Raw genomic sequence first — 44,876 nt, forward strand, 5'->3', positions numbered from 1 at the left:
GTATAAGAGACAGGGCGTTGCCCGACTCAATAGCTCGATCTGGCGGTCATTGAGGCCGAAGCGGCGGTAGATGGCCGTGATTTGCGGTTCGATCGCCCGTTCGTTCGGCAGCAACAAGCGAGTTGGGCAGCTTTCGATGATCGCCGGCGCGATCGCGGAGCCGTCGATATCCGAGAGCGACTGAGTGGCGAAGATGACGGAGGCATTCTTTTTCCGAAGCGTCTTCAGCCATTCCCGAAGCTGCCCAGCGAAATCCTCGTCATCGAGGGCAAGCCAACCCTCATCGACAATCAGGAGTGTCGGCCGACCATCGAGACGATCCCCAATACGATGGAAGAGGTACGCCAGCACGGCTGGCGCAGCACTCGTTCCGATCAAGCCTTCGGTCTCAAACGCCTGGACCGACGCCTCGCCGAGACGTTCGAATTCGGCATCGAGCAAGCGCCCGGAAGGTCCGCCCAGGCAGTATGGTTGCAGGGCGCGCTTCAGGGAGTTCAATTGAAGAAGGACTGACAGGCCCGTGAGGGTGCGTTCCTCCCTCGGCGCCGAAGCGAGAGATGTTAGCGCCGACCACAGATGATCCTTGACCTCAGGGGTGATCTCGATCTTTTCCCGTGCCAGGATCGCGCCGACCCATTCCGTCGCCCACCCTCGCTCGGAAGGATCATCGATCCAGGCCAAAGGTTGCAGCGCGACTGGGTTTTCGTCCCAGTCAGACAATGCACCGCCGAGATCATGCCAGTCGCCACCCATGGCGACCGCGGCCGCCCGGATCGAACCGCCGAAATCGAAGGCAAAGACCTGCGAATTCGGGTAACGACGGAACTGTAGCGCCATCAGGGCAAGCAGGACCGACTTGCCGGCTCCAGTCGGTCCCACTACTAGCGTATGGCCGACATCGCCGACGTGGAGCGAGAATCGGAAGGGCGTCGATCCCTCGGTCTTGCCGAACAGAAGCGGCGGACCCTTGAAGTGCAGATCCCTCGACTCGCCGGCCCAAACGGCCGACATCGGAATCATATGGGCGAGGTTGAGAGTCGAAATCGGAGGCTGCCGCACATTGGCGTAGACATGCCCGGGCAGACTGCCGAGCCAGGCTTCGACGGCGTTCACGGTCTCGATCATGCAGGTGAAATCGCGGCCCTGTATGACCTTCTCGACCAGCCTCAGCTTTTCATCGGTAGTGTTGGGATCGCGGTCCCAGACAGTGATGGTCGCCGTAACAAAGGCTTGTCCGTTCTGATCCGACCCCAGTTCCTGCAACGCTGCGTCGGCATCAAGCGCCTTGTTGTGGGCGTCGGTATCGAGCAGCGTCGACGCCTCGTTCGTCATGACCTCCTTGAGAATGGCGCCAATCGACTTTCGTTTGGCAAACCACTGCCGCCGAATCCTGGTCAGCAGTTTGGTGGCGTCGGCCTTGTCGAGCATGATTGCGCGCGTCGACCAACGATACGAGAATGCCAGACGATTCAGATCGTCCAGGATCCCCGGGGTCGTCGCACCCGGAAAGCCGACAATCGTCAAGACCCGAATATTGGCTGAGCCCAACATCGGCTCTAGCCCGCCGGTTAGCGGCTGGTCGGACAACAGCGCGTCGATGTACATCGGAATTTCAGGCACGCGAACGCGGTGACGCTTGGTCGAGATCGTCGAGTGCAGGTAGGTCAGCGTGTCCTGATCATCGAGCCACGCGCATTCCGGCATAAATCCTTCAAAGAGCTGAAGCACACGGTTGGTTTGGTCGATAAATCCGCGGAGCACCTCGCGGGCGTCTGCTCCCACAGTCCGATCGCGTCCCTCATAGAGCAGGCGCTCTGCCCTGGCGGCCCCTTCCTCCGGAGGCAGATAGAGGAAGGTCAGGAAGTAGCTGGACTCATAGTGGGCACCCGCCTCCTCGAACTGAGCCCTGCGTTCGGCGTCGACCAGCGCAGACGCCACATCCGGAAACGCGTTCGGCGGATAGCTACCGGCAAAATGGCGCTGCGCCTCAACGAACACGGCCCAGCCCGATCCCAGGCGACGCAGGGCGTTGTTCAGGCGACCGGCGACGGCGACCAGCTCGGCCGGCACCGCGCTGTCGAGGTCGGGGCCGCGGAATTTCGCCGTCCGTTGGAAAGACCCGTCCTTGTTCAGGATGATTCCCTCGTCGACCAGGGCTGCCCATGGCAGGAAGTCGGCGAGACGGGCGTCGGAGCGGCGATATTCAGCGAGATTCATCATGATCGGGGGCTCAGGTGTTGAGATGGCCGGGAATGCGCAGATGTCGGCGCACCACATCGACGAATGCGGGATCGCGCTTGGCGGCCCAGACGGCGGCCATGTGGCCGATGAACCAGAGAACAAGACCCGCGATCCAGAGCCGAAGTCCGAGCCCTAAGGCTGCCGCAAGCGTGCCGTTGACGATCGCGACCGAGCGCGGCGCACCGCCCATCAGGATGGGCTCAGTGAGTGCGCGATGAACGGGCACGACAAAGCCTGCCACCTGACCATCCATCAGATCACCACGCCGCCGCCGAAGGAGAAGAACGACAGGAAGAAGCTCGAGGCGGCAAACGCGATCGACAGACCGAACACAATCTGGATCAGCCTGCGGAAACCACCGGACGAGTCCCCGAATGCGAGCGTGAGCCCGGTCACGACGATGATGATGACGGCGACGATCTTGGCGACCGGACCTTCAACCGACTGCAAGATCTGATTGAGTGGCTGCTCCCATGGCATGTTCGAGCCGGCAGCCCACGCCGGAGGGGATGCCACAAGCACCGCGACGAAGGCGGCCGTCGACGCACCTCGAAGAAAGTGAAATTGCTGACGCATGTCAGTCTCCTGCTGATGAAAGATTGTAGTCGCCGCTGGCGCTGAGCCCCGAGATGAGGGCGAGTTCAGCGAGACGACGATCGGCGCCGCGGCCTGCAAGCACGGCGACGAGGTCGATGGTTTCGGCGATCAGAGCACGCGGAACCGTGATGACGGCTTCCTGGATGAGTTGCTCGAGCCGCCGCAGCGCACCGAGCGCGGTGCCCGCATGAATGGTGCCGATGCCGCCGGAATGGCCGGTGCCCCAGGCCTTGAGGAGGTCGAGTGCTTCGGCACCTCGGACTTCGCCGATCGGGATGCGGTCAGGACGCAGTCGGAGGGACGAGCGGACAAGATCCGACAGCGTCGCCACACCGTCCTTGGTCCGCAGCGCAACGAGATTGGGCGCCCTGCACTGCAGCTCGCGGGTGTCTTCAATCAGCACGACCCGATCGGAGGTCTTCGCCACCTCGGCCAGAAGCGCATTCGTCAACGTGGTCTTGCCCGTCGATGTCCCGCCAGCGACAAGGATGTTCTTCCGTGCGGCCACCGCGTTCTGCAGGGTCCTGGCCTGCTCCGAGGTCATGATGCGCCTTGCGACGTAGTCGTCGAGCGTAAACACGGCGACGGCGGGCTTGCGGATAGCAAAGGCCGGTGCTGCAACGACCGGAGGCAAGAGACCTTCGAAGCGTTCGCCTGTCCCGGGTAGTTCGGCCGAAACCCGTGGCGCGCCGGCGTGTACCTCGGCGCCCACATGATGCGCAACCAGGCGAACGATGCGTTCGCCATCCGCGGCCGACAGAGTTTCGCCTGTGTCGATCAGGCCGTTCGACAACCGGTCGATCCACAGCCGCCCATCCGGATTGAGCATCACCTCGATGATCGCTTCGTCTTCGAGGTAGCCGGCAATCGCGGAGCCGAGCGCGCTACGCAGCATTCGCGCACCGCGCAAACTCGCCTCCGATTGAATGGAATGGATTGCCACCGTTCGCCCCCACCGAGTGAGAGCGTCCACAGACGGCCCTCAGATGGGGATGATTAAGAAAGGCACCAACGGACTTGGTGCAACAATAGCTTTCAGTGATCGTAGATTAGCGTAGAAAAAGAAAGACTAAAAACTTATCTATGAGGCCTACTCAATCGTAATGCGAGTTAGTGCTCACCACTCAGCATCATCATCCGCGGGTATGAGGACCACCGAATTCTCATACGAGCTTACTGACTCGACAACATTGAAAACATTAGCCGGCACGAAGAACGGAATTGACCTCATCCATGAAGCTAAGTATCGGCCCCAAGGCAGCGCGAACCAGACCAGCGCCCCGATCTGCAGCGCTACGTTGACGCCGAACGCGACCTGATAGGCTTGGACGGTCCTATGGCCATCATTCGCAGACAATTGCTCCAGGATCAGTCCTGTCGCGTATTGTGCCAGAAATGCCCAACCAAAGTGCAAGACGTTCAGGGCGCCATTGGCACGACCGGCAAGCTCCGGCGGAAAGTAATCCGCTATCACCGCGAAGCTGACCACGGTTGCCGTTCCTACAATTGCGACAATGGACCAGGGCAAGATGGAGGGCAGAGGCGCTCGCAGGACTAAGGCTAACTCGGCTGCGATGAACAGCATTGCAACCATGGCCAATATTGCCTCCGCCCCGATTCCTCCTCGTTTGATCTGATGGACGGCCATACCGAACAACCAGGCACCCCCGCTAAGTACAATCGCCATAATGCAGAGCAGCCTGACGAGGCTTGGGCGATCAAGCCCCTCTACGTCTGTCAGCCACGGGGATGCCCACAACCCCTGCAGGGACCAGGACGATCCAACGCAAGTCGCTGACAACGGAGCAATTCGCCAGAAGCGCCAATCGCGAAAAACGGAGCTAAGGGTGGCGCGCGCTGTTGATGGGATAGTGCCTCGTTCGGGCACCACTACATAGATGAGAATGGCTGTAGCAGCGGTAGCGGCCGCCAGGATCTCAAAGAGCTGCCGCCAGCCCATCCAAGCGAGCAGGTGTTCGACGGGAGCAGTAGCGGTCACCGCTCCTAGCGAGCCCAGCATGACCATGTAGCCGTTCAGCAAAGCAACCCGCTCCCTGGGGAACCAAAGGACGATGGACTTCAGTCCTGCCGTCAGCGCCGCCGCCACGCCAAGCCCGATCATTGCGCGCGCTATCAAAAGTAACAGGAATACGGTCGATACCGCGAACAGTGCGGCGCCCGCGGCGACGACCAAAAGCAGAGCACTCTGAACGCGACGCGGACCAAAGCGGTCCAACAATATGCCGACGGGGATCTGAGCCGCCGCGATCACCAGGAAATACACTGAAGTAAGCAACCCGAGGTCGGCATTCCCAAGCCCGGTATCCGAGCTGAGATGACTGGCGATCAAAGCGTTGATCGTTCGAAACAGGTACGAAAGATAGTATCCAGCAGCGAAGGGGAGAAAAACGCACGCGATTCGACGCCATGCTGGTGAAATTTGCATGCTGGCCCCTTTTGCTCTCAACTCGTGCGAGCCGATAGCGTGTCCAGCTTTTTGTCAGTTCGGCTAAATTGCTGCGGTCGTAGGCTGGCGTAGAAAAAGAAGGGACGGCGCGATAGCGTATCCAAAGACAATCCGTCAGGTTTCGCCTGCCGGTTCCTGATGGCGGATATCTTCTGGAATCTCGCGGAGGAAGCTTTGCCCCTTTTGCAAGCGACGCCCGAGCGCTTCGACGAACCCTTCAAAGCGTTCCCTGCCCTTTGCCTGGGCTGCCGCCTGCGCATCGTTGGGTAGCGGCGGCGTAATCGTCAGCCAGAAGCGAATGAAGAGGGCCAAGGTCTCCGCCGTCAGACCGACGTCGCGCTCCAGCCTCTGCATCTGACGCGACAGCCGATCCAGGCGGCGGGTAAACGCCGCCTCCCGCCTGTCCGTTCCGTCCGGTGAGAGAAACGAAGCGACAGCCGCTTCCACGATCGCAGACCGGGAAAGCTTCTTGCGATCGGCAAGCTCTGAGATCTGCTTCAGAAGCTCTGGCGGGAAATAGACGTTCATCCGGTCGCGCATGTTGCCTCAGAGCTCCATACCGTCATTCGGATACATGGCGACTTGACGGGCGACACCACGCATCTGCCGGCGTATGAGCCGAGACTGACGGACCGCCTCCTCGTCATCGTCAAGAACGGCGGCAAATTCCTCTGCTGGCGTCGGCTCAGTCGTCTCCTTGGCGATTGCGACGTGATCGGGGAGTTCGGGCTCACGACGGAGTCCGCTGTTCGCCGTGTCTTCCTCGGCCTCCGTGGCTTTATCAGTTGGATCTCCCGTCGGCTTCAGCGTTCCGTGCGCTGACCATCCGTCCATCCGCGATGATCCGCCGGCGCTCGCCGGATCGGGCGGCGGCAGAATTCGCTCGGTGAACCGACGATCCTCGTAGTAGCGGACCTTCTTCGCCCGGATCGGCGGCGTGCCCGCCACCATCACGATCTCGTCCATCGGCGGAAGCTGCATGACTTCGCCTGGGGTCAGCAGCGGCCTTGCCGTCTCCTGGCGCGAGACCATCAGGTGCCCCAGCCAAGGATTCAACCTGTGACCGGCATAGTTCTTCATGGCCCGCATCTCGGTCGCCGTACCGAGTGCGTCGGACACGCGCTTGGCCGTCCGCTCGTCGTTGGTCGCAAAGCTGACGCGAACGTGACAGTTGTCGAGGATCGCGTTGTTCGATCCATAGGCCTTCTCGATCTGATTGAGCGATTGCGCGATCAGGAAACTCTTGATGCCGTAACCCGCCATGAAGGCGAGCGCGGACTCGAAGAAATCGAGCCGCCCGAGCGCCGGGAACTCATCAAGCATCATCAGGACACGATGCCGGCGGTCACCCGCGTGCAAGTCCTCGGTCAGGCGCCGCCCGATCTGATTCAGCACGAGGCGGATCAGCGGCTTTGTTCGCGAGATATCGGAAGGCGGCACCACGAGGTAAAGCGTCGTTGGACTGATATCGGCGATCAAGTCGGCGATCCGCCAGTTGCACCGGCGGGTTACCTGGGCCACCACGGGATCGCGGTAAAGTCCGAGGAACGACATCGCCGTGGACAGGACGCCGGAACGTTCATTGTCCGACTTGTTGAGAAGTTCGCGCGCGGTCGATGCGACGACAGGATGCGCGCCTTGCTCGCCAAGATGCGGGGTGGTCATCATCGCTCTCAGCGTCGCCTCGATCGGCCGCTTTGGGTCGGACAGAAAGGAGGCGACGCCGGCCAGGGTCTTGTCCCCCTCCGCATAAAGGACGTGGAGGATGGCACCAACCAGAAGCGAATGACTGGTCTTCTCCCAATGGTTCCTCTTGTCGAGCGAGCCTTCGGGATCGACCAGGACGTCGGCGACATTCTGGACGTCGCGGACCTCCCACTCGCCGCGCCTGACCTCAAGCAGAGGATTGTAGGCTGAAGATTTAGGGTTGGTCGGGTCGAACAAGAGAACGCGACCGTGCCGCGCGCGGAAGCCGGCGGTCAACCGCCAGTTCTCGCCCTTGATGTCGTGAACGATGGCTGAGCCGGGCCAAGTCAGCAGCGAAGGAACCACAAGCCCGACGCCTTTGCCGGACCGGGTCGGCGCAAAACACAACACGTGCTCCGGTCCGTCATGGCGAAGGTAGTCGTGGTCGAGTTTGCCAAGCACCACGCCATCCGAACCGAGAAGCCCGGCTGCTCTCACCTCCGGCGCATCGGCCCAGCGCGCCGAGCCATACGTCTCAACATTCTTGGCCTCGCGCGCCCGCCAGACCGACATGCCGATCGCCACAGCGATCGAAACGACAGTCCCCGACGCCGCAATGAAGGCTCCCTCGACGAAGACCTGAGGTGCATAAGCGTCGTAGACGAACCACCACCAGAAGAAGATTGGCGGGTAATAGACTTTCCAACCCCAAAGCTCGAACCAGGGGCAACCAAGCTCCGGCTGGTACGCGAACCGCCAGGCCGTCCACTCGGTTGCTCCCCAGATGGCCATCAAAACGATCAGACCGACAACGATCACTTGGCCCCAGAGGATTTTGGTTCCGGACATCCCGAAGGTCCCTCCCAACTGAATTGGCGAGATAGCTAGAGGCCCAAGTCGCGCTTGCGGCCGATGCCCCATTCGATGCCGCCGCCGTCCTTGATGATGCCCGTGATGTGTTGGCCTAACTTCTTCTCAAGCTCGCGCGACCACGGCACGAGCTGGAAGCCGAGCCCGTTGTCGATCATGGCGAAACGTCCCGAGGCGAGCGTCAGGCGCTGGCGATACGTGCCCACTACGTGCTCGCCGGAGGCAGCCTTCACGTAAGGCAGGCCGGTATCGGCCGAAACCCTTGCTGCAACCTCGTCCAGCTCGCGTCGGCGCAGCGTGTTCAGGAGGTCGCGTTGCAGGACGGTGCGCGGTCCCTGCCGCCTCGCTAGACCTTCCTGAACCAGATGCTCGGCACGCGCTTCCATGGCGTCGCGGATCTCGCGGCCGAATCCTCCCATGGCGAGCGGCATCGGATCGCGTTCGACCAGCCGGTGGTCGAGCCAGGTCGCACCTTTCGCGGTGACCTGCTCGCCAAGATCGATATCGGAACGGGGCGCGAGCACCAGGATGGGAAGCGGATCCTCGGCTTGACCGAAACGTCGTAGTTCGACGATTCCGCCGACCGGCGGTGCATGTTCGAAGGCCTCGATCTCGCGGAAGCGGACGTGGTGCGCGCGTCCATCTGTGCCGTCGATGACCGCGTAGGTCTCGCCAGTCAGTTCGTCATGTAGTCCGCGATCAACCAGCCGTCCGATGATCTGGGATGTCGGCCGGCCACCTTCGATGATGTAGTCAGATACGCCGCGCGCTTCCCCGCGCTCTGTAAAGGCGCGGTGCATGGTCTTGATGATGTCGCCGCGCAGGCCAAGGTCGCGCAAACTACGCTCGGCCTCGAGCCCGACCATCCATTCACCCGGCGCAGCGGATGCGGCAAGGCCCATCTTCTCCAAGTGTTGAAGGCGACCAACCATCAGGCGCCGTATCTCGGGATCGGAGCTGCCCGGGTTCTCGGGGCGAAGATCGATAGTGCCGATCTCATCGGTTGCCAACCGGATCTCCCGATCTAGCCGCGTCCATCGTTCCGCCGTGACTTCCCTCTCCAGCGAATTGCGGATCTCGTGCTCCGGCTTAGGACCCAGTTCAATGGCGACCAGTTCCTCGGCGCGTGAGCGCAGGCCCTGACTGATGTAGTCGCGGGAGATCACGAGGTCCGCCCCGTCCTTATCTACGCCCCGAACGAGAAAATGGACGTGTGGGTTGTCCGTATTCCAATGATCGACAGCCACCCAATCGAGCCGCGTGCCGAGATCGGTCTCCATCTGCTTGGCGATGTCGCGGGTGAAGGCCTTCAGGTCCGTCATGTCGCCGGCGTCCTCGGGCGAGACGATGAACCTGAAATGATGCCGGTCGTCCTTGCATCGTTCTGCGAAAGCCGCGCTATCGGCGCGGTCACCGCCGGCATCGAACATCTCGGCCCGTTCACCACTCCGGGTCACGCCGTCGCGCTTCAGGTATGAGAGATGGGCGGTCAGTGGTGCTGAACGGAAGGCGCGCCCTTTATGCCCAACCACGCGCGCCTTCACCACGACGCGGCGCGTCGGGCTAAACAATCTGGCACGGCTAAAGGACAGCCGGCCACGGCCAAACGTCGAGCGCCCATAGGCCGCCGAACGCCTGCCGGCCATGGTCTGCCCCGGGGGGTGTCCTGCTGTCTTCGCCGCCCGCAGCACCTGGTTGATGAAGCTCTTGGGCTTCGGCACGCGGGCGCTGCTGATGCGCCCAGGCCGAATACGCAGGTCGCTATCGCCCACGCTCACGGGCTGGCCTCCCAGCGATCAAAAGCGCACATGGTGCCGAAAATGCCCTTGATTGCATTCGTCAAAATGCAAGGCGCGGCACGCGACCCGACCGACCGGCACGCCAGAACCCAAGCCATGCCAATGGCTTGCGGTTCGACCGGCGAGCCCCTTTTATCTCGCCGTCCTGCCGTCGTGCCTCCCCACTGCCTTCGCCCTTTCGCCCATCCTTCTCCGCGGCACGCCAATGCATGCCAGCTTGCGCAGTCGCTCATCGCGGGCCTCCTGCATCATATCTCACGACGAACAACCCTGTTGTCTGTGGCACGATGGCCGAGATGTCGTGACCGGTGGCCGTCGTCGGAGCCCGGTTTGGCGAGCGCTTAGGCTCCAGCCGCGCAGCGGTCTTTGAACTTTCAGACCAAACAACGAAGAGCGCCGCTGCTGATGGGCGCAGACTCCCGATTGTGCTGGAAGCTGCGATGTCGCTGCCGACGATAGGTGCAAGCCTCTGCAATAGGCTTGGGTCTCAGCAGGCAATGAACGGCCGGCGAGATGCTCCTCGTAGCGAGCAGGTCCGGCATTGTAGGCTGCAAGGAAGCCCGGTGAACCGTAGCGGTCGAACAGTTCGCGAAGGTACGCAGTACCCGCAAGAATATTGTCATGGGGATCGTACGGATCGTTGCCGAGGTCGTATCGCAGACGCAGCTCTGCCCACGCCTCTGGCATGATCTGCATAAGCCCCATGGCGCCTTTCGGTGACCTCGCACGCACGTCGCCTGCGCTTTCGACGTTTATGACGGCGCGTATCCACTGCAGCGGCACGCCGAAGCGAAGCGCGGCCTGCTCGACGAAATCGGCATGCGAATCGACGGCTCGATAATTCGCTTCATACCTCGCGAATCGTGCGTCGGCGACAGCAGGAACGTTGCTCACGCTCAGCGCAACGAACAACGGCATCACAGCGCGCAAGCTCCCCTCAAACAATCGTAAGCCTGCCACCGTGCTCGCGCCCGTCCAGGGTAAAGCCGCTTCGCGCCGGCCGTTCGGCCGCCCTGGACCGCCGCTGCGCGCGACGGCTGCGCAGTCGTTGGTCGGGACGGAGCAATGGTGCAGCACTGCGCCGAACAGAGGAATGGCCGGTCGGAAACTCAACACGCGCACAATCATTCCTCCCAGGTCCACACTGGCAACGCACGGCCAACGACAGCCGATGCCGGCAAGAGCCCGAAATAGCGGCCGTCAAGCGAGTCCGCGGACTGCCAGTTCATGACGAAGAGTTCGCCCTCGCCAACGACGCGACAGCCCTGCCATTTTGGGAGCGGCCGGCCGCGGCCATCGCGATCCCGAGCCTCGCCCATGTCAATGGTGTCAACCGAAACTGTGAGTCCGCTTCTGCAGACAGTTTGCCCCGGGAGCGCCAGCACCCGTTTGAGCATCGGCAACCCGGCTGGCAGATAGCCATTCAGGTCAAGGAAGGTCGCGAGCGGCTCCGGTGGCTGTACGGCCAGGAGTTCCGTAGCGAATAGTTTTTCCGCCGGCTGCACGCGGTAGAGCCCGATCGGTACGCTTTCGGATGCATTCCAGATGTAGGCCGGTGTGATCTCCAGAACGATCGGCGCTATAAGAGCGGCGGCACCGCCGAGCATCGTGGTCAACGTCTTCAGCCGCAATGTCATCGCATGACCCTCTGCCGGTGAAGCCATGCCTGGTGGCGGGCTCTCGTGTAGGGGCGCGGGTTTTCGTTGACGGACAGACGATTATGAATGTGATGCCAATGATCAGGAGCGACGTCGGCGGGATCGATGCCGAGCGCTTCGATGGCGTCGACCATCTGCAGCACCCGTTCGACCTTCGGCCAGCCGGATAGCCGCAGCAAAATCTCTCCGCCGGGCTTCACATACGGCACGGTCGAGCAGCGCTGTCCCGGTGGGATCGCGCGCAAGATGTCAATCCGCGAGATGATCGTGCCAAAGTCGCTGGAGGTCCAACGGACGAAGGCAAAGATGCTGCCCGGCGCGAATGACAGGACGCGACGGTGACGATCGATCTTCTTGTCCTCGACGATGCGACCGAACCGAATGCGGTTTTCAATCCGCTTCTCGAGCCAAAGCACTTCCACTTCGGTGAGGTCCCTCATGCCGCCACTCCCTGAAGCTGGAACTGGACGCCATGAGCTTGGGATTCGGTGACGGGCGCGTGCGGCTTGCAAGGGCAAGCAGGGCTGATGGCCCGCCGTTGCCAATCGCCTCCAATGCGGCTTGCGGCCTGGTCCGTTAGAAGAAATCCGAAGGATTTCTGGTTAGTAAAGTTAGACGGGCTGGAAAGCGCGGAGAAGCAAGCTCTTAAGCTCGATTTTGGTCCCCGATAGCACGAGGATTGGGTCCCCGATAGCACGAGGGTTGCGGTCCCCGATAGCACGAGCTGATTCACAGGTTGTCCTCCGAATTTGGAATGAGACCGCGCCGGCGCAGGCGTGCCGTTAAGGGATCAACGGGCGTAGGCGCGAAGTTCAGTCGCTCGGTGCCGTTCGGATCGCTCGTGAGCACGAGCTGATAGCCGGGCAATGTCTGGCGCTGGACGATCTGACGTACGTCGTACGCGAAGTGCTTGAGCGGCGAGAGGATGCCGGACTTGGCATGGAGGTGCGCAAGATCAAAACTCCAGCCACCGTCCTGCCGACCACCGTGCTTGCGCACGAGCCGATAAAGCCATCGCTCAAGGCCGCCCGTCAGATCGAAATAGGCGCGGTCGATCGTGAGCACGAGTGCGTCATCGATGACGCCCGCGTAGAACCAATCAGGCAGGATCAGCTCGAGCCCAAATGGACGGCCATTTGCATCGGCGGTCTCCTTCCACTCGTTGATCCACGAGAAGCGATGCCGCCGCCGTTCTGTCGGCTGGCGAATCGACGTCAGCACGGTCGTTGACTGAAGTCTGTCGAGTCCCGCCTTGAGGCGGTCATAGTCGCGCGCACTAGTCCCGCAGCCGACAAACGTCAGGATCTCGTAAGGCGTTGCAGCCATCAGGCGCGACGTCTTCAGGCCGGCGTCACGTGCTTCGACGATCTGGGACGCAGCCCAGATCAGGACGTCTGCATCCCAGATGGTCGCCATGCCGTGTTCCTGTACAGCTTCGACACGAATGGCGATCGCACCCGTATGGAAGTCGATCGGCACAATCCGCTTTGTTTTTGCGAAGGAAAAGAACGGATAAGCCATCAGATCCTGCGCGTCGCGCGGCGCAAGATCGCCGGGTAGCGCCCGGAAGAGCTCAAGCTGGTCGCGTTCGGAACGGTGTTTGCGCCGCACTGTCACTGCTCTCACGCGGCGATCAGCGACGTTCCTGGCCCGCATACGGGCGCAGCACCGGGTGTTTCTTGGCCGGCAGCACCGTCCCCTTCCCGGGGTCGGACGTCGACGTCTTGGCGCCGAGATCGGCCCAGGCCTTTAGATCATCCAATGCGTAGACGACACGTCCGCCAATCTTCCGATATGTCGGCCCTGTGCCGTAGGTGCGGTGCTTCTCCAGCGTGCGGCCGGAAAGGCCAAGGTAACGCGCGGCCTCCGGTGTACGCAGGAAGCGCGGAGGTAGACCGGCCATCGGATCGGGCATTTGAGGACTCCAAGATAACAGCTCACCGCGCATGGCAGCGCCGGCGTGTGTGCGGTCATCTTGGAGAAGCAAGTTCTCGGAGGGGGATGCCGAATATTGAGGGGTCGATTTTCGGCACCCTGGGGGTGGCGTTACTCGACCTTCCGCTCGAGCCGCAGAAGTTTGCGATAGCCTCCGCGCACGAACGCTAGGCCACTTTTTACGAGACGGATGGTTCGGCTACGCAAATCGTGCGTTTTCCAGGCACGACCCGGTATGCGCTTTTGCCCGAACAGAACCTCTGCGATGCTGCGATAAGTCGCGCCGGAGAAATGCGCAGCGACCGCGCGAAGAGCCGCGCATAATCGTTCGCGCCGTGATTTGGACAAGCGGTGAAACCCGGGTCCTGGCGCGCGTCCATTCATCGCACGCCACAGCCGCGTGGCAGCGTGCGCGCGCGCTTCGAAATCGCGGTCAAGCGGCAACTCGGCTGCATAGTGAGCGCCTGCGGTCAGCGGCTGCTGCGACCAGATGCGATGCTCCACCGAGCCGACGTGCAGTACCGCGTGCCAACCGTCAGCGGCGTGGCATACCTGTCCAACAGTAAAGTCGAGCAGTGGCTGAGATGCGGACTTGTGCGCAACAGCCGTGACGGTTGTCACCGGGACAACGGACGCTAGAACCTCAGGTGTCCAAAAGATCGCCTGTTCTTTGGAGGAGCTTTGCGGGTCATGGGCGAAAGCAGATTCCCCATCTCCTCCTGAACTCCTCGGTCACTTCGCCATCGGGGCTGCTCGCAATCATTGCTTCGTAATCGCGTTGGTAGTCCACATTCATACGAAGGCCTTCCCAGGCGATGTGAGTGATCTCAGCGTTCTCTAGGCTCTTGAACGAATCCGGCGATCGCCAGTCGAATTCAGGCATTGCTTCCGCCCCATTGCACGCAGCTCACAAGGATTGCGGCGCAATAGTTATGAACGAGGCGGTTGTAGGAAGCCCCTAGTTTGACACCACGTGGTGCTCGAGAATGACCACCGGTTAGCGGGAGAAAATAGTTTTGGCTGCGAGCCTCCAATCGGCGGTTTTCTTCTATTTTGCGTCAGCGCCGCGTAAGAGACGCCCCTGCTCGGTCACCCATTTGGCGCGCGCAAGATGACTCTGATATGCAGCCCGCGCACGTTCCGGCTCTCGCTCCGGATCGATATGTAAAACGAGTCGAGCGACCTCTCGCCAGTCCGCTCCCTCACCCTCCGCCTGCAGAAGGCGAATGTACGTGACGACATGCTGTTCGTCATAGACCGTCAGCGCCGGTTCATTCGGTGCGACATCTGCGACGTCAGGATCTAGCTGCGGTTTTGTCATAAGCGTCCCAAGAAACAGCGAGTGATTCTAATCTTCCTGGAAGGCCGAGATTATCCCGACGTCTCATTTTGGCCTCATTGCGCCCCAGCCGACCAGCGAGCAGCTCGAAATACATACTATAGGAGATAAACCTCATAGTATGTAAAGACGCAACTTGCGCCCATGGACATGCGCAAGTTGGTCGGTCGGAATTTCGCAAGACTGCGGAAGCAGAAGCGCTTCACGCAAGAGAAATTCGCCGAAGTGTCCGGCTTCACGCAGCAATATATCAGTGACCTGGAGCGCGGCCGCCGTAATCCAACTGTCGTAACCTTGTTTGAACTCGCCGGCACGTTGGGCGTCAGCCATGTCGATCTCGTTCTCCCAGATGAAGACGCGCTAAGCGAACGATCAAAACCCGCTAAGCGGAAGTGATCGGGTCGCTGGAATCCATTTTTGAACCGTCGTAGAGCCTGACTTTCGCGAGCCGGGCCAGAGGCCGGGCGAGCGCCGGACGCGGATACGCGTCACCGCCACTGATCAGCATGCCGGATCGGTGGCGGCGCACCAAGGCATCGACCGAAGCCGCGCAACCGTTCCCGGTTGCGCGGCTGACAGTATCAGATTGCACGCTCCATCAAACGTTTGGCTATGCCCTCGAGTTCAAGGCGAGTGTCCTGATGAGCCTTGCCGCGAGCAAATGCGGCGATGCCCTGCACGAAATCAAAGATGCTTTCCGGCTTGCGGTTTTCCTCGCCCAGAACGACTTCAATGATCTTCGTCGTCTCGGATTTGGAAAACCCGCCTTTGCGGAGGAAGGTCTCCCGGTCCTCGTCCGTCCGTGCTACAATTCGCTCCCGTGCGGCCTTGATCCCGGCGACGAATTGGCAAAGCACGCCAATGCTGGCGCGCCGCTTCGTGCGCAAATCGTTGCACCGCGAATTTCGAATGGCGGATCGCCATCTCCTCGAAATTCTCGACGCCCCAGAGGTTGCGGTTCATGCGGATAGAAGCTCGGTCCCCCAAGCGTCTTGCTGCCCACCTCTTTGTTCCAACAATTGGGGCCGAGCCGGGCGACTCGCTCAAGAAGGCTGGGCGAGCACATCGTAGGCCGCCTAAAGCGCTGCGAGGCCTAGGCTCGTCTTGAAATCTGACAGCTACGACATCCGCGATATGTCGATCCGGGCCGAACGCAGATGCGCGCCGCGGCAACCGATCCGGCTTCGTCAGGATACGACCAGTCGGTTTATGCCTGCGCGCCTACTTCAACAGCGACCTGAAATCGTGATTGTCCGCGGCCTTGAGCACAGCCACATACGCTTCACTTCCCGCAGCGCACCGGCGTCCTGGAGACTGCTGCCGTCCCAAGTGCACGGTTTGCCGACGAGTTTCTCGACCAACGGATCAACCATCGTTCGCGCGTGGTGGCCATTACCTTGGGGAAGCCATGGATCTGCGTGAGACAATGAGAGAGCCGCACCGCGATTCTCTTCTGGCGGAAACGTGTTGCTCTGAACAAAAATGCGCGCGTTGTCGAAAATCAAGGGCTCTGACGAAACCAGATGCGGCAGACACCGACATTGAATTTCGTCTAGCGTTAGGCGCCCACCCATTTCCAGACCGCTCTGAACGTCTGCTTGGACAGCCATTTCTAGACGGCTTCGTTAGCGGCGCCTCTGGCGCCATCACGGCGACGATGCGCCGAGAACAGCGCCGTTGACGATGCTCGCCTCTCGTTAAGGGCGGCGCTGGTCGTGATCCATGTCTAAATTAGATCGCCGCGGCGTGGACGGACAAATGCAGTGGATGGCGCCAAGGCGGTATTATTTCACCTATTCTGAGTAAGGCGCACATGGGAAAATTGTAAGCTTGGTGCTACATATTGACCAAGTTCGTAGTGCGAAGGTGACAAAATGCCCACTCCACATACCCCCCCTGCCGCCGTGCGGCGCGCGGTGCGCAAGCTGGGGGCGGACATCCATGATGCCCGTCGACGTAGACGGCTTCCGATGGCGGTCGTGGCCGAGCGCGCCTTCACGTCTCGCTCGACATTGCAAAGGGTCGAAGCCGGGGACACCAACGTCGGCATCGGTATTTATGCCGGCGTCCTCCAGGCGCTCGGTTTGCTCGACGGCCTGAATCAGATCGCCGACATCAGCAACGACAGCGTCGGGCGGGCTTTGGCTAGCGCGGATCTGCCCCAGCGCGTCCACCTCCAGCGGCCGGCCAGGTCGTCCCACGATGGCTGACTTCGAAGTACATATCGACCTGGACGGCCGCACGCGCCCAATCGGGCTGGCGAGGAGCAATCGTGTCCGAGGCGCGGAGACCATCCTCTTCGAGTATGACGGCACATGGCTTGAGGATCCGGCCCGCTTCTCGCTGGAGCCAGCACTGGCGCTGACCCGCGGTGCCTTCGCACCACGTGCCGGGCTAGCGATTTTCGGCTCGATCGGAGACTCGGCGCCGGATACCTGGGGTCGTCGCCTCATGCAACGCGCCGAGCGTCGCCTGGCCGAACACGAAGGCCGAGCCGTTCGCACCCTCACGGAAAGTGACTACCTGCTCGGCGTAGCCGACGAGACACGGCTTGGCGCGCTCCGCTTCCGCTGGGCTGGCGACGAGGTTTTCCAGAGACCAATTCGCGCCGGCGTTCCTGCCCTGATTGAACTTGGTCGGTTGCTCCAAATCACCGAGCGGATTCTCCGGGATGAGGAAACGGATGAGGACCTCCAGCTCATCTTTGCCCCTGGCTCCTCCCTCGGCGGCGCACGTCCGAAGGCGTCGGTCATCGACCAGCATGGTCACCTCTCCATCGCGAAATTTCCAAAGGAGACCGATGACTATAGCATAGAGACCTGGGAAGAGATCGCTCTGCGGCTAGCCGGCAAGGCAGGTATCGCCGTTCCCCAGCACGAGCTGATCGACATCGCCGGCAAGCCGGTCATGTTATCGCGACGCTTCGACCGCAATGGTACGATCCGCATACCGTTCCTGTCGGCGATGGCGATGATGGGCGCCAAGGATGGCGAGCGCGGCAGCTATCCCGAGATCGTCGATGCCCTCGCCCAACACGGCGCTCAGGCAAGGACAGACGCTCATGCCCTCTACCGGCGTGTCGCCTTCAACGTGCTGATCTCCAATGTCGACGACCACCTCCGTAATCACGGCTTCCTGTGGCTTGGAAAGGCGGGCTGGTCTCTCTCGCCGGCATATGATCTCAATCCCGTTCCAACTGATCTCAAGGCCCGGGTGCTGACGACGAACATCGATCTCGACGAGGGCACCTGTTCACTCGACCTGCTGGAAGCAGCGTCCGGATTTTTTGCACTTACGTTGCCGCAGGCTCGCGCGATCATCAAAGAAGTCGCGACCGTGACCGTGACCTGGCGCGATACGGCCAGGGCAGTCGGCGCCCGCTCGGCCGAGATCAACCGCATGGCCAGCGCTTTCGAGCACGACGATCTCAAACGGGCGCTGACGCTATAAGGGAACATTCCTCCACGCTTTGAGCCCGCCAGTGCCAGACCATTTACTCTGCGCCGCCGCTGATCTGGAAGGCTCAAAGATCGAAGATGCCAGGAATTCGGAAAGTGCGGTAGACGCCTGCCGCGGGCCTACGGTGCGTGGTCGATCCCAGACGCATTGCTGACACGGATTAGCGCGGAACACCTTCATCTTCAAGAGCAGCGCTGACAGACAGATGACGTAAATCTCTCTGTTCAGACGCTTCGTCGCTATCTAGTGCGCTAGTTTAATGCCTTAATCGCGGCTTGGCCGGCAATGTCTTGACTGCTGATGCAATGAGCCCCGTCCGGCCGATCGGACGGAGCTCTTTTTTAGCGGTCGAACCTCAGTCGCCGTTCTTGCGCAGCCGCGACCAGATGAGGGTAAAGCCGTCACCTTCCTCGTCGTCGAACAGGTTCGCGTAGATCGGCGCGTTGAACGAGGGATCGTCGAGCTTGAGCGAAAGGTAGTCGCGGCCCTCCTCGGAGCGCTTCGACCAGGCGGCGCCGATCTCTGCGCGGCCAACGAAGATGCGATGGCTCGGGGCATTGTCGTTGGATCGGTTGGTCTCGGGTACGATCCTGACGCCCCTGGTCTGGAGGCTCAGGGTGACGATCTCGCCCTGCAACTCGCGGCCGACCTTCTTGAAATAACCGATGTTAGCCATGTCACTTCTCCTTAATGTTTCGAGGCGCGACCATCGCGGCCTCGATGGCGATCTACAGGCCAAAGACGAGCGACGACGCACCCGCATGCGGGCTGGAGCGCAGCGGAGGACGCCAGTGGGGAGACTTTCTTGTCCCGCGAGGAATGGGCGTTAGCCCAGGGGAAGAAAGTCGCCCCACGGCGTTGCGTTCAGGCGATCGAGGCGCAGCCGCTCTTAGGCCAGATCAAGCCATCAAGAGGCCAGGTGGTCTGTCATCGAACGGCATCCTCCAGAGAAGTCTTGGCCAACCTCGGCTGTGCTGCACAAGATGTCGCTGCGTTCGGGCGAAGAGACGGAAACAGACGCGAAGGAATAGGCGTAATTGATCGCCTTGAGCATTTGCGACGAGATGCCCGTGTACTGCGTTGATCGTGCGAGCAAGGTGGGAGAAGTCAGGGACCAAGCGCTCAACGTTGGCCACGTTACCCGCGGTCTATCCCGCGGACCGATCAACGCCTCGATCGCGAGCAATTTCGATCGACAGACCGACTTATCCCCACCGCGCCTTGGCAGAAACAGTTGGCTAAGGTTCGTCCGACCCGAGGGCCCCGATAGACCCTTCGGGCTCAACAAGGATGGTTATCTGAAGCCAAGCCTTGGTGCCGATTGTTAGAGCGCCAAAACATCTGTTGCCAAGAAGACAAGGCGGGCGCAAAGCGCACCGCCTTCAAATGAAATAGCGTGTCAGACGGAGCGCAGCGAAGTGAACCCGCGGACGTCGAGACCGGTCAAGAGGGTACCCGGGACAGAGGCAGTGATAGCGACGCCGGCATTGGAGATGACGGCGGGCCCTGGCCCGAGTACCCCCGGCGAGACGTTCATTAAGGGGCCTCTTGATGAAGAGGTGCGCATGAAGCGGCGGTTACACACCGCCGAATCTCCAGACGGGAATGCCGAACTTCCGGGCCTTGTCGGCAAGGTTGTCTTGTATTCCGGAGCCAGGGAAGTGTATGACGCCGATTGGCAGCAGTGCGAGGATTGCGTCGTTGCGCTTGAACGGAGCCGCCTTGGCGTGCTTGGTCCAGTCGGGCTTGAATGCGATCTGAGGCACCTTGCGGTTGGTGGCCCATTTGGCGGCGATCAGTTCTGCACCTTTCGGAGATCCACCGTGCAACAAGACCATGTCAGGGTACTTGGCATGAACCTTGTCGAGCCGATCCCAGATCAGGAGGTGATTGTTGAAATCGAAGCCTCCGGTAAACGCGATCTTGGACCCCGAAGGCAACATTGCCTCGGTTTCGGCCCGATGCTTGGCAGCCAGGAAGTCGCGGCTATCGATCATCGCCGACGTGAGCGTGCGATGATTGACCAACGACCCAGCGCGGGGACGCCAGGGCGAGCCGGTGTGAAGCTCGAATTGATCGGTGGCCAGTTCACGGAAGAGCTCCATGGCATTGCGGCGTTCCATGAGTGTAACGCCCTCGGCGGTAAGCCGTTCGAGTTCAACCGATTCAACCTCCGATCCATTCTGTTCACACTGGCTCCTGCGTTGCGCCTGCTCATTGTCGTCGAGCTCACGTTCGATGCGGCCCGTGGCACGGTGGAACAGATTGACGGTCGACCAAAGCAGGTTCTCCAGGTCGGGCTCGAGCCGGGTGTCCCTCAAGGTCGCCACCAGGGCGTCGAACATGTCGGCAATGGCGCCCGCGATTCTTTTGCCCTCGGGAAGCGGTCTGGGATCGAGTTCGTCCTCGAAGGGACGGTGGCTATAGAGCTGAAGCTCGTTGAGCAAATGATGCGTTGGTGATGAGACATGCTGCGGTTCGAACTCGGTTTCGTCACGGTCGGTTGTCATGGTGAGGCTCCTTCTGCCTGATCGGCCGCGCCTATCGCGGTCTTCGTGGCGATCAAAAGACGGCGGGCGGAGCGGACCGGAACCCAAAGGCGCAAGCCGGCGGGCCGAAGCGGAGCGGAGGATGGCGAAGGCCGGCTATTTTGCTTCGCGATGCAAAGGGCCGCAGGGCCGGCGGAAAATAGCCGTGCGCAGCCATTGCAGGGCCGGTCCACCTGCCGTCCGATCGCCCTCTAGAAGGCCGTGGCGCGGTCCCGCACGGCAAAGGTGATCTCGCATCGGCAGATCACGACGATCCGCGATCGAGAGATCGCCGCAATCTCGAATCGATCGCGGCTCATTCATGGCCGCAACTGGACTATGTCCCGAGGAGCGAGCTGCTCCTGTAACGCCGCTCGGAATACTTCAGCGTCCAACGTGCAGAGATCAGCGTTGAAGTCCTCGAACTTCGGCGACAGAATGAAGACCTCGATGCCGACAGCCTCTGCGCGGCTCGTCAAGGCTATCGCTGCCGCCATTCCAGCCGCGTCCGCATCGCGCGCGATGTAGAGCCTGCGTAGCGACAGCGGGAGCCGTAGGGCGGCAAGGTGGTTGGCGGAAAGGGCTGCTACCATCGGCATGCTCCGCAACACGCAACGAAGCGACAGCACGGTTTCGATGCCCTCGCCTGCCACCAGCACGTCGTCAACTGACCCGAAACGTACTGCGTTACCGAGGAGATCGCCCATTGCACGCCGTGGTGTTTCGACCGGCGCCTTGCCCTGTCCCGACGGATGAAGCCAGGTCCGGTGTACGCCGGTGAAATGCCCCTTGAGATCGGTCACGCGAGCGATCATTGCCGGCCAGAACAGGGGCGGAGAGTCCAGGTTGGGCCGATAGTAGCAATGCGCATGAAAGCGCAGCGCGCCGTCGTCGCGGATGGGCTTAATGCCGCGTTGCCGCAGATAGATTTGGGCCACAGTCCGACCGATCGGCTGTGACATGGTAAAGAGCCGACGTGCGGCCTCTACAGATCCCCTTTGCCGCAGCAGACGATCAGCACCGACCGGTCGGGCATCGGATCGAGGCATGTTCAGGAACCGCCGCGCCTCCTCGAGGACGTCACGGAAATCGACCAACCCGCAGCTAGTCTTGATAATGTCGAGAAGATCGCCATGTTCCCCGGTAGCGGCATCCGTCCACTTGCCGGCGGGCCTCTTGGGCGATTGGCTCAACCGGACGAACAGCGAGCGGCCGGGTGCATTTCTACAATCTCCGACGACCCAATAGCGACCCTGCCGGCAGCCGTTGGAGAGATAGTGTCGACACACCGCCTCGGCCTCACACGCGAGGCGACGTGCCATTTCGGACGCATCGCACCGCATTAGGCCACCTCCTCTTTACCTGCCCGAGCAACCGGATTCTGAAATGAGGGTGAAAGCACTCTCGTTTGGACAGCCACTGTCATTTGAGGTCCCCATGACGGGCGACCGAAGGACCTCTCCCTCGGCCTCCAACCCATCATGGCGTCACGCGCCGCCCTCTTCCTCTCGAGTAAGTCACCAAATGCCGATCATGCTTCCTGCTCGACTCTGACGGCTATAGTCGGTGCGGCTAGGGATTGCTTCGGAACGAATCCGAGCAAGAAGTCGGCGGCTTTGCTCGCCTGCGATGCCGCACGCAGAATTGCGCGGTTATCCTCCCGCAGGATCTCAAGCCATGAGCCGATATAGTCGGCGTGGCGCACAGTCGGTACGATGCCGAGTGATGTGCAGCAGAATGCAGCGCACAGCTCCGCAATCAATTCCTCCAATGCGTATCTCTTCGTACCATAGCAACCACCAAGATCGCGGTTGAGGCGCGAGGGATGACCGCTCGCGTGGCCCAGTTCGTGGAGCGCGGTGCGGTGCCAATTGATCGGCTCGAAGTAGGCCGCAGGCGGCGGCACTTGAACATAGTCATCAGACGGTGCGTAGAACGCACGGTTACCACCGATACGGAAATCGATGCCGGTCGCCTTGATTAAGGCTTCAATCGTCGGTTCAATCATGTCGGGTCGCTGCGGTGGCGCAGCGGTCGCTATTTCTATGGGGAGTGCACCATCGCATTGGTCGACATTGAAGACGGTAAATCGTTTCAAAAATGGGACGGCTTGCGCCGCCTCCCCGGTCTCGTACGCGCGAATCCTTTCGTCACGCGGCACGAAATGATCAGCGTGAACGATGGTCGTGCCACGTTCACCCTTGCGGATGTGACTTCCGATCGTGAGCGCCTGACGGTAGGTAAGCCAGCGCTGACTTGAGAATCCACGCTCGCGGGCCGTACTCCAAAGTATCAGGACGTTCACGCCACTGTACGGACGATTCGTCGTGACGTTTTTCGGCATGACCGGGAGCGCGTTTTCTGCAGCGTTCTCCCATGGCTGAACCCAGGGTACATGGCCAGCCTCCAGCTCGGCGATGATCTTATTGGTAATTTCGTCATACAGGCTTAACCGGTCTTCCCTGGTGTGCGTCCGGGAATGGTGTTTGGACATTGCGGGTCTCCGCGACGGGCGCCGCGAGCCTCTCTCGCAACTTCCAACCCGTCACGGCCTCCCTTCGCCGCCCTCTTACTCTATACCCGTCCCTCCAGCCGCATATGCGCGGGCAACGATCTCCAACTGACCGCGCCGATCGCGTCAGGGATGGACGCCCGAAGGGTGAAAATCCGGCGAAGCCGGAGTTTCAGCGCAGCCGACAGCCCGGCCCGCTAGGGCGACGTTCACCTAGTTAGTGGCAATTGCTTCATCAACATCGCGCTCACGGGGCAGCTTGGGTGGCTGGCGTTTCGCAATTCCGACAAACGAGAGCGCTCTTGTAGTCCAGATGCGAGATGAGCGACGCACGTGTCGGAATACCAACTGACAATTCGCAAGTATCATATGACTCTCGTCGAGCGGCGTTTTCCGTGGTGGATGCCAGGCTTCTTGCCGAGGAACTGCCGCTCAGCTTGCTCCGCCCTGCGCAGCACTCGCAGTCGCTCGCGGGCCTGAACGGCATGTTTATGGAGAGCGACGATCGCTGTGCCATCGGCGCCGCATGCCTGCACCGTCGACGCCCAGCACTTATTTGCACGCCAAGCCCGCCAATTTCTGCATGAGCTTCTGACGGTACTGTACCTCACAGCTCCCTCGTGCTTCGAGTTGGTGCACGAGGGGTATGAGCACATGTCAGCAAGGAGCCCAATGGATCACGCCGTTGCAATAGCTTCAGCGCGTAGACCGTTGTCGCATTGACGCGTGAGCTGACATCCGTGGCATCCCGTGCCGCCCTTCCCGCCCGCTATCCACCGATCGGCACCTGGCCTGCACTCATGCCTGCCGACATGGCCGCTGCTTATCTGGGTTTCGCGGACACGCGCGAACTCGCGCGTGCCGTCGGCCGCGGTGAGGCACCGCCACCAATTGCCCATCGCAGAACTGGACGGGCTCGACAACCAATCTGGTCGAGAGCCGCCATCGATCACTTCAGTGCCCAATACGGAGGAGCAGCACCAGATAAATCAAAAAATGAGGACCTGGCCTCTCTTGTATGAATACGCTCGATGCCACGTCGAGGCCTCCTCGCTATTTCCGTTCGAAGCTACTGAAGGGAGGTCGGCCGGGTTACTTCTTCGAGCCACCCACTTGGGCCCGCGAGCAGGGGTGCCCCGTACATGCTGAAGCGTTGGGACAAGACTTCGCGTCAGCGGTCGAGCGAACTGAAAGTGTTCTGCTGCCAGCTTTTGACAGCTGGCGTTCTGGAGGATTGACCGACATGCTTCCAGTGCTCGCTGCGCCCGGCACTTTCGACTGGCTCGTCAGCGTCTTCCGGGCGCACCAGCGATGGAGGGACATCGATCACAAGACACAGCGCTTATACAGCCAAGGCCTGCAACTCTTCGCCAATCACGAACTAAAAGACGGCAGCCGCGTCGGCTCGAAACAGATCACTGATTTCACCAAAGCATTCGTTGACGCGGTCTACGCGAAGCTCCTCGTCGTGCAATACAAGGACAGAGAAGGTAACGCCGCCAAGCGCGAACGTCGACGGTTCGCAAATGCAGCTATGACTGCTTGCAGACGCGCCTGGTTTGTTGGTCAACGCGCGCAAGAAACAATGGTACCACAGGTCAATCCCTTCTCGCGGATGGGCCTAAAATCCCGTGCGCCTGGGCAGCCCATGCGGGAGACACCCACGGCAAGCTGGGATGAACTAGCCGCTTTCAGGCGAGCTGCGAAACGGCTCGGATATCACTCTATTGGAACGGCCGCGCTATTGGCGTGGGAGTGGCTGCAACGGGAGGAGCATGTATTCGGCGCTTTCGAAATCGCGCACTATCGGCCAAAAGAGCGGTCAAACAGTGTAAGGATTGTGCATCCAAAGAATAACGAGGAAGCCTGGTGGCCTCTGTTCGATGACAAGGGCGGGCCCCTCTTCCCCGAGTTGGTGGCGGAACTCGATGCGATCAAAGGCTCTGTCGTTTCAGGATTGGTGTTCCGCCGTGATCATGCCCATCGCAAATCGTCTGCCTTGATCCCATGGATGACCGAGCGTAAGGACCTTCGCTATCTTCGCCATGTGGTCAAAAAAATAGTCATAGCAGCTGGTCTTCGGCATGAACTCTCATTTACCTCCTTTCGTCACGGCGGTTTCACGGAAGGTGCCGATAGCGATCTCACGGACGCTGAACTACGCGCCGCCGGCCGCCATCGCTCGAGACAACAACTCCCAACCTATGCCAAACGCACGCGGAAGCAGTTGATCGCGGCCGCAAAAAAGCGCCGAGAGGAACGAACCAGAACGGCCCTCTCATCAGATTCTGCGCTCGCGTCGCATGATGCCCTCGTTCCAATCAACTGACACGATTTCGCGTCAAGGAACGCTTGCGATCGGTCTGCCGCCTAGCGGCCGGTCCAGGTCGGCTTGCGCTTCTCGCCGAAGGCCTTGAGGCCTTCCTTGGCATCCTCGGTCATCGCGAGCAGCGCGATCTGGCTTTCGGTGTAGGCGATGCTTTCGTCGAACGACATCGAGGCGATCGCCCGCATCGCGTATTTGCCGCGACGGATCGCCGTCGGCGACTTGTCGACGATGCGGCCGATCAGCCAATCGACCTTGGCGTCGAGCTCGGCCGCCGGCACCACATAGTTGAGAAGGCCCGCGGCCTGGGCGGACCTGGCGTCGAACGGCTCGCCGGTCAGCGCCCATTCGTTGACGAGGCGCGGCGGGGCGATCGATTGCAGCAGGCTCAGCACCTGCATCGGGAACACGCCGACCTTCACCTCCGGCAGACCGAAGATCACGCCATCGGCAGCCACCGCCATGTCGGTCATGCACAACAGGCCCATGCCGCCGGCCATGCAGACGCCGCCGACCCGCGCGATCGCGGGCTTGGTCGCGCTCTGCGACAGCCGCAGCAGGTCGGCATAGTCGACATTGGGGCGCGAGAAATCCATCGAGAAGGCCGCGCCGCTGTTCTGCAGGTCGGCGCCGGCGCAGAACGCCTTGTCGCCCGCGCCGGTCAGCACGATGACGCGGACGTCCTTGTCGTCATGCGCTTCGCGATAGCCCTTGGCGATGCCGGCGATCACACCGGCATTGAGCGCGTTGCGTTTGTCTGGACGGTTGATGGTGATCCAGAACGCCTGCCCGCGCTTTTCGAAAAGAACGCTGTTGTCGGTCATGTTTCCTGCCTGTTTTCTTGGCCAATGTGCCGTTGTCAGCCGACATTTGCGGCAGGATCGGCGGCGACTGCAAGCAGGATTTATGCGGCGGCCGATGCCTTCCGGATCCAGACCTTGTTGTCGTGGAACGCGGCGCCGCCGAGCGGTGCGACGGCCTCCGCCCCGGTCAGCATGTTGATGCCGCGCCCGCCGATGTGGGACTTGTTCGGATGGATCGACTCGGCGATCAGCACGCCGCGGCGAACGCCATCGAACAGCTTTGCGGTCAGCGTGGTCTCGCCGCGCATGTTGCCGAGCGTCACCGCGTCGCCGTCGGCGATCGAGAGATCAGCCGCATCGTCGGGATGGATCATCACGGTCGGCGCGCCCTCGCGGGCCTGCGACGACGGCGTCTCGTTGAAGCTGGTGTTGAGGAAGCTGCGCGAGGGCGAGGTCGCGAGTCGGAACGGGTGCTGCGCGTCCGCCTCCTCGATGATGGTCCAGTGGTCGGGCAGCGAGGGCATCTTGTCCCACGCGCCCATCAGCCCGCCGGCCCCGACAGGGACCTTGCCCCAGTCGACCTTGAAGTGGAACTTCTTGTCTGCGTGAGCGAAGCCGTCGAGGTAATGCGACGTGCGGAAATCGGGCTGCAGGTCGCGCCAAATGTCGGCCTCCAGCGCCTCGATCGTGCCGTGGCCGCTCTTCTTCAAGGTCGCATCGATCAGCTGGCGCGGCGTCATGTCGAAGCCGGGATGCACGGCATTGAGCCTGCGGCCGAGCCCCTGCATCACCTCGTGATTGGAACGGCACTCGCCGGGCGGATCGATCAGCTTCGGGCCGACCGAGATGTGCTGATGACCGCCGCCGTAATAGAGGTCGTCGTGCTCCATGAACATCGTCGCCGGCAGCACGATATCGGCCATCTGGGCCGTCTCGGTCATGAACTGCTCGTGCACCGCGACGAACAGATCCTCGCGGGCAAAGCCCTGGCGCACCAGCGCCTGCTCGGGCGCCACCGTCATTGGGTTGGTGTTCTGGATCAGCATCGCCTTGACCGGCCCGCCGCCGCGCAGCGCTTCGGAATCGCCGGTGAGGATGCGGCCGATCTTGGACTGATCGAGCACCCGTGTAGCGGGATCGATCGCGTCGTGGCCTTCGATAATCGACTCGTCGAAGCGCCAGATTGCGGCGTTGTTGAAGAACGCGCCGCCGCCCTCATATTGCCAGGCGCCGGTCACGGCGGGGGTGCACGACGCAGCGTGCATCTGGGCGGCGCCGTTGCGGCTGCGGGTGAAGCCGTAGCCAAGACGGAAGAACGAGCGCTTGGTCTGTCCGACCAGCCGCGCGAACGCCTCGATCTCCTCGACCGGTACGCCCGAGATCGCTGAAGCCCATTCCGGCGTGCGGGTCTTCAGATGCGCTTCCAGCTCGTCGGGGCAATCGGTATAGCGCGCAAGATAGTCGCGATCGGCAAATCCCTCGCGGAACAGCACATGCATCACGGCGCAGGCGAACGCGCCATCGGTCCCCGGCCGCAGCAGGATCTTGATGTCGGCCTGCTTCATGGTCTCGTTATTGTAGACGTCGACGGCCGCAATCTTCGCGCCACGCTCCTTGCGCGCGCGGGATGCATGCGTCATCACGTTGACCTGGGTGTTCACCGGATTGGTGCCCCAGATCACGATGAGGTCGGAGACGCCCATCTCGCGGGGATCGACGCCGGCGATCTTGCCGGTCCCGGCGGCAAAGCCGATGCGCGCGATGGTCGCGCAGATCGTGCCGTAGAAGCGCGAATACTTCTTCACATGCGACAGCCGGTTGAGGCCGTCGCGCATCACCAGCCCCATGGTGCCGGCGTAATAGTAAGGCCAGACCGACTCGGCGCCGAATTCCCGCTCGGCCGCGTCGAAGCGCGCAGCGATCTCGTCCAGCGCCTCGTCCCAGGAGATCCGCTCGAACTGGCCGGAGCCCTTCGGCCCGGTCCGGCGCAGCGGATACATCAGCCGCTCGGCGTGATGAATCCGCTCGGCATAGCGCGCCACCTTGGCGCAGACCACGCCGGCCGTATAAGTCTGCTGCTTGGAGCCGCGTACCCTGCCGATCGAGCGTCCCTCGATCACCTCGACGTCGAGCGCACATGCCGAGGGGCAGTCGTGCGGACAGGTGGAATGGCGGATGTCGACCTTGGCATGCTGGTTCATGGCCAAATTGGTAACATCAAACGCCGCCTCCGCCGAGGGGCATTATTGACCCAGCTCGCGCGAAATCCGGGCACGTGCCATGCGGCAGGCGCCCGGACGGGCAGTTATTGGTCTGAGCTGTCCCATCAGACTCGGAAGATGCGGGTATAATGCGATTTGATCGATTCCCCTTCCCGCTCCACCGCCACCGGATCGTCCTTCATCGTCTTGATGTCCTTTAGCGGCCTGCGTCCAGCCTTCTCCTTGGCCTGCGCGTGGACGGATCTGAGGCCGCCGATCTCGACATTGAGCTGCTGGCCCTCACGCCCGAGCGCGAAGGACTGAAACAGCCTGGCGGCATTCGGGTGCGGACAGTCCTTGAAGATCCCGTTGGGGCCGACGATGATCGGCGACCCCTCGGTGGCGTAGACCGGCTCGACCGGGCGGCCAGCCTCCTTCAGCTGAAAGATGTTGTACTCGTTGCCGTCGGCCATCACCGCTCGCTCGCCGAGATCGAGCTTCTTGGGTGGATCCGTCGAGGACTGCACCTGCATGATGTTCTGCTTGGCCAGCTTCTCGAAGAAGCTCCAGCCGAGATCGCGCTGCATCTGATAGGTTGCGGTCATGATGGTGCCGCTATAGCCGGGATGCGCCTTGACGATCTTGCCCTTCCATTTCGGATCCAGCAGATCGGCAAAGCTCTGGGGCGCCTCCTCGGCCTTCACGAGATTGGTGTTGTAGGCAATGATCGACAACCAGACCCGGAAGCTTGCGAATTGCCCGTCCGCGTCGCGATGCTCCTCGGGGTAGTATTTTGCGACCTCCTCCGGAACATAGGGCGCGAGAATGCCGTCGCGCTTCCACACGATGAAATGTGCGGCGTCGGAGGAATTGACGACGTCGACGGCATGAATGTTGCTGGAATATTCCTGGCCGACCCGCTGGAACACACGCTCCGCACCGGTGCGTTCGACGCGCACGGTGATATCGGGATATTTGGCTTCAAATGCCCTTGCCAACTTCTCGGCAACCGGCAGATCGGTCGAGGTGTAATAGACGACCTGCCCCTCTTTCTTCGCCGCCTCGATCAACGTCGGCGTCACCGGTTCCGCAGGTGGCGCGGCGGCCATCACGCGCGTTGAAAGGGCGGCCCCAGCCAGCACCGCGCCCGAGCCCTTCAGCATGTCGCGGCGCGATAGCCCAGGATGTTTCCTCATATGATTCCCCGCACGCGATGGCGAAGTTTGAGTACACCGTCCTCCCGCTCTTATTCCGATGCGCGAAAACGGAGTCTGTCGTCGACAGAAGCTTCAAGTTGCAGCTAGACTTCTGATCAAGAAACAAGACTAAAGTTGGGGGATTCAGTCAATGGCGAGCCTGCGATACGCCTTGGTGTTTGTCGCGGCGTTGCTGACCGTGTCCATGTCAGGCTCATATGCTGAGGCCGAAGACTATCCTGCGCGGCCGGTCAGGATCATCGTTCCCTTTGGTCCCGGCGGTCCGGCCGACGTCGTCGCGCGACAAGTCGGCGGCATCTTGCAGGAAAGCCTCGGCCAGCCCTTCGTGGTGGAAAACCGCACCGGCGCCGGCGGCGTGATCGGCACGCTCGAGGTCGCAAAGGCGCCTGCCGACGGCTACACCCTTCTGATGATGTCGAACACCCAGACCGCAAACGAATCGCTGGTACCGCAGCGCCACTATGCGTTGATGCGCAACCTGACGCCGATCGCGTCCTTGAACACTTCGGATCTCGTGATCGTGGTCCACCCCGCCGTGCAGGCAAACACCTTGCAGGACTTCATCGCGCTCGCAAAGGCCCAGCCCGGAAAGCTGAACTATGCGTCGTCAGGTCAGGGCACGCCGTATCACATGGCGGGCGAGTTGTTCAAAGCCATGGCGGGGATCGACGTCGTGCACGTGCCCTACCGCAACAGCGGCGAAGCCCGCGGCGGGGTCATCGGCGGCCAGGTCCAGATGATGATCGATGCCGTTCCAGCGATGGCGCCGAACGTCGCCGAAAACCAGGTGCGAGCGCTCGCAACAACCGGCAAGATTCGTTCGACGGTGCTGCCCAACGTTCCGACGGTGACCGAGGCGGGCGTGCCCGGCTATGAGGCAACGATCTGGCTCGGCCTGATGGCCCCGGCGGGTACGCCGAAGCCAATCATCGACAAGCTCAACGCGGCAGTGAACGCGGCGATCAGGCGGCCGGAGGTCGAGAGGCTCTGGGCCGCGCAAGGCGCGGCGGCGATGACCATGACGCCGGAGGCGTTCGACAAATTCCTGCGCGCCGATATCGTGAAGTGGGCAGACGTCGTCAAGAGATTGAACAAGCCCCATTAAGCACGCAGCGGCGAGTCCGCGAGCGAAGGAACAGGGCGCATGAAGACGTTGAACATCCTGAGTGGCGGGGCGGCGCAGGGCCTGGTGCGCAGCCTTGCACCCGCATTTGAAGCCGAAACCGGCCTCGGCATTGCCGGCGATTTTGGTGCAGTCGGCGCTATGGCCGACAGATTACGCGCCGGGGTACCGACCGACATCGTCATCCTGACCGCTGCCCTTATCGCAAAGCTGGCCAACGAAGGGCTGGTTTTGCGCAGCTCGATCACGGATATCGGCCGTGTGGAAACCGCCCTTGCCGTCCGGGCCGGCGATCCGTCGGTCAGCGCCGACGACGCGGCCAGCCTGCGCGCGGCATTGCTCGCCGCGGACGCAATCTTCGTGCCCGATACCAAGGCATCGACCGCCGGAATTCATGTCGCCAAGGTGCTCGCGCAGCTCGGCATCGCTGATGTCGTCGCGGATCGACTGAGAATCTTTCCGAATGGCGCGACCGCGATGCGGCATCTGGCGGAGTCCAATGACCGGCAGCCGATCGGTTGCACGCAATCGACCGAGATCATCAGCACCATTGGCGTCGTGCTGTCGGGCGCCTTGCCGTCGGAATGCGGGCTCGCGACCATGTACACGGCTGCCATCCCCGCACATGCGTCGTCGGCATCGCCGGCGCAACGCCTGATCGCGTTGCTGACGTCGTCGGAAACATCTGAACGCCGCAGCCAGGCTGGCTTTGTTTCAGCCTCACGTCGTAAATGAGACCAGATCACCTAAAGTGCGAGAAATATGTTCAACCGTCATCGCAAGGTCGACTCAATGCATCAGCGCGATGCATCGCTTATGGATGCATAAGGAGACCTGCAAATTCGCTGCAACCACATTCTTGCGAAGAATTGCGTCGTCGACATCCAGAGTGATTGTCGTGTCGTTGCCAACCTGGTTCTCGGTCGGAAGCGATCCAAGGAAGAGATTGCTGAATTGACGAACGTCGTCTCCTGCAGGCGAGCGGCGCGCGGCTTGCGTCCAGTTAGCGGGCAAGCAACATGAGAAGGCCTCTCCAAGTGTGACCGCAATGAGCTCCAAAATCATTTGAACGCCAACGTCTCGCCAGAGTAGGGCCGCTGCCGCACGGTATTACGCGTCGGCCCTCCCCCTGGTCACGCCCGGCAGAATTCTGAGCCTCGTTAACGTAGTCGCGCGTGTGCTCGAACGGCCAATTTATCCTGACGGGACCGTTGCGCGGAGAAGCGCGACTGAGGACCATAAACCGCGGGGCCTATGCCTGCTGAGCGACACACCAAGGGTAAATGCCTTCGCGATCGTAGCGCTCCGCGTGCGCTTCAGCTTCCTTGCGATCTTCGCGGCGCCCAGCTTCTGCTTTGCGAGCGCCTTTAGGTCGCGAACATCGACTGTCGTCCACCTACGACGGATTAGTTTTCTATTCTTGGCCACGCATCGTTCCTTCATCGATAGGCGCGCCGTTTAGCACATCGCACGATGCAGGCAACTTGACATCATACATCTCTGATTTCCGCAATTTCGGATGTGCAGCAGCTGGAGGTATTCTGGATCAAGGAGAACTCTCCCATTGACCGCACTTAATTCCTATCCGTTACGGTTGCCGTGAACGTCACCACTACAGCTGGTTCTGGAACGATTTGGTCGAGCGTCAACGCTCGTGGGGCCGTATTCTGCGGATTGGTGCCCCCATGCGAGTTGAATGCAAAGCAGTCTCTTGCCTATCCGCTTGCGAGGGATCATAATTGGGCGATCGAAGCGGCTCTCGCGCCACCAGCGCCTTCACAACCAGAGCCGACAGTGCCGGTGCCCGACGGGGCCAGTGCCGAGTACCAGCGTTTTAGAGGCCAGAGAAAGCGAGCATCAACCTCCGCGTCCCACGTCGCGCAAGTGCTCGCCCGGCGTACCGGACGCGGTTGAGGCGGTGTGCGGACGCGCAGGAGGTTGCCATGCACCTTCAAATCTATCGAGACGAAGATCACTCCAGGCACTTCGATTTGGTCGGCCGCCGCGGGGCGATTGATCTGGCCACCATAACGGCCGCCAGCCTCCTCGTGGTGGGCTTTACTTGTGCACTCGTAGCGCTGTTTGTCGACTAACCGGCTCCGCATGCCAATGAAGAAGCCGCCAACTGAGACGGCAGCTCCTAGCGATCGGGCCTTTCAGTATAAATGAGTAAGCGAACGCTAGCGAACGGCCAGACCATCGGGACATACATACAGAGCGTCTTGAGCGGCGAGCCGGCGGGAGTCGTCCCGAGCCGCGCCGCTTCGTTACGCGCCTGCGCTCTTGGGTGTCCAGCGCAGCGCTTGCCCATTTGCCGGTCGCGTCGACCTGTAGGTGAAAAGGTCATAGCCCCTTTCCACGACGACGTCTGCTACTTCAACGAAACCCAGATCATCTTCAGGCTTCTTCAGGCTCTGGAAGGTGGTGTCGCTTTCTGCGACGGAACCATCTGCAAACGAAAACCTGATGACTCCCTCTCCATCCCGGAGTGGCTTGCAAATGGGAACCAGACGCGCCTCAAAGTTAGTCGGATTGTACGGCCGCAGTCGAAGATTCTTATAGAATTTCCGGTCCCCCTCGATTTCAATTACGCCCTTGCAAGCGCAGGAGTTAACCATCATGCCACTCAATGCGCTGATGCTCCCGACCTTTAGCTCATAGGTCTTCCCTCGTTCCAGCCGCACCCCCCGAAATTCGATCAACGACCCCTTGTAATATGCGCGGGGTGCCTCAACCCGTCCCTCCAGGTTGATCACCTCAAATCGCGTGATGGGAAAAGTCTTGTCCAGCGCAACCATCGGCATGGATCGTATCTCGCCGATCAATTGCGCAATGCCATCGGCAATCACCTCGGAAAGCTCAACTCCGGGATGACTCGAATCCTTGTAGAGCTGTTCCGGTGTTCTGGTTCCGCCCTTGAGATGGTGGGCAATACAATCCCGGACATCCAGATAGAACCACTCGTTTCTTTCAAAGATCGAGATGCAGTGCGAGATCACGTTTCTGGATAACTCAATGTTGCTGACCGGGATGCAAACGAAAATCGGCTCGCATCCGCTCTTCTTGGCGCTATGCCCAATCCACTCGATCCATTTCACGATGTCGTAGAGCCCGATTGCACCGGCCGACAACAGCGAGTAATCGACCACACACATATCGACAATGCAAAATTCCGCATTACGAAAAAATAAAGGACCGGCGAAGTATGGGCCAATAAGCGAAGCGCTCGCTCCAACGCGTCCCATCGACACCATTTCCGGCTGGTGTCGCTCTAAAAATTTGTTGAAGAAGCCTTCCTTGAGCACGCTGTTGGATTGGCCCAAAATTGCAATCCGCGTCGTCATTGGCCCCCCTAACCGGCTCTCAGCACATGCTCAAACGCCGAACCATCCAGGTTGCATTGTCAATCGTTGCAACGGCAATATATTCATCAGGTGTAGCTGCACCATTGTCAACCTCGGCGTGCGATGAGGCCGACCAACAGATTGCGTCAACGCCGATCCTCCCCGACTCCGCGATTGCGCTTCGGCGCGATCTGAAGAACATCGGCTCTCTGCCCGCCGAAGCTTCGGTCATTTTGCTCGGTGACTCGCTGGTCCAGGCCTGGCCTGAAGACCTTACATCTTCTCTTGCCATGGAACAGCCCGTGCTGAACCTGGGGGTAGGTCGAGATCGCATCCAAAATACGCTATGGCTGTTGACCTCATCAGAACAGCAACTCAAACGCGTGCATCCTAAGCTAATCATTCTGCTGCTTGGCACAAACAATGTGTACTTGGACAAAGCGTGCGGCGTCAGTCTTGCCTTTGATCATCTTTTCAGCCGGATCAGTCGGATATGGCCAAAGGCTCGTTTGGTCCAAATCCTCATCCTGCCGCGTGGTCCGAACATGGAGGGTGCCGAGCAAACGATTGCAGAAGTTAACGCATCGCTGCTGGCGCGGGAGAAGGTAGTCTCGAGTTATCAAACTCTCGATGCATCGGCTATCGCCTGCCAAGGCCATACGCCCTGCGCCAATTATCGCGAAGACCTCCTTCACCTCACAAGGGCCGGCTACGAGGAACTGACACAGCTTGTGAAAGCAAAACTTCAGCCAAAATAGTCGGACGGTTCGCCTCCTTGGACGCGGCGCAAGTTGATAGCTGTTGCCATCGCGACATTCGATACCAAGCTTTCAACGATCACAGCGAGACTAGGATCCCCCGCTCATCCTTCCCGGTTCAAGCTGCTGCGCGTCGAGCAATCCCTCTTTCGACCAGGATGGTCTCCTTCGTGTCCGTGTGGACGCTGCTGACGAGGATGCCGGACGCTGAGGTGTTCGCGCGTTTCGGTTCGTCGCAGATTTCGCGGAAGGACGGGGTTTGCAGCATGAGGCGTCGAATTCTTGATCTCAAGCCATGCACCGTGATCTCCCTCGTTTCCCTTTTCGGGGTTCTTTCTGATAGGGCTTTTGCGGCGATCTTCGGCTTGATCTTGTCGGTGCGAACGACTGCTGGACGTTCGCGAACGCGAGTCTTTCACGTTGCTTCCTCCCCAGACCAGCGTGGGTGTAGTCGTTATTCCAATCCGTCAGGGATTTCCTTCATTTCGATGTTGCGAGGGACGGGCACGATAGGCGTCCCGGGTAACTAGGCGCGCTTCCGATCACGGGGGAATCGCCCGTCTCTAGGACGGCGATTGCTGCGGGTGGAGCGGTGTTCCGTCATCCGGACGATCGGCCCTTATTTCGGAAGCAATGTGCTGATAGTGCGTTCATCACTGCATCTCGTCGAGTGCGCGCGCCGCGCAATGAAATGAGCGCTGCGGTTCGAGACGTTCGAAGAGGGAGCCGAACCTCGGACATTCTCTAGTTGTGCGATTATACCTTTCTCTACTTACGCGGAGGTATCTCATTACGCGAGCCGATAGAGTTACTGCAGCGTCAAGTTGTCGCACGACTATTGTCGCATGCGTCGGCGGCGTGACGCAGCATGAGTGCAATCAAACACGCGCGGATCACATCCACGATAGCTTCGCCTTTCGAAAGGTATGATCTAAGTCGTTGCAACTTCCGCGATTTGTTCGCTGTTGTGACTGGTTCCAGTTTCATGCATACCTAACGATCACATCCGGTCGGAAGCCTCTCGAAAATTCGAGTCGTAATTTAATTCGATTGTCTCGCAAATCGGTGCGCATCGGCGATTTAAACAACCTTAGGCTTTGCAACCCTAGTTCGTTTCTGGACGCGACAATGCGTCTCGATAGAAACTGGGCAGGTACAATCATGAAGACTGTTTTTAATGCGTTCTTGAAGGACGAGTCGGGAGCTACTGCGATTGAGTACGGGCTGATTGCGACGGGCATCGCGATTGCGATCATCGGGGCAGTGAGCGGTGTTGGCACGCAGCTGAAGACGACTTTTGAGTCCGTTAAAACGGCTTTGACGCCCTCGTCGTGATGCCTAGGGCGCCAAACCCTTGACCAAAGCGTTCTCAGCGCATCGTGGCTGGTCAAGGTGTCGCACCGGGTGAAGCCCTGTCACCCGGTGCGTTTCTACCATCAGCGTCGGAACTCATGCGGCCTTTACGGCAGATGCCTGTATCGGCCGAAGGTGTCTTAGGGATCAGGCCGCCGCCTTTAGGAATTCGGTCATTTCGGCGGCCATCTCGGCCTGACGAGCCAGCCGAAGCAATTTCTCGTGTTGAATGCCGGGGGCTTCCGTCGGGCTACTTCGCGCAAATGCATTGCGCGACCGATAAGTCGGGCTTCGAGAGCTTCAGTCTGTTTAACGCGGCATCGTCGTCTTTTCTTCATGAGGTCATACCCACGCTTTGAGGCAGCCTCCAATCGCTTCAATGTGCCGTGTGAGCTGGTATCGCTTCGATCACGCGCGCATGTTCATCGCGTACGATCACGCTGCGTCCAGTTTCCAAAGCGATCTTGCGGGCCGCCCTCATTGCGGCATCTTCGTCGGTGTATTCGAGCACAATGATGGTGCCTTCTCCTGAAAACGCCGCAGGGTTCGACACGTTGATGATGATCAACGGTGGTTTGTTCATTTCCCCGACGATCCTTCAACCTGCTTGGTTCGCGTTAGAGTAAGTTCCGTCAGCTTGTTTGCACTCAGATAGGTTAAGTCCGGACCCGACCTGGAACTCCATTCGTTCAAGGAAACCACGCTGGCGCACGCGACGAGCGATCGCTTCCACCAGGAGATGGAAGCGTCTCGACAGATGTCGAGGGACGAACTGGACGAGATCGTGGGCGGAGCGCCGCTTCCCAAGGATCGTTACAAGCGTCATGTTCGCGCTCATTTCTACTGTCGCTCTCGCGCAGCAATCTAGCGACACGCTCCTTCAAGACGTCCGTGTGCTTGATGTTGTCAATGGACGCCTCGGACGCTCCGACCAATGTCCTCGTTAAGGGCAACGTCATCTCAACAATCGGCCCCGCCATGAAAGCATCTGATGGCACGAGAGTTGTCGATGGCAAGGGCCAGACGCTGATGCCGAGTCTCATCGACGTGCATGTCAACCTGACATTTGGCGCGCTGCCTCGGTCGCGGTAGGGACACGGATTTCGAACTCGGCCAGTATGGCCGGCACCGCAGTAATGTCTGGGACTATGACGGTGTGAATACGATGCGCCCCGGACGATTGGACGAATTGGCGATGCATCCCACCGTTAAGCCGGTGGCGCTGGTGGCGGACGCCATCAAGGACTGCTCGAAGCGAGGAAACCTGGTTCTTGATCCCTTTTGCGGCAGTGGCACAATCCTGATCGCGGCCGAAAGGACAGGCCGGCCCGCGCCGTCGAGTTTGATCCCGCTGACGCGGCTTGAGTTCAACCGGCTATCCGCCTAAGAGGCGCAGCCCTTAAACAGCGGGCTGCCCATTCATTGCCAAATCGAAGCGGACTCTGCTCTCGCCTCAGTGTCGTTCGCCCGTACAACTTACTACCGGAACAGCGCAACGTCACACCCAGAATGCGGCGGCGATCTCGTCAGGGTAGGAAGAAGGGCATGAAGGGCACTCCGCCGTCGCCCTTTTTGCCTGCGTTGGCCTCGGCCTTCGGTCTTGCGGGTCTTGCCGGAGGTTCCTCGTCGCGATCCCCGTTCCTGCGCTCAAGCTTGGCGGACGGGACATGACGTGCCTTGCGTTTCTCACATTCATTATCGTCATTGAGGAAATAGCCTGCGGCACAGCTAATCTTGACGCAGCGATCGCCGTCTCGTTTGAGGCCGGGTCCGCAAATTAAGGGACAAACTCGTGCAGTCTTGAGCTTGATCGCGTCAAGCGCATCTGCGCTCGCGGCTTTGGCATCGAACCTAGTGCCGGCGTTCTGGTTGAACCGCTCAAGCGAACGACGCGACGCCGTATCCCATTCCCCATCGGCCGATCCTGTGAAGCAACCAACTCGGTGCAATTCGGTCTGTACTGACTTTGCGAGCTCAGCCGGCGCTGTTAACTGCACGGGTGCTTGCGGATTGGGCAGCGCGGCCACCTTGGTATCCGTATTTGCGTTCGGTTCTCGTGGCTGGTCCGGCGCGGAGGGAGTAATCGGCGTGCTGTTCCTTGTGGCAGCAGCGGCACCCTCAGCCGCGACACGTCGCTGCTCGGCCTGAATGGCCTGTTGCTGCGCAGCTTCCTTGGCTGCCTCGGCGGCGGCCCGAGCCTCCTGCGCCGCTTTCAACTCCGAAGCCGCCTTGGCGAGCTGCGTCTGTTGAGCGCCCTGGTTGACGAGCCGGGCCTGTTCCTGTTCGGCTTGGCGGGCTTTTTCGGCCGCCGCGGCACGCTTTTCCTCCGCATCGATCTTGGCGAGCTGAAGCTTTGCCAAGTTTGCGTAGTAGCTGTCCGGATACTGGGCAATGAAATAGTTCATTGCATCCTTGTTGCCGACCTGCAGCGCGAGTTCATAGTCGTGCCGCATTTCGGACCGCGGCATTGCTGCTGGGACGGGTTCTCTGGCGATCTCCTTGGCGGCTTCCCTGATGGTTTCCCTGGCCGGCACCAGCGGCACATCATCGCCCCCGAGCGTGCCATAGACGTACGGCTCCTGCCGATTCCCGGTTGCTTTCATGACGTCGTCGCGGACGAAACCGAACACCCTGCGCAAATCCAGGCCGGGAGTTCCGATATATTTCACCAGTGCTGTCGCGTACGGACTGTTCTTGCTGTTGCCGTCCGAGGCCGTTGAGCCAGCCTTGGCAGCGAAGGCCACCAGCGTGTTCGAGCTCGCCGGCTCAATGCGGGCGAGGCCCCGGCTGATCGCCCGTGAGCCAACCGTTCGTTTCATTTTGTCAGAGAAAGGATTGTTGCGGCAGGCGTCGAGAATCACAAGCCGCAATTGCCTTGCCGGTTCGACGGCCAGCAGAATCCGCTCGAGCGAAAACGCCTCGTCGTAGACGTCCGTATCGCGCTCGAGCGTGGCATCGACCGGGATCAGGTAGTTCGTACCCTCGATCTCGATGCCGTGACCGGCATAATAGACGACAGCCACATCTGCGTCGCGAGACTGGTCGGCAAAATCGCGCAGCGTACGCCGCATTTCGGCCGCTTGAAGATCCAGGTGGGTTTGGACCACGTCAAAACCCGCATGCTTCAGCGTCGCCTCGACAATCTGGGCGTCGTTGATCGGGTTCGAAAGGGGCGCTGCGTTCTTGTATGCAGAATTGCCAATGACGAGCGCGACCCGATTTGCAGCCGTTGCCGGCTGAGCGAGCAACAGTGCGACGAGGAAAAAGCAAATTCGAGCTAATTTTGTGAAACCGCGTACATGCATGGCAATACTACTGTTCAAATAGATGCCTTTTACATGCGTGTCGGCAGCGCTGAAACGGTTCAATCATATCTTGATGATAGGCAAGGACGCTGCGGAAAGCGGGAACTCGGTCGTCAAGATGGGGTGCCTCCAGAGGATGGCCGGCTCCTTGACCTCTCCGCAGACATCGCTTTTAGTGATCTCGTCTTCTGAACGGCGAGATCTGTGCTGTGACTGACGTAAAACTCGGCCAGGTAATCTCTGCTAGATCCCGCGACGCCACCAGTCCATTTCTGGATTGGACCGCAAGAGCTGCACTCATCCTTATCTACGGCGGAGCTGCTCTTCTCGGCATCGTTGGCATTCCTCACCTGCTTCCGGTGGAGAGCTTTCGCGAGCTGCTGACGGCCGCGGCCTACATCGCAAACGTGCTTTTTCTTAGCTTGGTTGCAGTGACGACCATAACCCGGTTGGCCCCCATCATGAAGTCGAAGGGTATTGAGACGCGGATCTCGGCCTTGCTGGGCACGTTCCTGAGTATCGCGCTCGCCTTTCTGCCAAAGGTGGAGCTCGATCCGATCTGGTCGATCCTGTCCACGGCCTTGATCCTGGTGGCGACCTCGCTGTGTATTGTGGTGCTCCGCTGGTTGGGCAAATCCTTCAGTATTCTGGCGGAGGCAAGGCGCCTGGTGACGGAGGGGCCTTACCGGATCGTCCGGCATCCCCTCTACCTCTGTGAGATGGTTGCTCTGGTAGGCGTAACACTCCAAGTGCTTTCACCGCTCGCCGTGCTCATCGCCATTGCGGTTGTGGCAATTCAGTGCCGCCGAATGTTCAACGAAGAGCGGATTCTTCGGCGGGCTTTCCCTGAATATGACGCTTACGCCGCAAGAACGCCCTTTCTAATCCCGGTAAGCCTGATCCGAAGCTGGGACAATTGAAGGAATCTTCTCGGCAAGCTTGCACTGGCGCAAAGCTCTATGATCGTGCGACAAACAACCCATTTGCGGCCGGATAAGATTGCTCGCGAATTCGTTCGACTTCGGAGCCGATCGGAGCGGGAATGTCGTCGTCAATAACGGGTGTTGCACCGGATATGGCAGCCGCCAACGAGACCATCAAACCCTTTTTTGCTAGATCGCACGAAGCTCAACAAGGCCGGTTCGCATCGCTTGTGCGGCGGAAGCCTTTGGCTTTGACCGGTAGCGTGGCTGAGGGATCGAAGTGTCGATGGTGCAGGAGAGCGCTGCGAAGCGATGACAAGATGGGCACGCCGTCATAGATGCCCATCTCTTTTTGGAAAGCAGATTCGAACAATGGCTACCGCTGATGCCCGAGTCCGATTCCGAGATGCAACGCCTTCTGGCGCAGCGCTCCCACAGTACGCTTAGTCAGCTTAGCTATTCTTACGACGGGCGTACGCCCCTTGGAGTAAGCCTTAAGGTCTTTAATATCAGCCTTGGTCCACTCGCGCCGCTTGACGCGCTTCTTCGTTGCCTTCTTCGCCATGATGGCTCCCTTGCTTAAGGAGCGGCTTGTAACACGGCTTCTTAGCGAAACAATGATGCGCGGTTCGCTCGTCGCTTTGAAATTGCAGTTTTGGTGGGCAACCAGCCCAATGCCGCAGCCAGCAGCGAATGGCTGACCTGAATCACGCCGGCGTACATTTCTGGTCTAATGACGTTTTCTGAATTCAGCTCCCTTTTCTAGCGTTGGTAGACGGTCTCGTATGCAAAGCTTTACCCCGCCGTGTAAATTTGCGATGAGATTGGTTGTCACATACGCGGGAGCACAACGCCTACGTAAGAGAGACCAAGAATCAGCAACACACCCGCGCATGCCTGCAAGACCTTCGATCAATACCGATCTGCGTACAATGCGAGCGCAGGTCCCGCGATCGTACTCGCCATACCGAGAATCCCGATCATTTTGGTCCAATCATTGAACTTGAAAGTGGTCTTGACGAAAAGAAATGAGAATCATCAAACTCAAATCGTTCGCAAGCTCGATCGAGCTCGGCCTTGGCGCGCTCGTCATCTCGATTGCTTCTGCCCAGGCCCAGGTCCCGCTCTCGACCTATATGGACTCGAAGGGTTCATCGATGTTCAGGCTCTGACCTGCGCGCAACTCGCCAATACCTATCAGGAGGACGCCGACTTTCTCGCGATTTGGTATAGTGGCTGGTACAATGGTCTGGCTAAGAAGCATTTTGCCCATATCACCCGTACCAAATCGGGCGAGCACGAAGTCATCGTGTACTGCAAGGCTCACCCGGAACTTAAGGTCATCCAGGCCATCGACGTTCTCTTCAAGAACGAGAAGTAGTCAGTGCGGCGAGATCAGGCTGATGTCGCCCGCACTGCCCGTTGTTCGATGGGGGACGACCGGGGTCTTAGACTACGTTGCGCTCGATTTTGATCGTTGTGCTGCTCGTTGTCATATACCGCGTGATTTGCGGTTTAAGATGAATTACAATCATCCGTTCACGACAGATGCCCGACTTTATTTCTACACGCCGAGAAGACGGCACAGCAGCAGACGGCGGGATAACCAGCCCGAAAGCGTGGGTGTGGTAGTTAGCGGCATGTTGGCCCTGCTCGCCTTTGTCTGATCACGAAGTAGACCAACTTTCCTTCTGGAGGGCGGAGGACTGCCTTCGACTTCCGAATGTCGGACGGAAATGTTCGCGATACTCATCGATGCCGTCACGCACTGGCTCCCGCCAACTTCGTCACTCCGGAGGACCCGACCCGATGCGCGATCCAGATGTTCGTCGGTGCAAAAAAGGTCAGATGAACTAAGTACTCTCGGAATGGAAAGATACGACCCGCATTGGGTCAGACGGCCAACCCTATACCTCTCCTTATTCTTTTGGCACAAAATCCTTCAAGCGGAGGCGGCTCCGGTGATCCGCTCGCGCCTCTTCGCCCGAAGGATTGACGCCGCGAAAATATGTCTTCTGCCACCGCTGCTGCGCCGCATCCGAGCCCGGCTGCTGCAGGTCGGCGTTGAAGGTGCTGCGGCCTTCGGACCAGAGCTTGAACTCGCGTTCAAGGTCCGGCGCTTTCGACAGTGGCATAACCTCAGGTGTGATCCGCTCGAGCGCTCCGCGTTCAACCGGGAAAACATGACAATACGGTTCTCCCCGCTCAAATCGAATCTTCGTATTTGACCGCGTGAATCGCCAGTTCATGGTGAAAGTGTACGGCGACCAATCCGTCTCGATCACTCCGCTGAGCGGCGCGATTGCATCCTTCGGCCTGTTGATGGGGCCTGTCACGAAGAGGTCGAAACCGGGGTCGGTTCGGAACAGGCATGGCACATGGAAGGTCAAAATCCCATGTCCGAAGTGGCTCGATGCCGGCGCATGTGTCCCGAGATCGGGCTTGATCCGGACTGTTTCCTTGTGGTTGAGCCCGTCCCATCGTACCGAGAAGCCCGACGGGCAGAGCAGTTCCCAGCCGTGAGCGTTTGCGATGTTGAGCGGCAGGCAACGATAGGCGAACCGCTGGTCGCTGGAATCCATCCAGTCGCGTTCGAGCGGAGCAGGACGGATGTCTATCTCATGTCCGTCGATCGTGTAGGCAACAAGCTTCGGCATCGTTCCTGCTACTGTCTCATTGCGAGAACCAGCCGGTAGGTCCATTTGGTGCGCCGGCGAATTTGTAGCTCAACCCTACGCGAATGACGTCCTCAGTCAATTTGGCCGAGTGTGTCCATGCGAACGGGCTTAGCGCGCCGACGTTCTGGGGTGCCGGGGCGCTGCGATCACCGAGGTCGACGTGAAGATACTCGAATTTGGCCGTCCATGGACCGCTCACAACGGTTTCCCAGCCGAGGCCCGCTGTCCAGCCGGGCTTCACGCGCGAGTCGGCGCCTGCAAATCGAAAACCGGAGAAGCCGGGGAAATCCGCCGCGGTGGCAAAGGCAAATTCCGCGTAAGCCAAACCTGCGGTTACGTAGAGCATGTTCGAGGCGTTTGCCAGGAACCCCAGGCGTCCGCGCACGGTGCCGAGATAGTTCGATCGAAAGCTGTTCTCCCAGGTGTTGGTGACTCCAGGCGCCAGAGGGAATGGTCCGCGCAGCTCCGATGATTGCAGATCGGTGTAGTTGAAATCCGTTTCGAGCCCAACGACCGTCCTGCCGTACTGCACATTACAGGAGAGGCCTCCGCCGGCCGTAGCTCCGCCTGCACGTCGAGCAGCGTTCGAGCCCGCCTGCTGGGCTGCAAGTTGGGGGAGGGTTCCGGTGATCTGCGCAAACTCGACGACGGCTCCATTCGGCGCCGAAGAGAATTCAGCTTTGGCTGAATCATACCCGGCGTTCACGCCGATGCTGCAGCCGGTCCAGCTATACGGCAGGACCGGCTTGGCCTTGACCGGCATGTAGGCGGCGAACGCGGAGCTCGTCTCGTCGAACCGCATGCGGAAATGCGCCTTCGCCTCCCATGCATCGATCCCGGGCGTGAAGAAGGACAGATAGCCGCCCGACAGCCACAACTCGGCCTGGGATCCGAGCCGGGCCCGAACGCCGCCGCGCAATTGACCGTGCAAGCGCGAAAACTCGCCGTCGGTGCCGTCGATCGTGGTGATGGTGTTGACCAGCTGTTGCGTGTCGTAGCGCAATGTGGCCTGGACGAACGGCTGTAGCAGGAACCGGGAATCAAGAGCGAAATCCCGGTTGAGCTCCACCGAGCCTTCCACGTGGCCCCAGCTATAGGCCTGGCCCGGAATCGGAAATCCCTGGCCGCTCGTGACGCTCGAGACATCGTCGTGAGCATGGAAAACCGTGAACCGGGGCAGGACGCGCATCCAGGGCGTATCGATGATCTGGGTGATGCTCGTGGAGACGAAGGCCCGGTTGACCGGCATGTTGGCACCGTGCCCGAAAGCGTCGAAGGCGCGATCGAGCCGTACGTAGCCGGCCCAGGCATCAAACAGCGTCGTCGGGCTGATGAGCCATCCCAGATAGGGCCCTCCGCCGATTCCCGACTCGTAGAGTGAGGCATTCAGCCCGTCATACGTGACCTTGGTGCTTTCCGGATTGAACGCAAAGCCCACAAGGAGATCCGGGTTGACACGATAGTCGAGCCCGTATGTCAGCTCCTGCAACGTGCCTTGCGACGCGAGCCCGACGGCCCGGTCGGTGAAGTTGACCTGGCGCGGCGTGACCCATGCGTGCCAGCCGTGGCCCATCGATGCTGAGGTGGGACTCGTGGCAATGCTTGCATACTGGTTGAACCCGGCGAGGATTGCGTCCGAGATGAAGTAACTGCGCGCAAGGTCCGCCCCCAATGCGCGTGCGAGATTCGCATGTGGCACCGGCATGGGTGGTGGCTGTCTCTTATACAAATCTGACGCTGCCGACGATCGCATA

At 60.3% G+C, this 44,876-nt stretch carries 41 protein-coding genes and 2 pseudogenes; 13 read left to right on the forward strand and 30 right to left on the reverse strand.

Annotation, left to right across the window (positions count from 1 at the left end; translation table 11 throughout):
* The 16 genes from trbE to AC1VNY_RS35430 form a co-directional block, all read right to left on the reverse strand.
* Positions 1–2,220, reverse strand: a 2,220-nt coding sequence (trbE, locus tag AC1VNY_RS35355) for a conjugal transfer protein TrbE (protein ID WP_482408639.1), incomplete at its 3' end; no start/stop codon positions are given.
* Positions 2,221–2,230: 10 nt separating this feature from the next.
* On the reverse strand, positions 2,231–2,494 hold the full coding sequence (locus tag AC1VNY_RS35360) for a VirB3 family type IV secretion system protein (RefSeq protein ID WP_018272744.1): 264 nt from the start codon (positions 2,492–2,494) through the stop codon (positions 2,231–2,233).
* Positions 2,494–2,817, reverse strand: a complete 324-nt coding sequence (locus tag AC1VNY_RS35365; protein ID WP_018272745.1) for a TrbC/VirB2 family type IV secretion system protein — start codon at positions 2,815–2,817, stop codon at positions 2,494–2,496. Before AC1VNY_RS35365 ends, AC1VNY_RS35360 begins: the two co-directional genes overlap by 1 nt.
* 1 nt (position 2,818) lies before the next feature.
* Positions 2,819–3,733, reverse strand: coding sequence for a P-type conjugative transfer ATPase TrbB (gene trbB, locus AC1VNY_RS35370; RefSeq protein ID WP_482408662.1), 915 nt, complete (start codon positions 3,731–3,733; stop codon positions 2,819–2,821).
* Positions 3,734–3,955: 222 nt separating this feature from the next.
* Complete coding sequence (locus AC1VNY_RS35375) at positions 3,956–5,284, reverse strand: MFS transporter (RefSeq protein ID WP_482408640.1); 1,329 nt, start codon at positions 5,282–5,284, stop codon at positions 3,956–3,958.
* A gap of 135 nt (positions 5,285–5,419) precedes the next feature.
* Positions 5,420–5,845, reverse strand: coding sequence for a ribbon-helix-helix domain-containing protein (locus AC1VNY_RS35380; RefSeq protein WP_018272748.1), 426 nt, complete (start codon positions 5,843–5,845; stop codon positions 5,420–5,422).
* A 6-nt stretch (positions 5,846–5,851) separates the two neighbouring features.
* The gene (locus tag AC1VNY_RS35385) at positions 5,852–7,840 is read right to left on the reverse strand and encodes a conjugal transfer protein TraG (RefSeq protein WP_482408641.1); all 1,989 of its coding nucleotides are present in this window, start codon (positions 7,838–7,840) and stop codon (positions 5,852–5,854) included.
* A 35-nt stretch (positions 7,841–7,875) separates the two neighbouring features.
* On the reverse strand, positions 7,876–9,639 hold the full coding sequence (locus AC1VNY_RS35390; RefSeq protein WP_026193059.1) for a relaxase/mobilization nuclease domain-containing protein: 1,764 nt from the start codon (positions 9,637–9,639) through the stop codon (positions 7,876–7,878).
* Between the two features lie 276 nt (positions 9,640–9,915).
* Entirely contained in the window at positions 9,916–10,788 is an 873-nt protein-coding gene (locus AC1VNY_RS35395; protein ID WP_482408642.1) for a lytic transglycosylase domain-containing protein, read from the reverse strand.
* On the reverse strand, positions 10,785–11,297 hold the full coding sequence (locus AC1VNY_RS35400; protein ID WP_018272752.1) for a S26 family signal peptidase: 513 nt from the start codon (positions 11,295–11,297) through the stop codon (positions 10,785–10,787). The genes AC1VNY_RS35395 and AC1VNY_RS35400 overlap by 4 nt, the downstream gene beginning before the upstream one ends.
* The gene (locus tag AC1VNY_RS35405) at positions 11,294–11,758 is read right to left on the reverse strand and encodes a DUF2840 domain-containing protein (RefSeq protein ID WP_018272753.1); all 465 of its coding nucleotides are present in this window, start codon (positions 11,756–11,758) and stop codon (positions 11,294–11,296) included. Before AC1VNY_RS35405 ends, AC1VNY_RS35400 begins: the two co-directional genes overlap by 4 nt.
* Before the next feature lie 289 nt (positions 11,759–12,047).
* Positions 12,048–12,929, reverse strand: coding sequence for a replication initiator protein A (locus AC1VNY_RS35410; RefSeq protein WP_018272754.1), 882 nt, complete (start codon positions 12,927–12,929; stop codon positions 12,048–12,050).
* Between the two features lie 22 nt (positions 12,930–12,951).
* Positions 12,952–13,233 carry a helix-turn-helix transcriptional regulator gene (locus AC1VNY_RS35415; protein WP_018272755.1) on the reverse strand — a complete coding sequence of 94 codons (282 nt, stop codon included), beginning with the start codon at positions 13,231–13,233 and terminating at the stop codon, positions 12,952–12,954.
* Between the two features lie 131 nt (positions 13,234–13,364).
* The gene (locus AC1VNY_RS35420) at positions 13,365–13,874 is read right to left on the reverse strand and encodes a DUF2285 domain-containing protein (protein WP_244620826.1); all 510 of its coding nucleotides are present in this window, start codon (positions 13,872–13,874) and stop codon (positions 13,365–13,367) included.
* A 67-nt stretch (positions 13,875–13,941) separates the two neighbouring features.
* Positions 13,942–14,136, reverse strand: coding sequence for a transcriptional regulator domain-containing protein (locus AC1VNY_RS35425; RefSeq protein WP_018272757.1), 195 nt, complete (start codon positions 14,134–14,136; stop codon positions 13,942–13,944).
* A 165-nt stretch (positions 14,137–14,301) separates the two neighbouring features.
* Positions 14,302–14,574: a hypothetical protein gene (locus AC1VNY_RS35430; protein WP_018272758.1), complete on the reverse strand. Its 273-nt coding sequence runs from the start codon at positions 14,572–14,574 to the stop codon at positions 14,302–14,304.
* A 168-nt stretch (positions 14,575–14,742) separates the two neighbouring features.
* Here AC1VNY_RS35430 and AC1VNY_RS35435 point away from each other — a divergent pair, with 168 nt between their 5' ends.
* Positions 14,743–14,988, forward strand: a complete 246-nt coding sequence (locus AC1VNY_RS35435) for a helix-turn-helix domain-containing protein (RefSeq protein WP_244620828.1) — start codon at positions 14,743–14,745, stop codon at positions 14,986–14,988.
* A 185-nt stretch (positions 14,989–15,173) separates the two neighbouring features.
* Here the strand turns inward: AC1VNY_RS35435 and AC1VNY_RS35440 are convergent.
* Positions 15,174–15,607 (reverse strand): annotated as a pseudogene (locus AC1VNY_RS35440) (DUF932 domain-containing protein); the annotation flags it as partial.
* 859 nt (positions 15,608–16,466) lie between these two features.
* Here AC1VNY_RS35440 and AC1VNY_RS35445 point away from each other — a divergent pair.
* Both AC1VNY_RS35445 and AC1VNY_RS35450 read left to right on the forward strand, forming a co-directional pair.
* Positions 16,467–16,802: a helix-turn-helix domain-containing protein gene (locus AC1VNY_RS35445; RefSeq protein ID WP_026193062.1), complete on the forward strand. Its 336-nt coding sequence runs from the start codon at positions 16,467–16,469 to the stop codon at positions 16,800–16,802.
* Positions 16,795–18,042 (forward strand): type II toxin-antitoxin system HipA family toxin, encoded by a 1,248-nt coding sequence (locus tag AC1VNY_RS35450; RefSeq protein WP_018272760.1) that lies wholly within the window; start codon positions 16,795–16,797, stop codon positions 18,040–18,042. Before AC1VNY_RS35445 ends, AC1VNY_RS35450 begins: the two co-directional genes overlap by 8 nt.
* Positions 18,043–18,406: 364 nt before the next feature.
* Here AC1VNY_RS35450 and AC1VNY_RS35455 read toward each other — a convergent pair whose 3' ends face one another.
* The 4 genes from AC1VNY_RS35455 to AC1VNY_RS35470 form a co-directional block, all read right to left on the reverse strand.
* Positions 18,407–18,727, reverse strand: a complete 321-nt coding sequence (locus AC1VNY_RS35455) for a DUF736 domain-containing protein (RefSeq protein ID WP_018272761.1) — start codon at positions 18,725–18,727, stop codon at positions 18,407–18,409.
* A 901-nt stretch (positions 18,728–19,628) separates the two neighbouring features.
* Entirely contained in the window at positions 19,629–20,561 is a 933-nt protein-coding gene (locus AC1VNY_RS35460; protein WP_482408643.1) for a DUF2493 domain-containing protein, read from the reverse strand.
* A 338-nt stretch (positions 20,562–20,899) separates the two neighbouring features.
* Entirely contained in the window at positions 20,900–21,922 is a 1,023-nt protein-coding gene (locus AC1VNY_RS35465) for a DUF7146 domain-containing protein (RefSeq protein WP_482408644.1), read from the reverse strand.
* Between the two features lie 188 nt (positions 21,923–22,110).
* Positions 22,111–23,073 carry an ArdC family protein gene (locus tag AC1VNY_RS35470; protein ID WP_482408645.1) on the reverse strand — a complete coding sequence of 321 codons (963 nt, stop codon included), beginning with the start codon at positions 23,071–23,073 and terminating at the stop codon, positions 22,111–22,113.
* Positions 23,074–24,334: 1,261 nt separating this feature from the next.
* Here AC1VNY_RS35470 and AC1VNY_RS35475 point away from each other — a divergent pair.
* Positions 24,335–25,420 (forward strand): hypothetical protein, encoded by a 1,086-nt coding sequence (locus AC1VNY_RS35475; RefSeq protein WP_482408646.1) that lies wholly within the window; start codon positions 24,335–24,337, stop codon positions 25,418–25,420.
* A 41-nt stretch (positions 25,421–25,461) separates the two neighbouring features.
* Here the strand turns inward: AC1VNY_RS35475 and AC1VNY_RS35480 are convergent, their stop codons facing one another.
* From AC1VNY_RS35480 to AC1VNY_RS35490, 3 genes are all read right to left on the reverse strand, one after another.
* Complete coding sequence (locus tag AC1VNY_RS35480; RefSeq protein WP_482408647.1) at positions 25,462–26,241, reverse strand: enoyl-CoA hydratase/isomerase family protein; 780 nt, start codon at positions 26,239–26,241, stop codon at positions 25,462–25,464.
* An 80-nt stretch (positions 26,242–26,321) separates the two neighbouring features.
* Positions 26,322–28,421: a molybdopterin oxidoreductase family protein gene (locus AC1VNY_RS35485; protein WP_482408648.1), complete on the reverse strand. Its 2,100-nt coding sequence runs from the start codon at positions 28,419–28,421 to the stop codon at positions 26,322–26,324.
* Positions 28,422–28,546: 125 nt separating this feature from the next.
* Positions 28,547–29,617 (reverse strand): extracellular solute-binding protein, encoded by a 1,071-nt coding sequence (locus tag AC1VNY_RS35490; RefSeq protein WP_482408649.1) that lies wholly within the window; start codon positions 29,615–29,617, stop codon positions 28,547–28,549.
* A gap of 205 nt (positions 29,618–29,822) precedes the next feature.
* On the opposite strand from AC1VNY_RS35490, the gene AC1VNY_RS35495 reads away from it, so the two are divergent.
* The 3 genes from AC1VNY_RS35495 to AC1VNY_RS35505 all read left to right on the forward strand — a co-directional run bounded on the left by AC1VNY_RS35495 (position 29,823) and on the right by AC1VNY_RS35505 (position 32,854).
* Positions 29,823–30,743, forward strand: coding sequence for a tripartite tricarboxylate transporter substrate binding protein (locus AC1VNY_RS35495; RefSeq protein WP_482408663.1), 921 nt, complete (start codon positions 29,823–29,825; stop codon positions 30,741–30,743).
* A 39-nt stretch (positions 30,744–30,782) separates the two neighbouring features.
* Positions 30,783–31,496, forward strand: a complete 714-nt coding sequence (locus AC1VNY_RS35500) for a molybdate ABC transporter substrate-binding protein (RefSeq protein ID WP_482408650.1) — start codon at positions 30,783–30,785, stop codon at positions 31,494–31,496.
* 1,208 nt (positions 31,497–32,704) lie between these two features.
* Entirely contained in the window at positions 32,705–32,854 is a 150-nt protein-coding gene (locus AC1VNY_RS35505) for a hypothetical protein (RefSeq protein ID WP_482408651.1), read from the forward strand.
* A gap of 174 nt (positions 32,855–33,028) precedes the next feature.
* Here AC1VNY_RS35505 and AC1VNY_RS35510 read toward each other — a convergent pair whose 3' ends face one another.
* Positions 33,029–34,105 (reverse strand): hypothetical protein, encoded by a 1,077-nt coding sequence (locus AC1VNY_RS35510; protein WP_482408652.1) that lies wholly within the window; start codon positions 34,103–34,105, stop codon positions 33,029–33,031.
* A 26-nt stretch (positions 34,106–34,131) separates the two neighbouring features.
* Here AC1VNY_RS35510 and AC1VNY_RS35515 point away from each other — a divergent pair, with 26 nt between their 5' ends.
* Positions 34,132–34,863, forward strand: coding sequence for a GDSL-type esterase/lipase family protein (locus AC1VNY_RS35515; RefSeq protein WP_482408653.1), 732 nt, complete (start codon positions 34,132–34,134; stop codon positions 34,861–34,863).
* Positions 34,864–36,024: 1,161 nt separating this feature from the next.
* Complete coding sequence (locus AC1VNY_RS35520; protein WP_482408654.1) at positions 36,025–36,198, forward strand: Flp family type IVb pilin; 174 nt, start codon at positions 36,025–36,027, stop codon at positions 36,196–36,198.
* Between the two features lie 394 nt (positions 36,199–36,592).
* Here the strand turns inward: AC1VNY_RS35520 and AC1VNY_RS35525 are convergent, their stop codons facing one another.
* Positions 36,593–36,799: a hypothetical protein gene (locus tag AC1VNY_RS35525; RefSeq protein WP_482408655.1), complete on the reverse strand. Its 207-nt coding sequence runs from the start codon at positions 36,797–36,799 to the stop codon at positions 36,593–36,595.
* A gap of 326 nt (positions 36,800–37,125) precedes the next feature.
* On the opposite strand from AC1VNY_RS35525, the gene AC1VNY_RS35530 reads away from it, so the two are divergent.
* Together AC1VNY_RS35530 and AC1VNY_RS35535 are read left to right on the forward strand one after the other, a co-directional pair.
* On the forward strand, positions 37,126–37,308 hold the full coding sequence (locus tag AC1VNY_RS35530) for a hypothetical protein (RefSeq protein WP_482408656.1): 183 nt from the start codon (positions 37,126–37,128) through the stop codon (positions 37,306–37,308).
* 10 nt (positions 37,309–37,318) lie between these two features.
* Positions 37,319–37,549 (forward strand): annotated as a pseudogene (locus AC1VNY_RS35535) (DNA methyltransferase); the annotation flags it as partial.
* 193 nt (positions 37,550–37,742) lie between these two features.
* Here the strand turns inward: AC1VNY_RS35535 and AC1VNY_RS35540 are convergent.
* Positions 37,743–39,521, reverse strand: coding sequence for a caspase family protein (locus tag AC1VNY_RS35540; RefSeq protein WP_482408664.1), 1,779 nt, complete (start codon positions 39,519–39,521; stop codon positions 37,743–37,745).
* A 209-nt stretch (positions 39,522–39,730) separates the two neighbouring features.
* Between AC1VNY_RS35540 and AC1VNY_RS35545 the strand changes: the two genes are divergently transcribed.
* Positions 39,731–40,441: a methyltransferase family protein gene (locus AC1VNY_RS35545; RefSeq protein ID WP_482408657.1), complete on the forward strand. Its 711-nt coding sequence runs from the start codon at positions 39,731–39,733 to the stop codon at positions 40,439–40,441.
* 379 nt (positions 40,442–40,820) lie between these two features.
* Here the strand turns inward: AC1VNY_RS35545 and AC1VNY_RS35550 are convergent, their stop codons facing one another.
* A complete protein-coding gene (locus AC1VNY_RS35550; RefSeq protein WP_482408658.1) occupies positions 40,821–41,009 on the reverse strand; it encodes a hypothetical protein in 189 nt (62 codons plus the stop codon).
* Between the two features lie 450 nt (positions 41,010–41,459).
* Between AC1VNY_RS35550 and AC1VNY_RS35555 the strand changes: the two genes are divergently transcribed.
* Positions 41,460–41,825, forward strand: a complete 366-nt coding sequence (locus tag AC1VNY_RS35555) for an HdeA/HdeB family chaperone (protein WP_482408659.1) — start codon at positions 41,460–41,462, stop codon at positions 41,823–41,825.
* 538 nt (positions 41,826–42,363) lie between these two features.
* Here the strand turns inward: AC1VNY_RS35555 and AC1VNY_RS35560 are convergent.
* On the reverse strand, positions 42,364–43,101 hold the full coding sequence (locus AC1VNY_RS35560) for a DUF6065 family protein (protein WP_482408660.1): 738 nt from the start codon (positions 43,099–43,101) through the stop codon (positions 42,364–42,366).
* A gap of 16 nt (positions 43,102–43,117) precedes the next feature.
* A partial coding sequence (locus AC1VNY_RS35565; protein ID WP_482408661.1) for an outer membrane beta-barrel protein occupies positions 43,118–44,876 on the reverse strand: 1,759 nt, incomplete at its 5' end.

This window comes from Bradyrhizobium ferriligni (assembly GCF_056837965.1).

Bases quoted from the DNA above. Each gene is read 5' to 3' on its own strand.
- AC1VNY_RS35360 (WP_018272744.1), bottom strand. From the start codon at position 2,494: ATGGATGGTCAGGTGGCAGGCTTTGTCGTGCCCGTTCATCGCGCACTC.
- AC1VNY_RS35365 (WP_018272745.1), bottom strand. From the start codon at position 2,817: ATGCGTCAGCAATTTCACTTTCTTCGAGGTGCGTCGACGGCCGCCTTC.
- trbB (WP_482408662.1), bottom strand. From the start codon at position 3,733: ATGCTGCGTAGCGCGCTCGGCTCCGCGATTGCCGGCTACCTCGAAGAC.
- AC1VNY_RS35375 (WP_482408640.1), bottom strand. From the start codon at position 5,284: ATGCAAATTTCACCAGCATGGCGTCGAATCGCGTGCGTTTTTCTCCCC.
- AC1VNY_RS35380 (WP_018272748.1), bottom strand. From the start codon at position 5,845: ATGCGCGACCGGATGAACGTCTATTTCCCGCCAGAGCTTCTGAAGCAG.
- AC1VNY_RS35385 (WP_482408641.1), bottom strand. From the start codon at position 7,840: ATGTCCGGAACCAAAATCCTCTGGGGCCAAGTGATCGTTGTCGGTCTG.
- AC1VNY_RS35395 (WP_482408642.1), bottom strand. From the start codon at position 10,788: ATGATTGTGCGCGTGTTGAGTTTCCGACCGGCCATTCCTCTGTTCGGC.
- AC1VNY_RS35400 (WP_018272752.1), bottom strand. From the start codon at position 11,297: ATGACATTGCGGCTGAAGACGTTGACCACGATGCTCGGCGGTGCCGCC.
- AC1VNY_RS35405 (WP_018272753.1), bottom strand. From the start codon at position 11,758: ATGAGGGACCTCACCGAAGTGGAAGTGCTTTGGCTCGAGAAGCGGATT.
- AC1VNY_RS35415 (WP_018272755.1), bottom strand. From the start codon at position 13,233: ATGCCCGATCCGATGGCCGGTCTACCTCCGCGCTTCCTGCGTACACCG.
- AC1VNY_RS35425 (WP_018272757.1), bottom strand. From the start codon at position 14,136: ATGCCTGAATTCGACTGGCGATCGCCGGATTCGTTCAAGAGCCTAGAG.
- AC1VNY_RS35430 (WP_018272758.1), bottom strand. From the start codon at position 14,574: ATGACAAAACCGCAGCTAGATCCTGACGTCGCAGATGTCGCACCGAAT.
- AC1VNY_RS35435 (WP_244620828.1), top strand. From the start codon at position 14,743: ATGCGCAAGTTGGTCGGTCGGAATTTCGCAAGACTGCGGAAGCAGAAG.
- AC1VNY_RS35445 (WP_026193062.1), top strand. From the start codon at position 16,467: ATGCCCACTCCACATACCCCCCCTGCCGCCGTGCGGCGCGCGGTGCGC.
- AC1VNY_RS35450 (WP_018272760.1), top strand. From the start codon at position 16,795: ATGGCTGACTTCGAAGTACATATCGACCTGGACGGCCGCACGCGCCCA.
- AC1VNY_RS35455 (WP_018272761.1), bottom strand. From the start codon at position 18,727: ATGGCTAACATCGGTTATTTCAAGAAGGTCGGCCGCGAGTTGCAGGGC.
- AC1VNY_RS35460 (WP_482408643.1), bottom strand. From the start codon at position 20,561: ATGACAACCGACCGTGACGAAACCGAGTTCGAACCGCAGCATGTCTCA.
- AC1VNY_RS35465 (WP_482408644.1), bottom strand. From the start codon at position 21,922: ATGCGGTGCGATGCGTCCGAAATGGCACGTCGCCTCGCGTGTGAGGCC.
- AC1VNY_RS35470 (WP_482408645.1), bottom strand. From the start codon at position 23,073: ATGTCCAAACACCATTCCCGGACGCACACCAGGGAAGACCGGTTAAGC.
- AC1VNY_RS35475 (WP_482408646.1), top strand. From the start codon at position 24,335: ATGCTTCCAGTGCTCGCTGCGCCCGGCACTTTCGACTGGCTCGTCAGC.
- AC1VNY_RS35480 (WP_482408647.1), bottom strand. From the start codon at position 26,241: ATGACCGACAACAGCGTTCTTTTCGAAAAGCGCGGGCAGGCGTTCTGG.
- AC1VNY_RS35485 (WP_482408648.1), bottom strand. From the start codon at position 28,421: ATGAACCAGCATGCCAAGGTCGACATCCGCCATTCCACCTGTCCGCAC.
- AC1VNY_RS35490 (WP_482408649.1), bottom strand. From the start codon at position 29,617: ATGAGGAAACATCCTGGGCTATCGCGCCGCGACATGCTGAAGGGCTCG.
- AC1VNY_RS35495 (WP_482408663.1), top strand. From the start codon at position 29,823: ATGTCAGGCTCATATGCTGAGGCCGAAGACTATCCTGCGCGGCCGGTC.
- AC1VNY_RS35500 (WP_482408650.1), top strand. From the start codon at position 30,783: ATGAAGACGTTGAACATCCTGAGTGGCGGGGCGGCGCAGGGCCTGGTG.
- AC1VNY_RS35505 (WP_482408651.1), top strand. From the start codon at position 32,705: ATGCACCTTCAAATCTATCGAGACGAAGATCACTCCAGGCACTTCGAT.
- AC1VNY_RS35510 (WP_482408652.1), bottom strand. From the start codon at position 34,105: ATGACGACGCGGATTGCAATTTTGGGCCAATCCAACAGCGTGCTCAAG.
- AC1VNY_RS35515 (WP_482408653.1), top strand. From the start codon at position 34,132: ATGCTCAAACGCCGAACCATCCAGGTTGCATTGTCAATCGTTGCAACG.
- AC1VNY_RS35520 (WP_482408654.1), top strand. From the start codon at position 36,025: ATGAAGACTGTTTTTAATGCGTTCTTGAAGGACGAGTCGGGAGCTACT.
- AC1VNY_RS35525 (WP_482408655.1), bottom strand. From the start codon at position 36,799: ATGAACAAACCACCGTTGATCATCATCAACGTGTCGAACCCTGCGGCG.
- AC1VNY_RS35530 (WP_482408656.1), top strand. From the start codon at position 37,126: ATGGACGCCTCGGACGCTCCGACCAATGTCCTCGTTAAGGGCAACGTC.
- AC1VNY_RS35540 (WP_482408664.1), bottom strand. From the start codon at position 39,521: ATGCATGTACGCGGTTTCACAAAATTAGCTCGAATTTGCTTTTTCCTC.
- AC1VNY_RS35550 (WP_482408658.1), bottom strand. From the start codon at position 41,009: ATGGCGAAGAAGGCAACGAAGAAGCGCGTCAAGCGGCGCGAGTGGACC.
- AC1VNY_RS35560 (WP_482408660.1), bottom strand. From the start codon at position 43,101: ATGCCGAAGCTTGTTGCCTACACGATCGACGGACATGAGATAGACATC.